The sequence below is a fragment of the Sphingobium sp. EM0848 genome, assembly GCF_013375555.1.
Lineage (GTDB): Bacteria > Pseudomonadota > Alphaproteobacteria > Sphingomonadales > Sphingomonadaceae > Sphingobium.
In genome coordinates this window covers 1-57671 of sequence record NZ_JABXWB010000003.1, presented here as the reverse complement: position 1 = coordinate 57671, position 57671 = coordinate 1, and the positions used below count along the sequence as shown (strand labels likewise).

At 58.4% G+C, this 57671-nt stretch carries 49 protein-coding genes and 9 pseudogenes (1 of these 58 running past the window's edge); 18 read left to right on the top strand and 40 right to left on the bottom strand.

Translation table 11 applies throughout. The annotated features are described in order from the left end of the window. Positions 1 to 141, bottom strand: the 5' portion of a protein-coding gene (locus HUK73_RS16445) for a hypothetical protein (RefSeq protein ID WP_176593117.1). It extends 117 nt beyond the left edge of the window; 141 of the gene's 258 nt are visible here — the first part of the coding sequence; the start codon lies at positions 139 to 141; its stop codon lies off the left edge, out of view. Positions 142 to 170: 29 nt separating this feature from the next. After that, positions 171 to 590 carry a very short patch repair endonuclease gene (locus HUK73_RS16440; protein ID WP_176593116.1) on the bottom strand — a complete coding sequence of 140 codons (420 nt, stop codon included), beginning with the start codon at positions 588 to 590 and terminating at the stop codon, positions 171 to 173. A gap of 290 nt (positions 591 to 880) precedes the next feature. Here HUK73_RS16440 and HUK73_RS16435 point away from each other — a divergent pair, with 290 nt between their 5' ends. The 3 genes from HUK73_RS16435 to HUK73_RS26545 are packed head-to-tail and all read left to right on the top strand — an operon-like array spanning position 881 to position 5683. Continuing rightward, on the top strand, positions 881 to 1729 hold the full coding sequence (locus HUK73_RS16435; RefSeq protein WP_176593115.1) for a DUF1837 domain-containing protein: 849 nt from the start codon (positions 881 to 883) through the stop codon (positions 1727 to 1729). Continuing rightward, on the top strand, positions 1726 to 3813 hold the full coding sequence (locus tag HUK73_RS16430) for a DEAD/DEAH box helicase (protein ID WP_176593114.1): 2088 nt from the start codon (positions 1726 to 1728) through the stop codon (positions 3811 to 3813). The genes HUK73_RS16435 and HUK73_RS16430 overlap by 4 nt, the downstream gene beginning before the upstream one ends. A 46-nt stretch (positions 3814 to 3859) precedes the next feature. After that, positions 3860 to 5683: a hypothetical protein gene (locus HUK73_RS26545; protein WP_218036629.1), complete on the top strand. Its 1824-nt coding sequence runs from the start codon at positions 3860 to 3862 to the stop codon at positions 5681 to 5683. Positions 5684 to 5874: 191 nt separating this feature from the next. Here the strand turns inward: HUK73_RS26545 and HUK73_RS16420 are convergent, their stop codons facing one another. Together HUK73_RS16420 and HUK73_RS16415 are read right to left on the bottom strand one after the other, a co-directional pair. Continuing rightward, positions 5875 to 7053: a site-specific integrase gene (locus HUK73_RS16420; protein WP_176593113.1), complete on the bottom strand. Its 1179-nt coding sequence runs from the start codon at positions 7051 to 7053 to the stop codon at positions 5875 to 5877. Beyond that, positions 7050 to 8177 carry a site-specific integrase gene (locus tag HUK73_RS16415; RefSeq protein ID WP_176593112.1) on the bottom strand — a complete coding sequence of 376 codons (1128 nt, stop codon included), beginning with the start codon at positions 8175 to 8177 and terminating at the stop codon, positions 7050 to 7052. The genes HUK73_RS16420 and HUK73_RS16415 overlap by 4 nt, the downstream gene beginning before the upstream one ends. A gap of 182 nt (positions 8178 to 8359) precedes the next feature. Here HUK73_RS16415 and HUK73_RS16410 point away from each other — a divergent pair, with 182 nt between their 5' ends. Then, the gene (locus tag HUK73_RS16410; RefSeq protein ID WP_218036409.1) at positions 8360 to 9988 is read left to right on the top strand and encodes a transposase; all 1629 of its coding nucleotides are present in this window, start codon (positions 8360 to 8362) and stop codon (positions 9986 to 9988) included. A 265-nt stretch (positions 9989 to 10253) separates the two neighbouring features. Beyond that, positions 10254 to 11882 (top strand): transposase, encoded by a 1629-nt coding sequence (locus HUK73_RS16405; protein WP_218036409.1) that lies wholly within the window; start codon positions 10254 to 10256, stop codon positions 11880 to 11882. A 252-nt stretch (positions 11883 to 12134) separates the two neighbouring features. Here HUK73_RS16405 and HUK73_RS27220 read toward each other — a convergent pair. The 18 genes and pseudogenes from HUK73_RS27220 to HUK73_RS16330 form a co-directional block, all read right to left on the bottom strand. Next, a pseudogene (locus tag HUK73_RS27220) lies at positions 12135 to 12194 on the bottom strand (hypothetical protein); the annotation flags it as partial. Positions 12195 to 12569: 375 nt separating this feature from the next. Further along, a complete protein-coding gene (locus HUK73_RS26835) occupies positions 12570 to 13064 on the bottom strand; it encodes a hypothetical protein (protein WP_255326393.1) in 495 nt (164 codons plus the stop codon). 76 nt (positions 13065 to 13140) lie between these two features. Then, on the bottom strand, positions 13141 to 13356 hold the full coding sequence (locus HUK73_RS26830) for a hypothetical protein (protein ID WP_255326392.1): 216 nt from the start codon (positions 13354 to 13356) through the stop codon (positions 13141 to 13143). 299 nt (positions 13357 to 13655) lie between these two features. Next, positions 13656 to 13838, bottom strand: a complete 183-nt coding sequence (locus tag HUK73_RS27215) for a single-stranded DNA-binding protein (protein ID WP_369805538.1) — start codon at positions 13836 to 13838, stop codon at positions 13656 to 13658. After that, the gene (locus HUK73_RS16390) at positions 13835 to 15388 is read right to left on the bottom strand and encodes an ISL3 family transposase (RefSeq protein WP_176591545.1); all 1554 of its coding nucleotides are present in this window, start codon (positions 15386 to 15388) and stop codon (positions 13835 to 13837) included. The genes HUK73_RS27215 and HUK73_RS16390 overlap by 4 nt, the downstream gene beginning before the upstream one ends. Positions 15389 to 15448: 60 nt before the next feature. Next, positions 15449 to 15709: a single-stranded DNA-binding protein gene (locus tag HUK73_RS16385; RefSeq protein WP_176593111.1), complete on the bottom strand. Its 261-nt coding sequence runs from the start codon at positions 15707 to 15709 to the stop codon at positions 15449 to 15451. Between the two features lie 1007 nt (positions 15710 to 16716). Then, positions 16717 to 18090, bottom strand: coding sequence for a hypothetical protein (locus HUK73_RS16380; RefSeq protein ID WP_176593110.1), 1374 nt, complete (start codon positions 18088 to 18090; stop codon positions 16717 to 16719). Continuing rightward, positions 18091 to 18186: pseudogene (locus tag HUK73_RS16375) on the bottom strand (helix-turn-helix domain-containing protein); the annotation flags it as partial. A 314-nt stretch (positions 18187 to 18500) separates the two neighbouring features. Beyond that, positions 18501 to 19721: an IS110 family transposase gene (locus HUK73_RS16370; RefSeq protein ID WP_176593109.1), complete on the bottom strand. Its 1221-nt coding sequence runs from the start codon at positions 19719 to 19721 to the stop codon at positions 18501 to 18503. A gap of 151 nt (positions 19722 to 19872) precedes the next feature. Next, positions 19873 to 20894, bottom strand: a pseudogene (locus HUK73_RS16365) (IS91 family transposase); the annotation flags it as partial. A gap of 11 nt (positions 20895 to 20905) precedes the next feature. Continuing rightward, positions 20906 to 21097, bottom strand: a pseudogene (locus tag HUK73_RS16360) (tyrosine-type recombinase/integrase); the annotation flags it as partial. 284 nt (positions 21098 to 21381) lie between these two features. Further along, positions 21382 to 21774 carry a tyrosine-type recombinase/integrase gene (locus HUK73_RS27210; RefSeq protein WP_218036627.1) on the bottom strand — a complete coding sequence of 131 codons (393 nt, stop codon included), beginning with the start codon at positions 21772 to 21774 and terminating at the stop codon, positions 21382 to 21384. Further along, positions 21707 to 22096: a site-specific integrase gene (locus tag HUK73_RS26530; protein ID WP_255326407.1), complete on the bottom strand. Its 390-nt coding sequence runs from the start codon at positions 22094 to 22096 to the stop codon at positions 21707 to 21709. The genes HUK73_RS27210 and HUK73_RS26530 overlap by 68 nt, the downstream gene beginning before the upstream one ends. 173 nt (positions 22097 to 22269) lie before the next feature. After that, a complete protein-coding gene (locus tag HUK73_RS16350) occupies positions 22270 to 22671 on the bottom strand; it encodes a PaaI family thioesterase (protein ID WP_369805536.1) in 402 nt (133 codons plus the stop codon). Next, the gene (locus tag HUK73_RS16345) at positions 22668 to 23090 is read right to left on the bottom strand and encodes a PaaI family thioesterase (RefSeq protein ID WP_176593108.1); all 423 of its coding nucleotides are present in this window, start codon (positions 23088 to 23090) and stop codon (positions 22668 to 22670) included. The genes HUK73_RS16350 and HUK73_RS16345 overlap by 4 nt, the downstream gene beginning before the upstream one ends. 82 nt (positions 23091 to 23172) lie before the next feature. Next, positions 23173 to 23802, bottom strand: coding sequence for a glutathione S-transferase family protein (locus HUK73_RS16340; RefSeq protein ID WP_176593107.1), 630 nt, complete (start codon positions 23800 to 23802; stop codon positions 23173 to 23175). After that, entirely contained in the window at positions 23802 to 25061 is a 1260-nt protein-coding gene (locus HUK73_RS16335; RefSeq protein WP_176593106.1) for a cytochrome P450, read from the bottom strand. Before HUK73_RS16335 ends, HUK73_RS16340 begins: the two co-directional genes overlap by 1 nt. Beyond that, positions 25058 to 26911, bottom strand: a complete 1854-nt coding sequence (locus HUK73_RS16330; RefSeq protein WP_176593105.1) for an AMP-binding protein — start codon at positions 26909 to 26911, stop codon at positions 25058 to 25060. The genes HUK73_RS16335 and HUK73_RS16330 overlap by 4 nt, the downstream gene beginning before the upstream one ends. A 208-nt stretch (positions 26912 to 27119) precedes the next feature. Here HUK73_RS16330 and HUK73_RS16325 point away from each other — a divergent pair, with 208 nt between their 5' ends. Genes HUK73_RS16325 through HUK73_RS16305 form a run of 5 tightly spaced genes read left to right on the top strand, consistent with a single transcriptional unit; the run spans position 27120 to position 34456 of the window. Then, entirely contained in the window at positions 27120 to 29540 is a 2421-nt protein-coding gene (locus tag HUK73_RS16325; RefSeq protein ID WP_176593104.1) for a TonB-dependent receptor, read from the top strand. Positions 29541 to 29556: 16 nt separating this feature from the next. Beyond that, positions 29557 to 30774, top strand: coding sequence for a CoA transferase (locus HUK73_RS16320; protein WP_176593103.1), 1218 nt, complete (start codon positions 29557 to 29559; stop codon positions 30772 to 30774). Further along, on the top strand, positions 30771 to 32249 hold the full coding sequence (locus HUK73_RS16315; RefSeq protein ID WP_176593102.1) for an acetyl-CoA acetyltransferase: 1479 nt from the start codon (positions 30771 to 30773) through the stop codon (positions 32247 to 32249). Before HUK73_RS16320 ends, HUK73_RS16315 begins: the two co-directional genes overlap by 4 nt. Further along, the gene (locus HUK73_RS16310; protein WP_176593101.1) at positions 32249 to 33022 is read left to right on the top strand and encodes an enoyl-CoA hydratase-related protein; all 774 of its coding nucleotides are present in this window, start codon (positions 32249 to 32251) and stop codon (positions 33020 to 33022) included. The genes HUK73_RS16315 and HUK73_RS16310 overlap by 1 nt, the downstream gene beginning before the upstream one ends. Before the next feature lie 12 nt (positions 33023 to 33034). Continuing rightward, positions 33035 to 34456, top strand: coding sequence for an aldehyde dehydrogenase family protein (locus tag HUK73_RS16305; RefSeq protein ID WP_176593100.1), 1422 nt, complete (start codon positions 33035 to 33037; stop codon positions 34454 to 34456). A 3-nt stretch (positions 34457 to 34459) separates the two neighbouring features. On the opposite strand, the gene HUK73_RS27205 is transcribed toward HUK73_RS16305, so the two are convergent. Beyond that, positions 34460 to 36883: a LuxR C-terminal-related transcriptional regulator gene (locus tag HUK73_RS27205; RefSeq protein ID WP_176593099.1), complete on the bottom strand. Its 2424-nt coding sequence runs from the start codon at positions 36881 to 36883 to the stop codon at positions 34460 to 34462. 161 nt (positions 36884 to 37044) lie between these two features. Next, positions 37045 to 37692: a TetR family transcriptional regulator gene (locus tag HUK73_RS16295; protein ID WP_176593098.1), complete on the bottom strand. Its 648-nt coding sequence runs from the start codon at positions 37690 to 37692 to the stop codon at positions 37045 to 37047. 135 nt (positions 37693 to 37827) lie between these two features. Between HUK73_RS16295 and HUK73_RS16290 the strand changes: the two genes are divergently transcribed. Then, positions 37828 to 38943, top strand: a complete 1116-nt coding sequence (locus HUK73_RS16290) for an NAD(P)-dependent alcohol dehydrogenase (protein WP_176593097.1) — start codon at positions 37828 to 37830, stop codon at positions 38941 to 38943. A gap of 250 nt (positions 38944 to 39193) precedes the next feature. Here the strand turns inward: HUK73_RS16290 and HUK73_RS16285 are convergent, their stop codons facing one another. The 7 genes and pseudogenes from HUK73_RS16285 to HUK73_RS16255 form a co-directional block, all read right to left on the bottom strand. Continuing rightward, the gene (locus HUK73_RS16285) at positions 39194 to 39613 is read right to left on the bottom strand and encodes a GFA family protein (RefSeq protein WP_176593096.1); all 420 of its coding nucleotides are present in this window, start codon (positions 39611 to 39613) and stop codon (positions 39194 to 39196) included. A 48-nt stretch (positions 39614 to 39661) separates the two neighbouring features. After that, positions 39662 to 39976 (bottom strand): 2Fe-2S iron-sulfur cluster-binding protein, encoded by a 315-nt coding sequence (locus tag HUK73_RS16280; protein ID WP_176593095.1) that lies wholly within the window; start codon positions 39974 to 39976, stop codon positions 39662 to 39664. A gap of 22 nt (positions 39977 to 39998) precedes the next feature. Next, positions 39999 to 40364 (bottom strand): hypothetical protein, encoded by a 366-nt coding sequence (locus tag HUK73_RS26820; RefSeq protein WP_369805551.1) that lies wholly within the window; start codon positions 40362 to 40364, stop codon positions 39999 to 40001. Further along, positions 40333 to 40404, bottom strand: a pseudogene (locus tag HUK73_RS27200) (hypothetical protein); the annotation flags it as partial. The pseudogene HUK73_RS27200 and the gene HUK73_RS26820, both read right to left, overlap by 32 nt. Before the next feature lie 42 nt (positions 40405 to 40446). Continuing rightward, entirely contained in the window at positions 40447 to 43569 is a 3123-nt protein-coding gene (locus HUK73_RS16265; RefSeq protein ID WP_176593094.1) for an efflux RND transporter permease subunit, read from the bottom strand. Beyond that, positions 43566 to 44666, bottom strand: a complete 1101-nt coding sequence (locus HUK73_RS16260; protein WP_176593093.1) for an efflux RND transporter periplasmic adaptor subunit — start codon at positions 44664 to 44666, stop codon at positions 43566 to 43568. The genes HUK73_RS16265 and HUK73_RS16260 overlap by 4 nt, the downstream gene beginning before the upstream one ends. Before the next feature lie 42 nt (positions 44667 to 44708). Further along, on the bottom strand, positions 44709 to 45323 hold the full coding sequence (locus HUK73_RS16255; protein ID WP_176593092.1) for a TetR/AcrR family transcriptional regulator: 615 nt from the start codon (positions 45321 to 45323) through the stop codon (positions 44709 to 44711). Positions 45324 to 45415: 92 nt separating this feature from the next. Between HUK73_RS16255 and HUK73_RS16250 the strand changes: the two genes are divergently transcribed. Beyond that, a complete protein-coding gene (locus HUK73_RS16250; protein ID WP_176593091.1) occupies positions 45416 to 46873 on the top strand; it encodes an efflux transporter outer membrane subunit in 1458 nt (485 codons plus the stop codon). Between the two features lie 442 nt (positions 46874 to 47315). On the opposite strand, the gene HUK73_RS16245 is transcribed toward HUK73_RS16250, so the two are convergent. From HUK73_RS16245 to HUK73_RS16225, 5 genes are all read right to left on the bottom strand, one after another. Beyond that, the gene (locus HUK73_RS16245) at positions 47316 to 47609 is read right to left on the bottom strand and encodes a hypothetical protein (protein ID WP_255326390.1); all 294 of its coding nucleotides are present in this window, start codon (positions 47607 to 47609) and stop codon (positions 47316 to 47318) included. A 94-nt stretch (positions 47610 to 47703) separates the two neighbouring features. Then, positions 47704 to 48174 carry an Hsp20 family protein gene (locus HUK73_RS16240; protein ID WP_176593090.1) on the bottom strand — a complete coding sequence of 157 codons (471 nt, stop codon included), beginning with the start codon at positions 48172 to 48174 and terminating at the stop codon, positions 47704 to 47706. A 327-nt stretch (positions 48175 to 48501) separates the two neighbouring features. Continuing rightward, on the bottom strand, positions 48502 to 48852 hold the full coding sequence (locus HUK73_RS16235; RefSeq protein WP_176593089.1) for a hypothetical protein: 351 nt from the start codon (positions 48850 to 48852) through the stop codon (positions 48502 to 48504). Further along, complete coding sequence (locus tag HUK73_RS16230; RefSeq protein WP_176593088.1) at positions 48849 to 49118, bottom strand: usg protein; 270 nt, start codon at positions 49116 to 49118, stop codon at positions 48849 to 48851. The genes HUK73_RS16235 and HUK73_RS16230 overlap by 4 nt, the downstream gene beginning before the upstream one ends. 20 nt (positions 49119 to 49138) lie before the next feature. Further along, positions 49139 to 49351 (bottom strand): hypothetical protein, encoded by a 213-nt coding sequence (locus HUK73_RS16225; RefSeq protein WP_176593087.1) that lies wholly within the window; start codon positions 49349 to 49351, stop codon positions 49139 to 49141. A 299-nt stretch (positions 49352 to 49650) separates the two neighbouring features. Between HUK73_RS16225 and HUK73_RS26815 the strand changes: the two are divergent. Then, positions 49651 to 49799 (top strand): annotated as a pseudogene (locus tag HUK73_RS26815) (sugar phosphate nucleotidyltransferase); the annotation flags it as partial. Here the strand turns inward: HUK73_RS26815 and HUK73_RS27195 are convergent. Continuing rightward, positions 49760 to 50226 (bottom strand): annotated as a pseudogene (locus HUK73_RS27195) (recombinase family protein). The pseudogenes HUK73_RS26815 and HUK73_RS27195 sit on opposite strands and share 40 nt — an antisense overlap. 62 nt (positions 50227 to 50288) lie before the next feature. Between HUK73_RS27195 and HUK73_RS16215 the strand changes: the two are divergent. From HUK73_RS16215 to HUK73_RS16195, 5 genes and pseudogenes are all read left to right on the top strand, one after another. Further along, positions 50289 to 50554 (top strand): annotated as a pseudogene (locus HUK73_RS16215) (transposase); the annotation flags it as partial. Further along, complete coding sequence (locus tag HUK73_RS16210) at positions 50524 to 50856, top strand: fumarylacetoacetate hydrolase family protein (RefSeq protein WP_255326389.1); 333 nt, start codon at positions 50524 to 50526, stop codon at positions 50854 to 50856. The pseudogene HUK73_RS16215 and the gene HUK73_RS16210, both read left to right, overlap by 31 nt. Positions 50857 to 51323: 467 nt before the next feature. After that, positions 51324 to 53156: an NAD(P)-binding domain-containing protein gene (locus tag HUK73_RS16205; protein WP_176593086.1), complete on the top strand. Its 1833-nt coding sequence runs from the start codon at positions 51324 to 51326 to the stop codon at positions 53154 to 53156. Positions 53157 to 53229: 73 nt separating this feature from the next. Further along, positions 53230 to 53634 carry a limonene-1,2-epoxide hydrolase family protein gene (locus HUK73_RS16200; protein ID WP_176593085.1) on the top strand — a complete coding sequence of 135 codons (405 nt, stop codon included), beginning with the start codon at positions 53230 to 53232 and terminating at the stop codon, positions 53632 to 53634. A 113-nt stretch (positions 53635 to 53747) separates the two neighbouring features. Further along, a pseudogene (locus HUK73_RS16195) lies at positions 53748 to 53876 on the top strand (ATP-binding protein); the annotation flags it as partial. A 210-nt stretch (positions 53877 to 54086) separates the two neighbouring features. Here the strand turns inward: HUK73_RS16195 and HUK73_RS16190 are convergent. The 3 genes from HUK73_RS16190 to HUK73_RS16180 all read right to left on the bottom strand — a co-directional run. After that, positions 54087 to 55238 carry an acyl-CoA dehydrogenase family protein gene (locus HUK73_RS16190; RefSeq protein ID WP_176593084.1) on the bottom strand — a complete coding sequence of 384 codons (1152 nt, stop codon included), beginning with the start codon at positions 55236 to 55238 and terminating at the stop codon, positions 54087 to 54089. 214 nt (positions 55239 to 55452) lie between these two features. Further along, positions 55453 to 56559: a TonB-dependent receptor gene (locus HUK73_RS16185; protein ID WP_255326388.1), complete on the bottom strand. Its 1107-nt coding sequence runs from the start codon at positions 56557 to 56559 to the stop codon at positions 55453 to 55455. Further along, positions 56451 to 57671: TonB-dependent receptor (locus HUK73_RS16180; RefSeq protein ID WP_176593082.1), on the bottom strand; the 1221-nt coding region annotated here is incomplete at its 5' end. The genes HUK73_RS16185 and HUK73_RS16180, both read right to left, overlap by 109 nt.

Here is a 57671-nt window from a genome sequence, read left to right as displayed (position 1 = left end):
GGGACGAACGCTCTGATAGTCTGGAGATGAGCAAATAATTTCGAGCATTTCGGGCGGCAGAGGCTGGAAGACTAAGCCATCAACGGGCAACATCTTCGCCAAGAACGGAACAACGTCGTGTCTGCTCGTCACCTGCGCCAACACGCCCTCTAATTCTTTGCTTAGTCCCTTCAAAGTTCGCCCCGCCCGGTCACACTATCCACCCTACTCAAGATCGCGGACGCAGGTTTAAGCTCGCACTCCCAAAGAGTCACCACCTTAAAGCCTAGCACGGTCAACTCCTGCTTGGCGGTAAGGTCTCGCTCCTTGTTGCGTTCGATCTTGGCCCGCCAAAATTCTATGCGAGTGGCGGGCAGCTTGGATCGGCGACAGCCTTCATGCCCGTGCCAAAAGCAGCCGTGTACAAAAATTGCCGTCTGATATTTGGGCAGCACGATGTCGGGAGAGCCCGCAAGGTCATCTAGATGAAGGCGGAAACGATACCCTGCTCGATGCAAAACGCTTCGCACCAAAAGCTCCGGCTTGGTGTTCTTGTTCCGCACACGGCTCATATTGGCGCTTCGCGCTTCCGGCGTTATTCGATCGACCACAGAATGGTAATAGCGCTGATGACGGGAGAGTGGGAGAAAAACCGCAGCTCAGAGGCAGGAAACATGATCTAAGCCGGGCGCGGTTAGCGGTCCTCGGCCTTCATGGTGCCCACTGAACCCTGGAATTGCCTTCACCCTCAGCCCGCTCCCAACATGCTTCAATGAGAACACATAGAGAACTTCAATCCATTAAAACACACTCTCATGCGCCTCCATATCGTTTCGGTGTAGAAACCCTCTAGCCAACGTACTCAACTTATGCATTTTCTTTAGAGGGCAAGGGGGTGCATTTGAGTATTTACGATCAAAAACCGCAACGCTTCTTAAAGCGCCTGCATCGAAAAATCGAGAACCCTCATACCCGCCTGTATTGTGCAGGCTTTGAGTTGGGCGAGTGGCGCTGTAAGCAATTCGCATTTCATTTGGCCGAATGGCTACCCGATTATGCGCTTCCCGAAGAAGAATTACGATTTGACCATGGGAACGTGTTAGTAAAATTGAACCAGGCGGCAGTTAGAGTTTACACTAGCACAAAATATGCTTCTCGGGGTGAAGCTGGCGAAATTGCGCTACACGCGATATGCCGCGATTTTTTCAAAACAATTCCGTTGTCGCCGCGAGTGTTTTACAAATCTGCGTCCAATGACGTGGTCAAGGCATTCGATATGGTACACGCCCGGTTTCCGAGCGATGGATCGGTTCAGATTTGGTTAGGCGAGTCCAAGCTTTTCAAGTCCGGTGCATCAGCGATTGCGGACGCGATCAAATCGATAAAGCTTCACATTGATGAAGGCTTCCTTTCCAATCAAAAATTGCTTCTTGGCCCACAAATACCGAAATCCACACCGCGATATGATGAAATTATGCAGCTTTTCAGCAGACAAGAAAGCCTAGATACGCTGATAAAGAATGCAGTATTTGTAGTAGGAATATTGTGCGATAGTAAGGCTGTGTCAGCGGCAAAAGAACATGGCCAAAGCTATTTTGAAGCAGCCATCGGTGAACTTGAAGCAATAGAAACTAAGCTATCCGCAAGTGGACTTCCCACAAAATTAAAACTTGTCTTAGCCTACATTCCCTTGGCTAGCAAAAAGGAATTCGTTAGCTCGTTCGACAATCGCCTTAAGGGGCTGCAATGAGTATCTCAAATACCAACTGGATAGAACTTGCTCAGAAGAATGAGTTTGATTTGAAAGGTGACGTCTTTTCGATCTTGCAAGATGCGTCGAACCGGATTCAAAACGCTCCGGCGGATGACCCTGAACTTCTCGCGACAATACCGCGCCTTGCCGATCTAATGGCCCGCCGAAATGAGCTTCAATCTTTCAGCGAGGCGTTTAGTGCTCTGGCACGTTCCGTTGGCTTATGGAACTATATTGATCGTTCATCGGCATCGGCCCAAGATGAACTGGCCGCAGAGCGTGCGACGATTCCCGGCCTAGGTCTAACCCTCCATCGCGAACAATTATCGGCCCTTCACACTCTAGCAAGCGGCAAAAACCTTATATTGAGCGCGCCCACAAGCTTCGGTAAAAGTATTCTGATTGATGCTCTTCTATATCAACCAAAATTCCGGCGAGTGGCAATTGTCCTGCCCACTATTGCTCTGCTCGATGAATTCCGAAGACGCCTCATCACTAGGTTTGGTGAGACATTTGACGTATTAATGCATCATTCCGAGAAGGCAAGTCGCGAAAAGGTCATTTTTCTGGGAACTCAGGAAAGGTTGATCAACCGCGATGACCTAGGTACCCTCGATCTCGTCGTCGTTGACGAATTCTACAAGCTCGATCCTCACCGAAAAGACGATAGATCGGTGACGCTAAACGCCGCAGTCTATAAACTTCTCAGCAAAGCTCGTCAGTTTTTCTTTTTAGGGCCAAACATTGATGGGGTCTTAACATCAGAAGGTAGCCGATGGAGATTCGAATTCCTAAGAACCCGATTTTCCACAGTCGCCGTTGATACGATCGACCTCAAATCCGTTTCCAATAAAGATGTTCGCCTACACCAAGAAATTAAGATGCAGTCCAATTGGCCTGCGTTAGTTTTCGTCTCGTCACCAGACAAGGCGAACAAACTTGCCAGCGACATAGTCGAGAATGGAACCAAGCTTGGCAATGGAACTGCTCTATCCAAATGGATGGCAGATAATTATGGAGGAAAATGGGAACTTTCCGAGGCAGTTGCAGCGGGGATTGGTATTCACCACGGCCGCATCCCAAGGGCACTCGCCTCCCGGTTTGTTAAACTTTTTAACGACAGAAAAATACCGGTCCTAATTTGCACTTCGACCTTGATTGAAGGAGTAAACACCGCAGCCAAGTCAGTCATGATTTATGACAAAACAATTGCGAACCGCCCCTATGACTTTTTTACGTTTTCAAACATTAGAGGTCGCGCCGGAAGGCTAGGAAAGCACCACGTAGGTCAAGTTTATCTATTCCATGAACCTCCCGATCATGAAGACGTCGAGGTAACGGCGCCACTCTTCGGCGATCCTGAACAGGCCCCCGACGAATTCGTCGTCCATATGGACGATGTAGACCTTTCTCCAGTTGTGTCTGACCGCCTTGCAGACATGGCAGAGAGAGTAGGTTTAGAACCTCATCAGATACGTCGATTCTCAGGATTAGGAGTAGAGACGCTAGTCGGGCTGCGAGCTGCTGTAGGGGCCGCCGTGCGCGCTCGAGCCGCGATCGCGTGGAGCGGCAGACCCTCATACGATAATCTCGCTGCGACTTGTGAAGTTATTTGCAAAGTGACGAAGGCACAAGTTTTTGGATGTGGATCGGCTCGCCAACTCGCCTTATACATCAGCAAATTGAGACAAAGCGCGACTATGAAGGAATTTTACCATTGGCACTCGGAGAGTTATAAAGGACTACCGCAGAGGATTGATAACGTTTTTAAGTTTCTCCGTGCAGCTGAATTCAGTTTACCCGAATACTTTGCGGTGGTTGAGCTATTTGCGAAAATTAACATGCCGTCGCGAACATTAGATTATTCGCTGATTTTAGCAGAACTGCCTAGATGGTTTCGCGACGAAAGCCTGAAAATCCTTGAGGAACAAGGCGTTCCAATTCAGATATCCGAGAGATTTCTGCGTAATGGCGACACTGTCACGACTTTGGGGACCAGACTCCGTGCGATCGCCCTAAATGAGCAATCACAAATGTCGGCAATGGAACGGCAATGGATAGCAGATGCCATTCCACGGTAGAATTACACTCAGATAGAATCATGTAAATCTTCAGTAAGGCTTCCCAATGATTGATGATCTCATAATTGGCACTACCGCAAATTTTTTTTCATGCCAAAAGCCAATAAATGCCGCCGTCGTCGAACGCCTCTTTACGAGTTTGCGCAGCGGTTCGCGAAAGCCATCCACCAACCTATTTCGCCACGTCCGAGAAGCCCATGATGGCAGCGTGATTTCAGCCATCTGCTTTTCACACGAGCGAGCCGCCGGTTTCTTAACAGCGGAGAAGATGGCGTTTGATCGCGTTCATGGCTTTTTACTTATCGTTGAGCGAGCCAGTCATATCGCCATTTTTAAATCAGGCCTCGAATTGCCGACGACCTTCAAAGGTCGCCATCTTGCGCGAGCTAACCCCGGTAGTGTGGAGGCTGCAATCGCTACCGCAGAGGCTATTTTTGAGAAGGTTCGTGTCAAAAGCACATCGCAATCGAAACAGGGCGTTCGAGCAAAAACAGTGGAAGCCAACAACCTTGAGGAGGCGATGCCTCTCGCAAGCGCTAACGGCTTCTTTGCACAAGGATATAGCGTAGCGCGGGCTGACGGATTTTTCTCTGCAACACCGGGAACAGGGCGAATTGCCAAGCGCAGTGATAAAGGGGATGCGGCGATAGCCATTGAATGGGCCGCAGAAGTAATGGACCAGTTAGAGGCAGGCGGCGCAACCAATGCCCGCTTCATCCGAAACTTCGCACGGCGCTTGGGCCTGGACGCGCTCCCCCCTGACACTACTCCAATTACGTTCGCTCTTGACACACCTCAGCTTTCTGAACTGCTCTTGGCGGAGACGCCGCTTATTCGCCTAGTTCGGAAGGACCCTACGACCGGCAATTTCACACAACTCACCGTGGCCGAAGTGGAAGATATCCTAGCAGCTATTGGAGAGGTATTTCCGGTTAGACCCGGTAGGCCAGATTTTCGGATTAAACGCGGTGCTCGAAATATAGGCACGATCCGCATGACGAAAACTAGGATTGCACTTCGCGCCCTAAATATGCCTCAAGTCGTCGGAATAGAGGTCGAACACACTGAATTTCCGGTTGGTGATGATGAGGATCGAAAGGCGTTCGTGCGCTACCTCGATCGCGAGAATTTATTCACGATCCTCTTTACCGATCCTACCATAGCCTATTTGGAAGGCGAAGTATTCCGTAATGAAGCTATGCAGGACGGAGGCGCTAATTTCTTACGGCACCTCCTACCTTCACTCCTACTAGGATCAGCTACAAGCGAAAAAGGGGAATTCGAAATTGGCCAAGAACAGTTTGGTGAGGGCAGTGTATTCCGTCAAATTGCAGATGAAATCGCAGTGGGGGATGACGTTCTAATTTGTGACGACCTCGGTGACGAGTGGGCCGATTTTATAGGTCTTAACACGCAGTCCCGACCGCCAAGTGTGAGCTTTTATCATGGAAAGCACGGAACTCTAACTCTTGGAGCGTCGGCATTTCATGTTTCTGTGAGCCAAGCCCAAAAAAATTTAGGTCGACTAACTCTTGCCGCCGATGCAATGGAGGCGAAATATCAGGGCTGGGCGGGAAATTACACCAGCGGTAGTGGCGTGGCCACGGAGATTTGTAAGATCATTCGCGGTGGGGAGATAGTAGAAATTCGCCAAAAAATCGATGAAATTCGGTGGGCTCCAGACGCGGTCAGGCACGTATATATCGTTACTTCTTCGCTCAGCAAGCAGGCCGTCCAAGATGCTTTTACGGAGATTGCGTCTGGCGGTCGCCCTTCCGCGCATTTCGTTCAGCTATTTTGGTTACTGACAAACTATTACTCAGCATGTGCAGAAATGGGAGCTGTAGGGTTTGTAGTTTGTCAACCGTAGATTGGATTTCGATCGGTCTGAATCAGTCCAACCTTGAATTGGCAACGAACAAATGGCTCTGACGCGGTTAATGCATCCCGTAAGACTGCATCCGTTATCCGTCCACTCCACGAGAACTTCATAGTCCGTTGGCTCTTGAAAATCCGTGTCAGCATCACGTCCTTCTCTAACCTACCTATCTTACTTTCCTTTCAAATCATCGCCTCGATCAGGTCGCCTATCCGCTGGGCGGCCTCCGTGGCGTCGGAATCATCCAGATGCGCATAGCGGGCGGTACTCTTGATACTGCTGTGGCCGAGCAGCTTGCCGATCATCGGCAGCGTCTCGCACATCCCGGCCCCCCGACTGGCGAAGCTGTGGCGGATGTCATGAAGGCGTATCAAGCCTAGCCCAGCTTCCTTGCGGACGGTGGTCCAGAGAAAGCTGAGGTTGATCGCGCCTCCGGTGGTCGGGCTGCGGAACACAAGGTCCGCTCCCTTCCCCCGCTCCAGCTGGTCAAGGATCGCGCGGGCATCTTCGCCCAGCCAGACGGTACGCGGGCCTGTCTTGCTATCGGTCAACTTCAACCGATGACCCTTGACCTCGCCCCATGTGAGATTGATGATTTCCGATAAGCGGCACCCGGTCAGCAACAGCAAATAGACCGCCGCCGTGTGGATTGGCCTTTCCACCTTTTGCCGGTCCAGCACTTTGCCCAGCCGCTCGAATTCCGCTTGGGTCAAATGCCGTTCGATCTTCCGGCCCTTATATCTCCGGATCGATCGGCAGGGATTGGACCCCGGTGGGCGTGCGCCCCATTCCTCCGCCCTGTTGAGCATGGCCCTGAGAATATCAAGCGTGCGATTGGCCGCGCCTGGTCCCGCATTGTCGGCAACAGCAGCGTACCACGCCGTTACGTCTGCCGTGTCGATCGCATCGATCGTCTTTCCAGCAAAAGCGCCGTCGAGGTGATAGCTACGATATTTGTCGTGCGCGACGCGCGTCGAGGGCTTCCACGAGGGCGAGGCCTGCTGCCAATATCGCTCAAGGAAGCGATCGAAGGGCGGGAGCGAGCGGGTGCGCTTGCGCTGCTCGGCCGGATTCTCTCCGACCTGAGCGCGCAGAATGACACGGCGGGCCACGTCGAGGGCGACATGCTCGGAAATAAATGCCGCATTACAAATGGTGACGGTACGGACCACGCCCTGCATCCGCACCTGCACGACGTAGACCCTCTTGCCGGATCGATATATCCGGACGCCAAAGCCCGGTTGCTTGGCCGACCAGCGCATGAAGCGAGGGCGGCTGTGGGCGGCGAGATCACCGCGATCGACAATGCCGACCGCAGCAAGCTCCCGCGCGAGGATCGCGCGCAACGAAACCGCGTTCATGGCCGCAGCCCCAAGGCTGCGGCGATCGAACCGGAAACGCGGGCGGCGGCGTCGGCAATGGCCGTGTCCGCCAGATGGGCATAGCGAACCGTCGTTTCTGGCAGGGCATGCCCGAGAAGCTTCCCCACGCGCATCAGGGACATGCCATCCGTGATGCCCACGGACGCGAAACTATGGCGCAGATCGTGAAGGCGAACATCGGGAATGGCGGCGCGTCGCCTGATGTCCTCCCACACATAGGGGAGAACATGCACCTTGGCATCCAACATCGGCAAGACCGGGCCTTCCCCCTCCCCTTTCCTCGCATCAAGGATCGCCAGCGCCTGCCGGTTCAGATAAAGGCGCTTCGGACCGGTTTTGCTGTCTGGCAGATTGGCGTAGGGCGGATCGAGCCATTCGCGGCGCAGAGTGGTTATTTCCGACTTTCTCGCGCCCGTGAAAATCAGCAGGCGGATCGCGGCCACAGCCTCGACATTATCGGATTCAAACTCGGTCAGGACGGCCCAAAGGCGCCGATACTCCCTGCTGGTCAGGAAGCGTTCCGGGAGCTGACGCTTGTAACGCGGCACCCCCTTGCAGGGATTGGAGTCCTTCGGCCGGTAGCCCAGCTTTTCGGCATAGCCGAGCATGGCGGCAAGGACGGGGAGGTCGCGATTGAAGATGCCCTGCCGGTCAACCAGGCTATCGCGCCATGCAAAGACATCGGCTCGGGTGATGGTTCCGATGTGACGACGGCCGAACCAGGGGAGCAACGTCCTGTCGATCGCCTGCCGGTTGCGAACCTGGGTAGAGGGCTTCCAATGGCTGGAATAGTCCCGCCAGAATTCCGCAACATAGGCATCGAACCAGGGATCGGCGCGCACAGTACGGGGCTTGCGGACGGGAAGGCCATCCAAAGCGTTCTCGGCCAGCAAGGCTCGAGCCTCCTGGCGGGCTTCCGTGGCGGGCAGCTTTGCCGGGTCGCCAAGGGTGATACGGCGGGAAACGCGCCGCTGCCGCAGTTGCACGATCCAGCGTTTGCGCCCCGATTTATACACGCGCAGGCCGAAACCGGGCAATTCGCTGTCCCAATGTATGCCTGCTTCGAGGGTCGAGCGACGGGCGAGATTTCCATCCGTAAGCATATGGCCACCTTTGCTCTTCGCGAACCGCTTCGATTCGCTGGCAAAAGGCTGAAAATCCGTAAGCAAACAGCCTTCAGCAGAGCCGGATGTTAGGGCTAACGCCCGGCTTTCGGAAAGTAAGCGGGGCAAATTTCCGGGCAGGGGGACTGGACAAGGTTGGTTTGGCGTGATTCACACTGCCGATGACTTCGGGCAACGACATTGGCGGTACAAGAGGCGAGGAGGATATTCGTCGGGTTGTTGCTGCGCTGGTTGAGCGTTGCGACCGTCTGGAAGCGACGAACCAGGATCTGCTGATCGAGAGGGCGGCTGACAAGCTGGAGATCCAGGCATTACGGGACGAGATTGCGCGATTGAAGGGCGATCCGCCGCGTCCCCGCTTCAAGTCGAAGCCATCGGGGATGGAGAAGTCGACGTCACCGACACCGGGGAAGAAGCGGAGCAAGCGGAGGCGTGGGGCGGTGCAATCGAAGCTCACCGTCAGCCGGGATGTGACGCTGAAAGCGGCAGTTCCTGATGGCTCACGTTTCAAGGGTTACGAAGACGTCTTGGTGCAGGATCTTCGGCTTGAAGTTGACGTCATCCGCTATCGTCGCGAGATTTGGCGGGGTCCTGATGGTAAGCGGATCGCAGCAGAGTTGCCGGCGGGCATTTTGGGAGGCTTTGGCCCCGAGCTACGGCGCTTTATCACGGCGGGTCATTTCCAAGGTCAGATCACCAGCGAACGGCTGTGCTCGATGTTGAACGGGATGGGTTTGGCCATTTCCAAACGCCAGGTCGTACGACTGCTCAGCCGTGGGCTCGACGATCTGGTTGCCGAAGATCGGGCGATTTTAGCCACGGGGATTTCCACGGCGCAATGGATCAATGTCGACGACACTTCCGCTCCGCATGCTCGCAAGAATGGGTATGTCACCCATCTTGGGGATCGGCGCTTCGCGGTGTTTCGCAGCAGCTTTTCCAAATCGCGGCGCAATTTTCTCAATCTTCTTCAGGCGGGCATCAGCCATTTTGTCGTCAACGACGAAGCGCTAGCCAAAATGCGCGAGATGAACCTCGCGTCCGAACCGATTGCCGTGCTGGAAGCCCACGAAGCCAAGCATTTTGAGAGCCCCGAGGCGTGGCAGGCGCATCTTTGCGCGCTGGGCTTTGACAAGTTGAGCGTCACGCCCGATCCCACCAAGGTCGCGACCGAAGGCGCGCTATGGGGCGCCCTTTGCGAACAAGGTCTGCTCGGCGACACAGCTATCGTCTCCGATGGCGCCGGTCAGTTCCGCGTCGGCAGCAACCATGCGTTGTGCTGGGTACATGCAGAAAGGCTGGTCCACAAACTCCATCCCCGCTCGAAGAAAGATCGTGAAGCGCTCGAACTCATCCGCACGTTGATCTGGTGGTTCTACGCCGATCTCAAAGCCTGGCAAAAGCATCCGGATCCCAAACGGGGCCGTGCCCTCAGGGTTCGTTTTGACCGGATCTTTGCCCGCAAAACCGGCTTTGTGATGCTCGATCGGCAATTGGCACGCCTCTACCGCCAGAAAAACGATCTCCTGCGCGTTCTGACACGTCCCGAAATCCCGTTGCATACCAACGGTTCGGAAAACGATATCCGCAGCTTTGTCACCAAGCGCAAAATTTCCGGTGGCACCGTTAGCGAACAAGGACGGATCGCTCGCGACATCATGCTCGGCCTGATCAAAACCTGTGCCAAGCTTGGCGTCTCCTTCTACCAATTCCTCGGTGATCGCTTCGCCGTTCCCGGCGCGCCATCCGTTCCATGGCTGCCGGACCTCGTCAGCGCCGCTCCCGCCTGACCGCCCGGGAGTTTGCCCCGCTTACTTTCGGAAATCTCTATATCATTGTTTTTCTTGTTATTTTCTATCTTCTTAGGCACCGTGGTGCGTGGGGTGTGCTGTCAATAGGCAGCGGTTTTGGGGACGTTGGAGGCGGTCAGAAACTGGCCGTTCATGGCACGAAAACCCTTTTCTAGTAGGGGTTTAGCCGCGCGTGAGCGTAAGCGGGGCAAATTTCCGGGCAGGGGGACTGGACAAGGTTGGTTTGGCGTGATTCACACTGCCGATGACTTCGGGCAACGACATTGGCGGTACAAGAGGCGAGGAGGATATTCGTCGGGTTGTTGCTGCGCTGGTTGAGCGTTGCGACCGTCTGGAAGCGACGAACCAGGATCTGCTGATCGAGAGGGCGGCTGACAAGCTGGAGATCCAGGCATTACGGGACGAGATTGCGCGATTGAAGGGCGATCCGCCGCGTCCCCGCTTCAAGTCGAAGCCATCGGGGATGGAGAAGTCGACGTCACCGACACCGGGGAAGAAGCGGAGCAAGCGGAGGCGTGGGGCGGTGCAATCGAAGCTCACCGTCAGCCGGGATGTGACGCTGAAAGCGGCAGTTCCTGATGGCTCACGTTTCAAGGGTTACGAAGACGTCTTGGTGCAGGATCTTCGGCTTGAAGTTGACGTCATCCGCTATCGTCGCGAGATTTGGCGGGGTCCTGATGGTAAGCGGATCGCAGCAGAGTTGCCGGCGGGCATTTTGGGAGGCTTTGGCCCCGAGCTACGGCGCTTTATCACGGCGGGTCATTTCCAAGGTCAGATCACCAGCGAACGGCTGTGCTCGATGTTGAACGGGATGGGTTTGGCCATTTCCAAACGCCAGGTCGTACGACTGCTCAGCCGTGGGCTCGACGATCTGGTTGCCGAAGATCGGGCGATTTTAGCCACGGGGATTTCCACGGCGCAATGGATCAATGTCGACGACACTTCCGCTCCGCATGCTCGCAAGAATGGGTATGTCACCCATCTTGGGGATCGGCGCTTCGCGGTGTTTCGCAGCAGCTTTTCCAAATCGCGGCGCAATTTTCTCAATCTTCTTCAGGCGGGCATCAGCCATTTTGTCGTCAACGACGAAGCGCTAGCCAAAATGCGCGAGATGAACCTCGCGTCCGAACCGATTGCCGTGCTGGAAGCCCACGAAGCCAAGCATTTTGAGAGCCCCGAGGCGTGGCAGGCGCATCTTTGCGCGCTGGGCTTTGACAAGTTGAGCGTCACGCCCGATCCCACCAAGGTCGCGACCGAAGGCGCGCTATGGGGCGCCCTTTGCGAACAAGGTCTGCTCGGCGACACAGCTATCGTCTCCGATGGCGCCGGTCAGTTCCGCGTCGGCAGCAACCATGCGTTGTGCTGGGTACATGCAGAAAGGCTGGTCCACAAACTCCATCCCCGCTCGAAGAAAGATCGTGAAGCGCTCGAACTCATCCGCACGTTGATCTGGTGGTTCTACGCCGATCTCAAAGCCTGGCAAAAGCATCCGGATCCCAAACGGGGCCGTGCCCTCAGGGTTCGTTTTGACCGGATCTTTGCCCGCAAAACCGGCTTTGTGATGCTCGATCGGCAATTGGCACGCCTCTACCGCCAGAAAAACGATCTCCTGCGCGTTCTGACACGTCCCGAAATCCCGTTGCATACCAACGGTTCGGAAAACGATATCCGCAGCTTTGTCACCAAGCGCAAAATTTCCGGTGGCACCGTTAGCGAACAAGGACGGATCGCTCGCGACATCATGCTCGGCCTGATCAAAACCTGTGCCAAGCTTGGCGTCTCCTTCTACCAATTCCTCGGTGATCGCTTCGCCGTTCCCGGCGCGCCATCCGTTCCATGGCTGCCGGACCTCGTCAGCGCCGCTCCCGCCTGACCGCCCGGGAGTTTGCCCCGCTTACCGCGTGAGCGCGCACGACCCGTCTTCTCGGCGTCGGCCGGAAATCCATTTTGTTCTTTCTTTGGACCGCATTGGGGACCAAATAGCCATCACGACACCCCGAACTGTCGAAGCCTTTACACGTCCGAAAAACGCGCAAAGAGAATGCCAGAATCTTTACACATCCCGTTAGCGGCGTAAGCTCAGAACTGGTTGAAAATCGACCCCATCCCGGGACTGAAAAGCCGGTCATAGGCCTTCAGCAAAAGCTCCGTCCGTCATACCCGCAATATAGTCGCAAATGACCCTGGGAACGTCCTCCCCTCCCGCACCAGCGTGCGCTGTTCGGAGGGCAAAAGCGTCTCGGGTTCAGAGGCCAACGCCTCGAAGACCGAGACCACCATTTTCTACCCCTAGAACTCCAGTTGCTGCAAACCGGCGCTCTGAAACAGCCTCCTTCAGGGCACTCATGAACCGTGCCGGTCCCACCTGCATCGCGGCCCTGTTGCGGATAAACGGCTCCTCAAATTCCGCCAGTGTGTCGATCCGGCAATGGGTGATCAGGTGGTGGACCATGCGGCTGATGCAGCACTTGCGTTCCCCCCCCTTCGCCGAAGAGGGTTGCGACCATTTTCTCGTACACATTATTCTCGGACTCGCCGGGATATTTCTGCTTGAGCTCGGTCAGGAAGGAGGCGCATTTCTCCTCGGGCACCAGCGACCGGAATGCCTCCTCGCGGATGAGCAAGAACGCCAGTGCGTCCTCAAGATCAGGGACGCCAAACCGATGTCATCGGCCACCTCCATGATGCTGCAATCGAACGATTTATGAAGGGCCTTGTGGTGCTTGTCGGTCTGCGTTTTCAGCGCGACGAACGCCGCTCGGTCGGCGCTGGAAAGAGGCGCCAATATCCATTGCACAACCTGCGCCTCGGTATTGAGATAGCAACTGGGCGGCTTCGATGCCGCGCGGCAGGTGATGCTGATCGCGGTGGGCTTGAGGTTGAGCCGGGGAGCGCAGGCAGGGTTAAACGCCTGGGAGAAAGAAACGGGATATTTGAGGATGCCGAGCAGGGTCCGGCGCATGAGATTGGCCCCTGCCCCGGCCGGGAAATTTTCGAGGCTGGAGAGGATGCGCAAGGTCTGGCCGTTTCCCTCGAAGCCGCCCGCGTCGCGCATGCAATAATTGAGCGCGACTTCCTCGCCACGCCCGAAGGGCGGATGCCCAGATCATGGGTCATTCCGGCCACCTGGATCAGGCTATGATCGGTAGATGCGGGATGGCCGGATGGTCGGAAAAGTCCTGCCTGAACGGACGGGTTATGCCGCCCGCTATCTGGGCGACCTCCAGTGAATGGGTCAACCGCATCCGATAGAAATCGCTGTCGCCCAGATTGAGAATCTGGGTCTTGCCTTGCAGGCGCCGAGGGGACGCGGAATGGATGACGCGGGCATAGTCGATGTCCGCCACTGCGGTGATCCTCCGTCTACGCTTGCAACCTTTCCTGCAGTGTGTACCAGTTCATTCCTCGTCCGACCTCATCTGAAATCAACCCGTCACGCATCCCGCCCAGCCGAAACCGGCTGTCCATAATCAGCGCCGGCAAGGCCGTTGATCGGCCTTCGCACGAGCTAGGATATAGCGGGTCACAGGGGGCGCCGATAGAGTACACAAACGGTCTGTGCGAAGCGGGCAGCGCCGCTTTCCACGATCGCGCACAGTGACGTTCCGCCTGAAAGTGGGCGGCGCCGTTGCGCCGCCCAGATCGCTCAGAAGAAATCCAGCTTGTCGGCGATGATCTCGCAGCCATAGCGGGTCTTGCCATCGCGATCTTCCCAGATCGAATAATGGAGGGAACCGCTGATTGTGGAGCGGCGTGCAAAATTGACCCCCTTAGCGGGGTGATCGGCGTCTAAAATTGGCTCTGACGCAATTTTGATGACGGAGATCATGTCGCAGCCGCGATCAGTCTGGCCTCCAGGAGGTCAAGCTTGGCTCGGCCGTACATCTGCCGCTTGACGAGCTTGAGCTTGGTGATCTGGCCTTCGGTCTGCCCGTTTGACCAGTTCGAGGCGATCGCGGCCCGAACGGCGTCGATGTCCTTGGTCATGCCGCGGGCGAAGGAGTTCACCAGGCTTTGACGCGCTCTTTCGAGCCAGGCATCGAGAGAGGAGGCCGCTTTCTTCCGCAGCATGACATGGAAGGCGTCGGTGATGTCGCGTGCCTCGACGAGTTCGGGGACGGATTCCTCGATCGCCGCGACGGTGATCGTTTCAGCTCTCGAAAGAGCTTCGCGCTCTACCATCATCAGCCGCGCGATGGTTCGAGCTGACGGAACCCGGTGCAATCCCTCCGCTTTTTCCGCCCGCCGCTTCCGCGTTGCCCATTCGGTCACTACCCGAAGCGAGCCCCCGAAGCCCTGCTGTCGCATCTGCCGCCAAAGCTGTGCAGCGTTGCGCTGGCCACCAGCCCATTCCGCATCGAGCCAAGGCAACCAGGCTTCAAGGGAGTTTTCCCGAGTACGGAAGATATCGGTCCGCTGACCACGCAACACAGCCCGCACATAACCTCGGCTGCGCCCGGTCCGGCGAACGATCTCCTTGATACCGAGCCCAGATTTTGCCTGCTTCAAAATGATTTCGTTGTTTTCCTGTCGGCGAAGATAGCCCTCATATTGCAAGCGTTCCGCCGCCGTGAGCAGGTCCGGATTAACGATGGTCGTGCCGATCGCCGTACGGATTTCGCGCATCGAGCAGCGAACCGCATCGAGAAAGGCGTGGCTGGCATTTTCCATCAGATGCCAACGATCAGCCACTTGCTGGGCGTGGGGAAGGGCCTGGGCGGCGGCTAACGCATATCCACCTCCGCGGTCCCGGGCGACGACCTCAATCTGCTGTTGTCCCACGAGCCAGCCGCGTGCGGTGGCAGGCTCGCGATCGGGGAGCAAACGGATCGGCCTACGCCGTTCGAGATCGCAGATAATTGTGCCGTAACGCTGATTGCGCCGCCATGCCCAATCATCAATGCCGACCACCGTGGGTGCAGCATGTTCAGGACGGCCACGGCGACGGATCGACCGCAGCAGCGTATCCTTGCTGACGGGCGCCATCAGCCGATTGGCAAAACGAGCGCCGGGCCGACCGCCAAGTGCCAAGCCGAGATGAAAGACCAGCAAACCGAGCCTACTGGTTCGGCGCGCCCAAGGTTCCACAACCTCGGTGTCGAAGCGCTCGGCGAAAATACGTCTGGCACAGTTTGCTGTCCGACAGCGGAATCTCCGCGCATTGAGAACCAGACGAACGGATCGGCCGGCCAGCGGAAGGTCACCCAACCGCCGGGAATAATGGCTATGCACCGCCGCCGCCTTAACGTCGCAGCTTGGGCACCGAGAATATGGCTTTGCTGAACGAACCGCGATTTCCATCACCGCTCCAGCATTGTCGACCTGTTCTACCACCAGGCCCGCTGGCACCAACGCTCCATTACGCAATCGACGAGGCATGCTGCTGATCCTCCTTGGAAAATCAACCAAACCCTACCTGCCAATTGCATCAAATATGAGTCAGAGCCAACTTTGCGCGCCGGTTGACACGCTGATCGCGACGACGGCGCCTTTTGCGCGCGTCGCGGCGGCCCGGCCCATGCCGTTGAAGCAGGTGACCTTGTGGAATTCGGTGGTCTTGGAGGTGTAGCCGGTGGCCTCGTCAACGTAGGTCTTACCGTCCTTGAGCTTCACCCGGTCGGTGGCCACGATAAGGGTGGTGACGTTGTTGCGGATTTCGGGATCCTTGGCGACGCGGCCGGTCAGGTTGACGACGTTCATGATACTGTCTCCTTCGTTGGTTCCGGCAGCCTTCCCGCCGGTGACACCGAATGAGCGGCGTGCGGTGGCGGATCACACCGGAGCGCAGCGCAGGGGAACCCCTGGAGGGTGCTGGCGCGGGCCGCCGCGCAGCGGCAACACGGGCGCCCGGAAGGGGTTGTGATCAGCGAGCGTCTCGCCGCAGGTGTCACGTCAAAGGCGGAAAGGCTGCTAGAACCAATGGAGACTCAAGACTGATCGCGGGCGATCAAGCTGACCGGCTTTCTAAGGTGCCCAGGTCAAATTCATCGACCTCACATTTGCCCGCTCAACCCCCACAGGGAAGATAAAGGAACTGCAGCCAGGCGATCGCCGCTGGGGATAATCTCGCCGCTATCATACAGCAGCGAAGCGGTCACCCTACGCCTCCGCCAGCGTGCCCAAACCCCCAAAAATCGCCCGATCCCACTGTCGCCGATGCGTTGGTCTCGATACCCGCAATCATGGCGTCGTCGCGCTTCAGCACGATGTCCAAGTCCCCCATTTTCTGGTCACGGAAATGGTCAGGCGTCGGCCGTTGATCGCTGCCGTTATGAGCTTCTTGACATACGAAAAATGCTGTCGTGCGCCGCACTCAATGGGAGCAAAAAGTGGGGTGAATAAGAATTATGTTAATAGCAATACCACAACTGTCCCTGTAGGCAGTGTTATTGTCGTTTTCCGGAGATCGCAAGACTCTGACTGAATCTGGCTGCAATTACCCGAGTTCGCGAGACAAAAATTACCCAAGATCGGTAGACTTTTACCTCAGATCGCAAGACCCCAATAACACCAGATTTTCGCCTGAAATGTGCCAGGGAAGAGTATACCGCACGATCATGGGTGTCATCAAGCGGCAGAGTCAATCACGTCACAGAACGTGATATGCTCCTTTAATCCATAACCATTTGCTCGTTGAGGGCATAGCGTGGATGGTCCGCTAGACAACGCTAAGGCGGAACAATGCAAGAACCGGGATACGAGGGCCGTCAACGCCGGAGTTCAATCAGTCCCAGTTCTTCCCACATCCATGTGAAGTCATAGGTCGCCATGGGATCGGCGACGCCTGTTTTTGCTGCACCGCTTTCAATATATTTGAGCCAATCCGCCACTTTTCCACGCCCCGCCTTGGTGCCGGCCAAAGCGCGTGGGGTCTTGTGGCCAAGGGCCGGGACCGGTTCATCGAGCGTTTTTGCATATTCCCGTGTCAGCATGTCGTGGACAATCCGCTCCAACTCGTGGGGTGGGATATCCAGCGCTTCGCTCTGCGGGCCGCCTTTGGCCTCCTCAGCCATAAGCTGGGCCAGCGTTCGGATTTCGGTCATGGGTGCATCGAGACAATCGCCTAGCCATTCACGCATCTGCTCTATCGCTCGTTCTGCGCGGGCGGCGCTGTTCACTTCGATGATCAGTTTGCGTTCTGTCAGTTCCACATTGGCAAAGACCGGCGTGCCGTCATCCATGGTTGTGACGAGGGCCTGTTTACCTTTAGTCTCTTGCGGCTTCCTGCTCTGTGCCGCCGGTGCCAACCAGTTCCAAAAACTGTCGTTGGCTGGTTCGAGCCAAGGTGCCGCGTTCAGCCTTCGGACCACGCTCTTGCCGATCACGCCCTTTGCCAGCGGGAAGACGATCCGATGGAATACGATGTCATCGCCATCGGCATTGACCAGTTCCGGCTCAGAACCGGGCGCGGCCTGGCCCAAGCTGTCCAGCAGCCAGATATTGGTGAACATCGGCGCAGAGGCACGCAGCAGTGCATCTCGATCGGACACATCAAATTCGTCATCGTCCGCCGGTTCGGTGAACAGCCTATCGAACGCATCAACGAGTTGAGCGGCTCCATCCGCGCTGAATGACAACAGCGCACCGGAAATGCCGTAGCGCCCGTTAACCTCGACAACCCGCGCGGCGATCCTGTCCCAGTTAACAAGGGTCCGGGTTGCACTGCGTTCCTGCACGGTCACCGGGGCGGTGTCGCGCAACAGATCGCGCAGGGTCATAGACTGGCCGGGTATGACTTCGCTGACTTCATAGAGCGACATGACCGCATGGCGCAGGGCACGCATATAGGCCTTGTTTGGCGCCTTTTCATTCCACCCACGCCGCTTGAGATAGTCATCGACCAGATTGTGGCCGTCCGGTTCCCATTCCTGCGCGAGCAGATCCTCGAAGGCGCAGCCCCATAGCGACCCTTCCCAATGGTCGCCGATGATGTCGAATATGCCGTCAGGCTCAAGGCCCGTCGCCTCGCATGCCGGGCCAAAATGCGCGGACAGCATTTCGTCCATCGCCTCGTCCCAAGGCGCACGGCCCGCATATTTGATCAGGCCGGAAAGATCGTGGGTGGATTTCGTGCTGGACATTCAGGCAGGCCTTTCTACGCCGAGGCGACGCATTTCGCGGTAGATGGTAGATCGCCCTATGCCGAGTTGCCTGGCAGCTTCCGCTGGCGAGACCCTTATATGAGGAGGGTCAAGAGGCTTAGTCAGGGCGACATGAACTAACTCCTTCGCATTGTTGCTTTGGATCCAGGTTATGAGCTCGTTTGCATGACGCGGCTCGTTGCCGAACCCGGTCCACCTTATATACGGTCAGCTGCGTAAGGAGCTGCACCAAGATTCCGCTTGCGGCGGATAAGAGCTCAAGGTCGACGATACCATTCTGGACGAGCGGCGGTTGAGGCCATGGGTCTCCTCGGTTCGTCTGCCCTGCATCCACCAGGACCGATCCTGTCCTGGAAGATTTCTACATTCGTTGCCTCGATTTGTTTTGTTTACGCTGGCCGCACGATAGCGCCCTCGATTACGACACCGGCGTTGACGTACTTCCATAAGGCCACCAGCAACTTTCGCGCGAGTGCGACGATGGCCGTTTTCTTCATGCGGCCACCGTTCTGCGCTACCCGGGTGTTGAACCAGATGGTCAGCGCCGAGTTTGGCTGATGTCGTAGCCATAGCCATGCCAGCTGAATGAGGGCAGTGCGTAATCTTGGGTTGCCCGCCTTGGAGACCCCCTGATCATGATCGACCTTCCCGCTTTGCCAGTGAGAGGGCGCGAGTCCTGCATAGGCTGCAACCTGCCGGCGATTATCGAATGGCCGGGACAATCCCTCCAGCCAGAGCACTGACGCCGTTTGCGCGCCGATCCCGTTCAGCTCGAGCAGCATGGCAGGGATCGATGGGATCGGCGTTGGCGGTTTTCCTTGAGCGGGATTGTCTGCTTCAGTTGTAGCTGTGACTCTGGCCCGTGCTGCCGCGAGCAAAGCATCCCGTTCCTGCTCGCACGCCTTAATCTGCTCCATCACAAGTTCGAGACGGTCGAGCTCGCGACTGATTTGCGCTTTCAGATGCGCCTGAAGCGGTCGCCCATCACCGGTTGCGAGTTCGTCCAGTCGTTTGCGACGATCGCGGCGAATGGGTTCATAACCCTGGACACCCTGCCCGAAGAGCAGGCCTTTGATCCGGTTGATGTGGCGGGTGCGTTCATTGGTCAAAGATTTGCGCTCGCGCGAGACGCGGCGGCAGTCTTCCTCTTCCGGCGTCGGTGCCCGCACCATGGCACACACACGCTGCTCGCCGCGCTTGTAGGCGAGAAGGGTACGTACCAACATCTCGCCATCGATCCGGTCAGTCTTGACGCGACGCTTGCGTCGCGGGACCGCGACCGAAGCCGGATCAACGATATGGCTTTCGACGTCTGCAGCTTCCAGCACGCGATGGATCCAGAAGCCATCCAGCCCTGCTTCCTGGATGACGATGAGCGGATAGTGGTTCCCGGTGCGGGCCTCGGTCTTGCGCTGCAACTCGGCAAATCGCCCGAACATCGCGGTAACATCACCGCCACCCACCGTGAATTTCGACAGCTTCTCGCCACTGCCCGGTGACAACGAGGTGATCAGCCATTTCGACTGGCTCAGTTCCAAAGACACGAAAATGGCGTTAAGGTCGACGCGAACAGCGGACGGCGCTTCGGAACGATGGGCTGCAATGGACATGCCTGTCTCCAGAATGGTTTTCTAGCGATAACAGTCTGCCAAAGCGCCGTCCGCTGTTCACCTCCTCATAGACACTGGTAAGGTCCTCGACTTTGTGTCCGTCAGTCGCCTTCGCAAGAGTGGCCTGATCGGCAGAATGTTGCTGCATCCCGAGAAGTTCGCGACAGTGCGCCAGCTTTTCCTTGCGGTAGCGATTACCCAGGAAGCCATAATAGCGGATCCGCTGGAATTCCTGGGGCAGGACATGGATGAGGAAGCGCCGGATGAACTCATCGGCATCCAGCGTCATGACCTTGCGCTGATTGCCGTTGCGATAGTCCTTCCAGGAAAAGCGAACCTTGCCATCCTCAATGTCGATCAGCCGATTGTTAGAAATGGCGATGCGATGGGTGTACCGTCCGAGATAATTCAGCGCCCGTTCCGGACCGCCAAAGGGTGGTTTGGAGTAGACGATCCAGTTGATACGGCGAACCGAGCCAAGGTACCGTTTGAACGCACCGGCGTCGGGAGGTGCTCCAGTGACGAGAAAAACTTCAGCTTCCCGGTCCGGAACGCCTTTTCCAGAGCTTCAAGAAAGAGGCGACGGAACAACCGGCCGAGGACCCGGACGGGTAGGAAAAAGCGCGGCCGGCAAGAAATCCAGCGGTCCCCATCGGGCGATATCCCGCCACCCGGGATGGCGCAGTGAATGTGGGGATGATGCCCGAGATTTTGCCCCCATGTATGAAGGATCGCGAAGAATCCGATCTCTGCCCCAAGATACTTCGGGTCGGCGGCGATCGTCCGCAGGGTTTCGGCCGTTACACGGAAAAGGATATTATACACGACATCAGCATTCTGAAAGGCGATGGCGGCAATCTCGTTCGGGATGGTGAATACGACGTGGAAATATTGGGTATCGAGTAGCTCGGCACGGCGATCCTCGACCCACTCGGCCCGGGCCAGCGATTGGCATTTTGGGCAATTGCGCGACCGACAGCTGTTGTAACAGATACGCTGTGCGCCACATTGATCGCATTGCTCAACATGGCCACCCAGTGCCGCAGTGCGACAGAGTTCGATCGCGCTCATTGCGGCGCGCTGGGCGGTCCACATGGACGCACCATGCCGATCGCGCCAGCCAGCGCCATAGCGGCGGAAGATATCCGCCACTTCGGGACCCGAGTGGCCCATCGCTCGTTCGCTCAGAAGGGTTCTGGAGCGCGTGGCGGAGGAGCAAGCGGCACTGGATGCGGTAGCAGTTCCAGCGGACTTGTCGTGGAGCAGACTTTGTTGGTAGCGATACGGAGATACTGGGCTGTCGTGGCCAGGGAGCGATGACCAAGCAGGAGCTGGATGGTTCGCACGTCTGTTCCGGCCTCCAGTAAATGAACCGCAAAGGCATGTCTCCTATCTCTTCGGAGAAATAGGAGGCACTATATTCCCATACTGATTATGTCGGGTAGCGCTGTCCGAACGGCGGCACATTGGGCATTTCGGCGCATCCGTGGACATACCACGCGACATAATTTCTTGAGCTACAGACTGATGAGGAAACCGAGCAAACGATCTACCGGCCGATAACGACCCAGTTTTGCGTCGTGAGGTAATGTCTTTGGCCACGCTGTTGGTGGAAGGCGATCAATATTATGTCTCTGGAAAGCCATAAGAATCGACGGATTTACGTGGGATATGGGAAATTACCCGACATAATCAGTATGGGAACATAGTGTCTCAGAGAATGTGGAGTAACCTGTTTGGTTATACCAGACCGCTTATGCGCTTTTCCGCAGGCGTCGCCAACAGCGTCGCGCGTGATTGGTCGACCATCAATTTCGCCAGGGAACAACCATTCCTTGGGTCTGGCAACAGGCCAGTAGCTGGTCAGGATATCGAGCAACCGCTCGGACAGCATGACATAGCGGTCCTTCTGGCCCTTGCCCTGTTCTACCCTCAGCACCATGCGCTGCCGGTCGATGGCGCCGCGACACTTCAGGTGTGTGGCCTCAGAGATCCGCAGTCCTGCCGCATAGCAGGTGGTCAGGATCGTGCGGCAGCTTGAGGCTTTCCACACAGCCGAGGAAATGAAGAACTTCTTCGGAGCTGAGGACGACTGGCAACTGCTTCGGTACGTTGGGGCACGGAATGTCACGTTCAAAATCCCAATCGCGACCAAGCGTTGTCCGATAAAGAAACCGAAGCGAGGCAACCGCCACCTGAACCGACTTAGGCGCCAGTTGCTTCTCGTTGACCAGATAGACCTGATAGGAACGGACATCCTCTTGATCCAAGAGTTCCGGCGATTTGTGAAAATGACGGGCAAAGAGCGAAACCTGGCGAAGATACGATTCTTGCGTGTTCGCACACAGGTTGCGGATCTGCATATCTTCCATCATGCGGAGACGAAGCGGGGCCATCGGGCGCTGCAGCGACCCCGGTCGCCAGGCACATCGACAACCTGCGAACTGGAGCGAAATAGCGCTCCGTTCTTGTTCAACTTTGGTGTAACAAAATATCGGGGGCCCCGATTTCCTAGTCGTGAAGCAGTAAGGGAGAGGCGCTCTGATGGTCAGCGCCTGTTCAGTCCTCCCTGCTCCCGACCGATGAGAAAGTTCATGCGGGCAACGGCAATTGGTTTTTTGGACTCCGGCTGCCAAGCAGTCGCCTCTACATTGGCGATGCGTGTGCCAAGCCGGATGACATCGCCCCGGGCAATTGTTTTCGTCAGCATTCCGCCCTTGCGGAAGTCGATTGTGACGTTGATAGGTTTTACCCGGATCGTGCCGGGTTCACCGATCGCTTCGTACAGTGCGACAAACGCAGCCAGCTCGAGCAAACCAGAAATCGCTCCACCATGAAGAAAGCCCGGCCGACCAGTTACATGGGGGCCGGCAGCCATGATCACACGATGCCGTCCTTGTTCTAGCTCGAGAACAGCCTGCAATCGTTCGGCATAGGGGGGAAGCCTCACAGCGTTGCTCCGTCGAGGAACATGAATGTGCCCGCGACGTGCGCTACAGGATCGGCAACGTCGCCCTGATGCGCAACCCCTCTCACAAATGCGATGCTGCGGGTGAGACGGTAACATTCCCCTCGCCCGAAAACGGGCTGTCTTGGCAAGGCTGGACGCATATAGTCCACCCGCAGATCGAGTGTGGCCTGATTGGTGAAATCACCTTTCCGTATCCAGACGGCAAAACTCGTCGCAAGGTCCATCATCGTAATAATCGGCCCCGAAGCCAGAATGCCTTCGTCCCAGTCCGCTGTCAGCCCGATGTCGTAATCAAGGACAAGCTCCGCCCAGTCACCACCATGGGCCGCATACCGCAAGCCGATCGTGGCGTTATGGCCTCGGGCGAGTCGCTCTTCAATCGCGCGCTGATCGATCATTGCGTTACTATAACCTTCCTGCGGCTTCGAGTGATATGCCTTATCCGCACCGGCTCCTGCGCCCTACCCCGTTCGATGGACCTCAATCTTGCGTTTGCACTGCTACGGCCCGCAGGAAAGCTTGCCTCGCTTGCAAGCGCAGCCAATATTGGTGGATGGGCTCGCTCAGCTGATCAAACAGACCGGTGAATTGGGACAACATGATCGCATATCCTACGGATATATCAGCCATGGTGAACGCGGGGCCAGCAGCATAATCTCCAAGCTTCAGAAACGCCTCAATCCCGCGCGCGCGCGCCAGGAACCAGCGGGAATAGTCTTCGACCACCTGTTTGCTGCGGCGGTCTTCGGGCTCAAAGCGGCCATAGCGCAGAACGACCGCCTGTGGAAAAGTGAGGGTCGCTTCCCCGAAATGAAGATAGTTGAGGAACGCGCCAAAATTTGAAGCCTGAGGATCAGGAACCAAGCCCTCAGATGAGTACTTTGCTCCCAGATAGTGGCAGATAGCGGCAGACTCGGTCATTCGCACATCCACATCGACAAAGAGCGGAACCGTCCCGAGCGGGTTCTCCTCGAGATAGGCGGGACTGGTCAGTCGCGGTGGGAACTCCAGAAGCTCGAGGTCATACGGAATCCCTACCTCCTCCAGCGCCCAAAGAACGCGGAAGGAGCGGGAATTCGCGCTATGGTAGAGTTTTGGCCTGTCCCTCATCAAAAGCTGAACCGGATAGGAAGGCTTTTCAGCCCGCTGACAAAGGTAGACTCGATATAGGTGGGGTCACCCGCCAGTTCGACATGTTTCAGGCGAGGAAGCAATTCGGCATAAAATGCGCGGATTTCCATGGTAGCCAGGAATTTCCCGAGACAGAAATGCGGGCCATAGCCGAAGGCGAGGTGCGCGGGGTTGCTCTTGCGGTCGACGCGAAATTGATCACCGTCCGGGAAAACGGATTCGTCTCGGCACGCAGAAGCGTAGCACAGCATGATAGCCTCGCCAGCCGCGATGGTCGTGCCGTGCCAGGTGACGTCCTGCTGTGGAGTGCGCATGAAGTGCTTCACCGGCGCTGTCCATCGGACAAACTCCTCAGCCGCGGAGTTCAGAAGCCCCAGATCGGCTCGAAGCATACCGAGCTGATCGGGGAATTGCAGGAGACCCAGCAAGCCTCCTCCGATGGATGCAGCCGTCGTGTCATGGCCCGCTGTCGATGCAATGACATAGTAGGACGTCATCTCGCGTTCAGCCATGGGACAGCCGTTGATCACGCCATTAGCGATCGTGGAAATGATGTCATCCTTCGGATTCTTGCGTCGATCCTCAGTCAGGGTCCGATAATAATCGCCAAATTCAGCAAAAACGTCGCGCACGCCGCCAGGTGCGGAGGCGGGCCTTTCGCCGTCCTGCGTCTTAAGATCCTTGTCGGCGGGGCTGAACAGGCGCTGCGTCAAACGAAGAACCTGGGCTTCATCCTCTTTTGGCACCCCCATGAGGGTCATGACCACCCGAAGGGGAAACCAATAAGCGATGTCGGCCGAGAAGTCGCACGCGTCGCCGAGATCCTCCATGCGATCGACGAACTCTTTCGCGATCGCCGCGATCTGCGGTTCAAACTTCCGAAGATTTTTCGGACCGAACCAGTCCATCGTGACGCCGCGATGTGCGCGGTGATAAGGGCCGTCCATATGGGTCAACGGCTTGACGCCGTTGCGGTCTCCATATTTGGCCTCGTAGATGGCTTCAACTTTCTCGGGAAGCAGGACAGTCCGGTCACCAGCTGCGTAGGTCGCGGGATCACGCTCGACCGCCATGATGTCGTCATGGCGGGTCATGACCCAAAATGGACGGTAGCCGCGCGGCTCTGCCTTCACCACCGGGGCATCTCGCCTCAGCCGGGCGTAAAGATCATAGACCTCATCCGGCTTTGAGAAGGTCGATGCGCGCGCCAATGATTCGGGGGTGAGAGGCTCGATCATGAATGTGTCTCGCAGAATGTTACGTGTAAGTTGAGGTTACTGAGCTGCTCTTCGATACGCTCGCAAAGCGCGCGATCCGCTGCGTCACCGCTAATCTCCACGGCGAGGCAACCCTTCTCGTCGCAGACGACCTTCCAGATCAGGCGATCGGGGATCACGGCCTCGGCAAACCGGCTTTCAACTGCGACGCTGGCAGCCAGACGGCGCAATTCCGGTTTGAAAACCTTGCGCATCGCGGTTCGAGGAAGTTCGTCCAATGAAAAGATACGCACCGGGGTCCCAGCGCGTTCTGGAAGGCGTTCCTGGCAAAAGGCACGCAGCCCAGCCTCGTCAAGCCGTGCGCCCTCGGCAAGTTGCACGAACGCCACCGGCAATTCTCCAACCCGCGCATCTGGCATTCCAACCGCAGCGGCGTCGACGATATCGGGATGGTCCAGAAGTGTCTCTTCAATCGGGGCAGGATCGATATTGTGACCGCCGCGAATGATCAGGTCCTTTTCGCGACCCGTGATCCAAAGATACCCGTCGGTGTCGAAGTGCCCAAGATCGCCTGCATCGATCCATCGCGCGCCCGAGATTCCAGAGATGAACTTACCTGCGTCCTGCGCGGAATCGACATAGCCTTGAAATACCGCTGGCCCGGAGACCGCGATGTTGCCCGTTTCGCCCGCTTCGCATTCCCGCACGAAGCGACCGGCTTCGTCGAGCATTACGACCTTCACATCATATAATGGCGCTACGATCCCGCCGCTCCCGGGTCTCGGCGGCAACGCGGTTGGGTTGACGCAGCAGAAACCCGCTGTCTCGGTCATGCCATAGCCTTCGTAGATGCCATGGCCGAAAATTCTCTCATAGGTGCGGCACAGACTGGATGGCAGCTTGCTGGCACCCGCGATGAAATAGCGAATGCTGGTCTCCCCGCCCGTGTACGTCTTGAGCAGGTCGGAGAACACAGTGGGCACCGATATGAACTGGGTGAGCCCGTATTTCTCGGCCAGCGCCCAGAAATTCACTGCCAGCTCTGCCGTTCTGAACCCGGCAGCCGTCAATATCACCAGCGTTTGCCCGAGTATCAAAGTCCGGGTCGAGGCAATAACGCCACCACCGACATGAAACATGGGCAAGCCCAACGGCACCACATGCTCGGCATCGGCGCTGCTTGCCAGAGCGCTGCTATAGGCTCCCACCAACAGATTGCAATTCGACAATCGCGCCACTTTAGGGGTGCCCGTCGTTCCGCCTGTCGGGAAATATGCCGCGATATCGTCAAGGCCCGGTTCGCGTCCAAGATATTTTTCGGCTGGAGCAGATGCCGATGCGCGAAGGAGGTCGATGGCATCACCATCGCCGCCGCTGCCCAGCGTCAGGTGCAAAACGAGATCAGGATTGGTTGCCATCAAAGTGCGGGCCAGTTGATAACTGCCACACGGGCTGCCGTGTCCCGCGGACATGATAGCGCGTGCGCCAACAGCTCGTGCGATTTCGGCGATGGCACTCAGATCGAGGAAGGGATTGACCGGCACGACCGCGCCCAGAAGCTGGGCAGTCCAAAACCCCGTCAGACCCGCAAGTCCGTTGGGTGCGATATACAAGATTCTGTCGCCCTGCAGCAGGCCTCGCCCGAGCAGATAGTTCGCCGCTCGTACGATTGAACTATGCAGTTCTCTGTAGGTGACCGTAACCGCCATCGCATGGAGCTGTGCGCTGGGAAGGTCGATGACAGCCTGCTTGTCGGGATAGAGCTCCGCTTTCCTTCGGATCGCATCATAAACGCTGACACCCGGCAAATCGGCAGTCCCAATCTCTGCGAACGCCGCTCTGATTTCTTCCGCTGTAGAGGCTCCCGCCATTCATCGCTCTCCGATCGCAATTCTCTGAACGCGGTATGGCGCGATCTCATCATGGGCGTGCCCACTCGAAAGGAGGGGCCGTCCTGATCGAGCCTCGAGCCCGAATGATGAGTGCCCGTCCTTTTTACGGGGTTGCGACGCTTGGGATGCTCTTAGTCAAGATGAAGCAAGACCGCTCGGGCCAATTCAATAAGAGGGAGGGATGGACATGCCTGGAACTAAGTATCTGATGACGGTGTCGTGCGTGGCGATCGCAATAGCAGCTCTGTCGACTGTAGCGCAGGCGCAGGAACAAGCTGCCTCGTCTGCACAGCAGACCCCAACCGCCGATCAGGATGCTGATGGCGGGGTCGGGGATATCGTGGTGACGGCGCAGCGCCGATCGGAAAGCATCAACAAGGTGCCTCTCTCGATCCAGGCATTTGGCGGCGACACGCTCGCTAAGGCGGGCGTAACGGATGCAGCGGGTATCTCGCAAATGGTTCCCGCGTTCAACTTCAGCCGTTCGAGCGCCAATACGCCCATTTATACGGTGCGCGGCATTGGCTTCAACACGCCAAACCTGTCGGCGACCTCGCCGGTCGGCATCTATGTCGACGAGGTTGCCTACGCCTATCCCTATATGAGCAACGGTCCCTCCTACGATATCGAGCGGGTGGAGGTGTTGAAAGGGCCACAAGGCACGCTTTATGGCCGGAACACCACTGGCGGGCTGGTCAATTTCATCACCGCGAAGCCGACCAGGGATTTCCATGCCGGTCTGACGGCAGAGGTGGGCAATTACGAGACGATCAACTTCGAAGGCTTCGTGAGCGGACCGTTGACGGACACGCTGAGCATTCGCGTCGCGGGACGCTGGGACACCGCCGACAGGGGCTGGCAGCGTAACGTCAATGTGCCCGGGCAGCGCCTTGGTGAGAAGGACCGGATGGGTGGGCGCGTCACTCTGCTGTGGGAACCCACAGATCGCCTGACTGTGACGCTCGGCGGCTCCTTCTGGAAAGATAATTCCGACACTATCGCGGTCCAGGCGGTCGCCTTCAACCCGGACTCTGCGCCATTTGTCGCGCCGGGGCTCGCATCGCAAATCCACACGAACTGGAAGGCCGGCGAGGCGAGCTGGGGGCCAAGCTATCCGGCCAAGCCAGCCTACAAGGCGGACTCCAGCTTCTGGTCTGCTACCGGCCGAATAGATTATGAACTGAGCGATGCCCTGACTTTCACCTCACTTTCAGGCTATTCCGACGTCAAGCGCCATGACATGAATGACGTGGATGGTACGACCTTCGAACCATCTGAATATCTTTCGGACGGCCGCATCCGATCCTTTTCGCAGGAATTGCGCCTGACTGGCGAGACTGGCCCCGTAAACTGGATCGTGGGTGGCTATTTTTCGCGCGACAAAATTCGCGACGACCAGATCGGCTATTATCGCGATTCATCGATCCTCAATACATTGGCTTTCCTGGGTCAGACAGTTCCGCAAACCACCTACACAGCCTCGCAGATCGCAAATGGTTTCAACACATTCCGAAACCTGTCCAGCCAGGTCAGCCGCTCGCTGTCCGCGTTTGCAAACGCGGACTGGGCGATTTCCGACCAGATGAAGATCAGCGGCGGCGTGCGCTATTCGGACGACAAGCTCGACTTCAAGGGTTGCTCGGCCGACCATGACAACAACACCGCGCCGGTTTGGAATACTGGCGTGGCGGCGATCGTTGCCGCCAGGACGGGCCGCCCGTTTGCCAATCCGGGAATCGGCCCCAACCAGTGCCTGACCTACAAGGCCGACTTTTCGGGTCCGGCCGGCCTCGTCAGCAACCAGCTCAAGCAGGACAACGTGTCTGGGCGCCTTGCCCTGACCTGGACTCCAAACAGCCATACCCTGGCCTATGCATCGGTCAGCCGCGGTTATAAGTCGGGTGCCTTCCCGGTAGTCGCCGCCAACGTCGTCACCCAGCTCGTTCCGGCGCGCCAGGAAAAGGTCACCGCCTACGAGGCGGGCGTGAAGCTCGGACTATTTGACCGCCTCGTGCAATTCAACGCCGCCGGTTTCTTCTATGACTATCGCGACAAGCAGGTGTTCGGCGAAATACTCGATCCGATCTTCGTTTCTCTGACCCGCATCGTGAATATCCCCAAGTCCGAAGTGTACGGCGCGGAGACCGACATCACCATCTCGCCAACACGCGAGCTGCTGCTCAAATTCGGCGCGTCATACACCCACACCAAGGTCACAGAGTTCACCGGCTTCAACCGCTTCGGCCAAGCGCAGGACTTTGCCGGTTCGGCATTCCCGTTCACGCCGAAGTATCAGCTCAACGCGCTGGTCTCCTACGATCTACCGATCAATGACGATCTTGCGATCCAGTTCGGCGCCAACGGCAACTACCAGGGCAAGACCGTCGGTTCGCTCGACGAGGATCCGGTGTTTGACGTGAAGGCCTATACGATCGTCAACGCGAACATCGCGTTGCATCGGCAGGACGATCGCTGGAGCATCGGCCTCTATGCCCGCAACCTCTTCAACGAGAATTATTATACCGCAACCGATATTCTGACCGACACATCCATCCGGGTTCCCGGAATGGTGCGGACCTACGGTTTGGTCGCTTCCTTCAAATATTAACCGAATAGAGGTCAACGTGAACGTCCCCATTGCTTCGCCCGGTGCACTCGACGGCATAAAAGTCGTCGACATGACCAGCGTCCTTTTCGGCGCCTATACCTCGCAGATCCTTGGCGACCTGGGCGCCGATGTCATCAAGGTCGAGGCGCCGGGAACCCGCGCCGACAATGGGGGCGATATCTTCCGTTATACTGGAAAGTCCGCCAGGACCCAGGCGATGGGGCCGATCTTCATGCACTACAACCGCAACAAGCGATCCGTGCTGCTGGATCTCAAGCAGGAAGACGCCCGCGAGGCACTGCGGCGGCTGATCGCGGGCGCCGATATCTTCATCACCAATGTCCGAATGGGAGGGCTCGAAAAACTCGGCTTTAGTTATGAGTCCGTAAAAGCACTGAAAAACGATATCGTCTATGTCCATTGCTCGGGATATGGCTCGGAAGGTCCCTATGCCAAGAAGCAGGCTTATGACGACCTGATCCAGGCTGCTGCGGGTGGCACGGACTTGATGAGCCGGGTCGATGGAAACCCGGCTCCGCGATACCAGCCATCGCTGATTGCCGACAAGTCATCTGGCCTGTTCGGCGCTTATGCGACGATGGCAGCGCTGTTCCATCGGCAGCGTAGCGGCCAGGGTCAGTTTGTCGAAGTGCCGATGTTCGAATGCTTCAGCTATTTCAACATGACGGAGAATCTTTACGGCCATACTTTTGAGCCCCCGACTGGCAGTTTTGGTTACAGTCGCGTGTTCAATCCCAACCGCAAGCCCTATCCGACCAAGGACGGCTACCTCGCGATCCTCCCCTACTCAGATTCGCAGTGGGACGATTTCTTCGAGATCGGCGGGCTGCCGCCGGGTACGTTCACGAAGAATCCCCGCTACGCGACCTATGCGCTCCGGACCGAGAATATCAGCGAAATCTATGCGATGATCGAGGAAGTCGCCAAGACGAAGACAACGCGCGAGTGGGTCAATGCCCTGACCCAACGCAACGTGCCCTGTATGAAGGTCAACCGTCTGGACGAAGTTCTCGACGACGAGCATCTGAACGCCATCGGCTTTTTCGAGAAGCGCGAGCACCCATCCGAAGGTACGTATATCTCGTTGCGGCATCCGGTTCGATTCAGTGCAACGCCGGCTTCTGTCCGCCGTGATCCGCCCCGTCTTGGCGAGCACACCCAGGAAATCCTCGCAGACGTCGGACTGGGTAGAGCACCGGATGCCGCCGCATGACCAATGTGGTCATTGTCGGTGTTGGCGAAATCAAGGATCGGCCGCCGGAGCCTATCCTGGGCCTCGATCCCCTGGATCTTATGGCAGCCGCTGCGAGGAATGCAGAGGTCGATAGCGGCGTCGCCCTGTTGGACAGGATCGACGCTGTCGAGGTGATACATCAGATCTCATGGCGTTACGAGGATACCGCACGCAAATTATGCGAGCGGCTGGGGCTTGCGCCCGCGCGCGCCACCTATCATGCCGGCGGCGGCGAAAGTCCACTGAGGGTGTTGCACGACGCTGCCCTGCGTATCATCGACGGGCAGTCCAGGATCGCGCTTATCTGCGGTGGAGAGGCGCGCAGTACCATACAGAAGGCGCGCAAGGCGGGTGTTGATCTACCATGGGTCGCCAAAGCGAAGGTCATGGAGCAACCGTGGCGGGTCGAGGAAATGATTTCCCCGATGGGCCGCGCCCATGGCATCGCGCAACCGACCTACATCTATCCATTGTTCGAGAATGCCACGCTGCAGGCATGGGGCATGACCCCGGCCGAAGCGCAGGCCGAATCGGCGGACCTGTGGTCGCGCTACGCCGCCGTCGCCTCGATCAACCCTACCGCCTGGCTGCAACGCGCCGTTGCGCCCTCGGAAATTACGACGGTCACACCGCAAAACCCGCTGGTCGCGTGGCCCTATCCCAAGCTTATGGTGGCCAATCCAACGGTGAATCAGGGCGCGGCCGCTATCATCATGGCGGAAGAAACGGCACGTGACCTTGGCGTCGATCCAGCCCGCATGATCTATCTCATTGGCGGCGCCGCATCGAAGGAGCCCGAGGATTATCTTGATCGGGACTGTTATCACACGTCCCCCTCTCAGCAGGCGGTACTCGAAGCGGTCGGCGCCCTGAATGAGGCTCCGTTCGACCATCTCGAACTTTACAGCTGCTTCCCCTGCGTGCCCAAGATGGCGCGGCGCACGCTTGGTCTGAGCGAAGATGTCGTACCAACCGTTACGGGCGGGCTCACTTTCTTCGGCGGACCGTTCAACGATTATATGCTGCACGCGACATGTTCGATGACACGCCAGCTCAGGGCGCAAGCGGGCAACGGCCTGCTTTACGGCCAGGGTGATTTCGTGACCAAGCATCACGCCGTCGTGCTCTCGAGTTATAGGCCGCAGATGCGTCCGGCCATGGACTACCGCGTCGACAGCAAAGCCGATGCGATACGGGGCGCTGTGCCACTTGTAATAGACTGCTACGAGGGACGCGCGGCCATTGAGAGTTTCACCGTCCTGTACGGTCGTGACAACGCTATCGATCGCGGGATCGTGATCCTGCGGACGCTCGACGGTCGGCGCACCATGGCGCGCGTCCCTCCTGCCGATACACATACAATTGCGCGTCTGACCGACATGTCGCGTTCGCCGATCGGCGAGAACGGAACCGTGACGACCGGGGATGACGGCCTGCTGGAATGGAGACTTTAATGACCGAAATCCTCGTTGACCGCCCCGTCCCTCACGTCGCGCGGGTCACCATCGACCGCCCTGATGCGCGGAACGCGATCAATGGTGCGGTAGCGCGCGCGCTGGAACAGGCGGTCATCGAAACCGAGGCCGACGACGAGATTCGCTGTGTCATCCTCACTGGCGCCGGAGATCGTGCATTCTGCGCCGGCGCGGACTTGAAAGAGATTTCAGCAGGCAGAATTGGCGACCTCGTTACCCGTAACGGCGGGTTTGCGGGGTTCGTCCGAGCGCCGCGCCAGAAGCCCTGGATCGCGGCAGTAAACGGCGTCGCCCTGGCCGGTGGTACGGAGATTGTTCTTTCTTGCGACATGTCGGTCGTCTCAGATGACGCGAAGCTTGGGCTGCCGGAGGTCAAGCGAGGCCTGGCCGCGTTAGCGAGCGGCCTCTTCCGGCTCCCCAGGGCACTGCCCCGTGCAATCGCCCTTGAACTTATCGCAACGGGCGAGCCGATCTCCGCCGCTCGCGCACACGCCTTCGGTCTGGTGAACAGGGTCGTCGCGAAAACCGATGTTGCCGCAGAGGCTCTCGCGCTGGCCGAACTCATCGCGGCGAATGCGCCGATAGCCGTCAGAGAAAGCCTGGTAATAGCGCGTGACGCGTATAATCGGCCCGAAGAAGATCTTGAAGCCGCAGCCGCTGCCATGGGCAAGAGGCTCGCGCTCACCGACGATTATAAGGAAGGTCCGCGCGCTTTCATCGAGAAACGCGCACCGCGTTGGACAGGTCGCTAAGGGAAACTGACAATGAAAAATTTTACGATGACAATCGCCGGCAAGGCAGTCGAGAGTACCGACGTGATCACTGTCATAAATCCGGCAACCGGGAAGCCGCTCGCAACCGCTCCCGATTGCTCGACCGAGCAACTCGAACAGGCCGTCGCAAGCGCACGTGCAGCCGTTCCGGCCTGGCGGGCCACGTCGGATATGGACCGTGGTCGTGTCCTCAAGGCCGCCGCCGCTGTGCTGGCCGCGAATGCAGACGAACTCATGCGCCTGCTGACGAGCGAACAGGGCAAGCCTCATGACGAAGCCCGTTTCGAGATAATGGGCGCAGCTTATTGGCTATCGTCGCTGGCGGGGATGGAGATACCCGTCGAGGTGAACGAGGATAGCGCCGAGCGGCGGTCTGAGACACGGCACGTTCCTATTGGCGTCGTCGCCGGTATCTCGCCCTGGAACTTCCCGGTCCTGCTGTCCTTCTGGAAGATCGCCCCGGCGTTGCGAGCGGGCAACACCATGATCCTGAAGCCGTCTCCCTTCACACCGCTGACGATGCTACGGATCGGCGAACTGCTGCGCGGCGTTATCCCCGATGGCGTACTCAACATCATCACCGGAGGTGATGCGCTCGGCCCGAAAGTGACGGCTCACCCGGGAATCGACAAAGTCAGCTTTACCGGCTCGACCGCCACAGGCAAGCGCGTGATGGCGTCGGCTGCCGCCGACCTCAAGCGCGTGACACTCGAGCTTGGGGGCAATGATGCGGCGATCATCATGCCCGATGTCGATGTCGATGCTGTTGCCAAGGACCTGTTCTGGGCTGCTTTCCGGAACTCGGCCCAGATCTGCATCGCAACCAAGCGGATGTACGTCCATGAAGCGATTTATGATCGGCTTGCCGCGGCCCTGACAGACTATGCGCAATCGGTGAAAATGGGTGACGGTTCCGAACAAGGCACCGAACTTGGCCCCGTGCAGAACAAGCTGCAGTTCGACCGGGTCGTGGAAATAATCGAGGACTGCAAGGACAACGGGTTTCGCTTTCTTACTGGCGGCGAGGTTTCGCAGGATGGCCCGGGCTATTTCATTCCCGTAACCATCGTCGACAACCCGCCTGAAGAGTCGCGCGTCGTGCAGGAAGAAGCGTTCGGCCCCATATTGCCCCTCATAAAGTTCAGCGAACTCGAGGATGTGATTTCTCGCGCAAATGCCTCTGAATTTGGGCTGGCAGGTTCAGTCTGGTCGTCGGACACCGACGCAGCGCTGGCAATCGCCGCGCGACTCGAGACCGGAACGGTCTGGATCAATGAAGTTCAACATCTTTCGCCATTCCAGGCATTTGCCGGTCACAAGCAGTCAGGCCTCGGTGTCGAGAATGGCTTGGGCGGCCTGCTCGAATATACCATGCCCCAAACGATCACCGTAAAGGCTGCCAAGGCTGCCTGATCCCTACAGCATGGCCAATCGGCGGGCGCGCGCGAGGGCGCCCGACCGATTACGCACTCCAAGCTTGTTGTAGATATTCTGAATGTGCCACTTCGTCGTGGAAAGGCCCAGGTCGATATGATCAGCGATGGCCTGGCTGGTTAGGCCGGTATCCAGCAGAACCAACACCTCATGCTCGCGCGCCGTCAGCCGGTCGACCGGGGCCTGCTCGTCACTCCCATCAGCCTGTATACGATAACGCGAGCGCAGCGCTTCGATGAGAACTCCACTCGCTCCTGGCATAGCCGAAGACAGGTCGGTCTCTGCGAGCAACGAGGTCAAACCCCATCCAAAGTCCATGATCGTGCGGTGAAATCCCCGCTCGCTCGCCATACGGATGGCGCGCTCGAAACTGCGTTTGGCGCCCCCCATTTTCCCGGTGCTCGCCGCGCAGGTCGCGGAAAGCATCAGAAGCTGCACATGTTCGCGCGCGCGTCCTGCCTTCTCAGCAGCCGGAAGCAATCTGTTGGCAATGGCCAATGCTTCACTGAATTTTCCCTCGCTGAGCGCCACCCAAGCACGGGTCTGCTCGACATCATGGACCATATATTTAGGGATCGGCTGTCCTGTTGCAACATGCCACCACCCTTCGGCAAGGCCGACAAATGCTGCACTGAAATTGTCCGATGCGTCTGCCGCGCGGCCATGCCTGAGTTGAAGAGCTACTGCCAGGAGGTCGGCGCTTACGCTGTAGCGCAACCCCCTGACCAACCGATGCTGGGTCTCACACAGCGCCGCATCTACGCCATCGGATTCCTCGGCAAGCAGCGTTGCGGCTTCTAGCGCAGCAATGTGCGTTTCGATCAGCCCATTATCGCCGACATGGAGATGCCCTGCGGAGAGATGTTCGCGAGCGAGGGCGACCTCGCCCGTCTCGACGAGAATTCTCGCGGCGAGGAGGTGGACGGTACCGATCATCGATGCCGCGATCTCGTCGGATGCGTGGGCGCGTTCGAGCGCGGAAAGAATGATTTCTCGAGCCCGGGTCGCACGACCAGATTGAAGCTCGAGATAGGCTTCCGCCTTCGCAACCCAAAGCTGGCCGTATTTTCCGCCCCCTTCTCCAGCCCGTTGACGGGCAATCAGCAGGTCACGTCGGGCAGCGTGCCTGTCTCCCAACTGATAATGACCCAGGGATCGAGTGACGCAGACGGCAGCTGTCTGAAACGCATCGAGCTGTTCCCAGCGCGTCATCCAGTTGTCCGCCAGATCGACCAGTGCCAGCATGTCATCGCCCCGCGCGGCGACGCTCACCCTCAGCCTGTCGCGATGTGCCAGCCAGAGCCTGGGTGCGTCTTTGGGCATCTCGCGGTCGAGAATGTCGAGCTCGGCCAGCGCCGGATCAACCTGCAGGGCCAGCACCAGTGCCCATGTCTTCCAGAGCCTGAGCGCAACGGAGATCGGTTGACCGGCTTGCTCGAGTTGTTCGGTCCAGGCCAGCATTCTCGGCAATTCGCCTAGGCCATGGGCAATATTGGCCGCATTTGTGACGATAAGGTCTTGCGCACGTTGGAGGTCACCTGCCCCCAGGGCGTAGTCGACAGCATCGCAATAGGCCTCCCGCCGCTCGCACCAATCACTGGCAGCGCGCAGAAGCTCAATACTTTTTGTCGCGCCAGCCTGGCGCTTTTTCGCGTCCAGAAACTGCTGAAATATCCCGTGAAGTCGCAGCCAATCGCCGCCGCCTGTGGCAGGAACGATCATGACATTTTCAAGTCGGGCGCGCTGGAGAAGGAGCTCGGACGAGGGATTGATCACCTCTCGCAGCATTGCCGGCGAAAAACGCTCCAAATCCGCCAGATCAAACAGAAAGCGACGCATTGCGTCATCAAGCTCTGAATATATGCTTTCGTTGAGATACTGACCGAGATCATCGCGGGGATAGACTTCACGAATATCTACCTTTGACCATCCTCCACGTCGCCTTGCCAGCATGCCATAGCATTGCGCGGCGATCGGCCAGCCTTCGATCCATTGCGATACTTTCCGAGTCTGTCCCGCGCTTGGCATCTGGCCGGCATAGAAACCAAGGAGCGCACCGACTTCATTTTCATCAAGGGCGAGGAGTTCCACATCTAGTATTTCAACCCGCCCCCTTGCCACGAGACTGATCCAGTCCATGTCGGGAAGCATCCGCGTAGCGATCACAAAACACTGTGTCGCATCATTGGAGGTGATGGTTCGGATCAGCCGGGCAAATTTGCGCGAATCGGCATCGTGGGCATCGTCGATGAAGATGACGTCAGCGTTTCCGCCGGGTTGCCCGTCGCTGACGATGCGATCCAGTTGGCACCACGCGACTTGTCCGCCAGCATATTCAATCGCGTCGGAATAGCCCCGCAAAAGGGTCGTCTTGCCATAGCCTGGCGGCGCGGAGATGAGGATCACGCTGGACTTGCTCTGGCGCAATCGCTCGAACGCCCTTGTGGGGACAACCCCGCTCGCCACATTGCGTGCCTCGGGCACGGCCTGAGATTGGACTGCAGAGGAAACCGTCTCTGCACTTCGTGCGTGGGTCCTGAGCATTGATCCTACTCCTTGGGCGTTCTCTAGCCGAGACGCTCGCTTCTGGTCTTCAGCCCGTCGAGAAGGAAGCGCACCAGATGATCGGCGTAGGCGTCCTTGAGGGCTGGTGTAATTTCCGGGGGGCCCGATAGAAATGGCAGGGTGCTGCGCGAATGGAACAGAAACTCGCACGCGCCGATCACGGTATAATAGAAGAGGTTGGTGTCGACAGATGTTATATCGCCGGCCTGGCGACATTCGTCGAGGATGCGTGCCTGATACTGTTGAAGTGGCGCTATGAAAATCCTGGCTAATTCGCGAGCGGTTTCGGCATTGCCGGACTGAAGAACATTGATCAGTCGGTTGATATAGGGATAACGGAAGTAGACGTTGATGACACCACGGATGTGCAGCTCGAGCTTTTTAAGCGGCGCCACATCCTGGACAACAAGATATTCGAGGTTGTGCAGGGCTTTGGCAGCGTCGCGCTCGAGGAGAGCCAGCAATAGCCCCTCCTTACCCCGGAAATAATAATTCACCAGCCCGTGATTGAGCCCAGACCGAACGGCGATCTCGCTGAGAGAAATGTCCAGCGTATCACGCTCGCTCAGCAATGCGCTGGTTGCGTCCAGCAAACGCTCCCGCGCTGCTACGCGGCCATTCTCATCGACGCGGACGCCTATCCTAGCCATACGAATCCTCCCTCCATGTGTTTATTTATGCGCATAGATAAACTCTGGCAAGTGATTTCACCCTCCTTTTGGCTAGGGCGACGAAGGGGCCCGCATGGCAAGCAACAGGAGGGCCACTTTTAAGGTATGCGATCGATGAAGATAACTGCGGCAGTCGCCAAATTCCCGAAAGCCGATTTCGAATTCGCCGAACTCGAACTGGAGGAACCACGGGACGACGAGATATTGGTGCGTATCGCTGCTGTGGGCCTCTGCCACACCGACCTTGTCGCGCGGGACCAGATCCTACCTGTACCGCTACCGGCCATTCTAGGGCATGAAGGGGCCGGTATGGTTGTTCGGGTTGGTGCGAACGTCTCGAAAGTCGCCGAAGGCGATCATGTGGTTCTGACATTCCGCTCATGCGCCGTCTGCACGCGCTGCCTCGCGGGAGAGCCGACCTATTGCGAGCAGGCACTGGCCCTGAACTACACAGGCTGCCGTCCGGATGGCTCGAAGGCGATCCACGATCATGGCGCGCCCGTGTCGAGCAACTTCTTTGGCCAATCGTCTTTCGCGACCTATGCGCTCGCTTACGAATCCAACGTGGTGAAGATCGATCCGACAGTCCCGCTCGAACTTTTAGGACCGCTAGGTTGCGGCGTACAAACCGGTGCCGGGGCCGTGCTGCGGGCACTGGCCTGCCCCAAAGGGTCCTCGATCGTCATCTTGGGGGGAGGCTCGGTAGGGCTCAGCGCAGTTCTCGGTGCCGTGATTGCCGGATGCACAACCATCATCGTCTCTGACCCCAAGGCGGAACGTCGTGCGCTGGCGCTCGAGCTCGGAGCCACGCATGTCATCGACCCGACGGCCGAGAAGGTGAACAAGGCCGTTCGACGCCTCACGGGCGCTGGGGCAGACTTCGCTCTGGATACTACCGGCGCAGGCCCCGTGATGGACAGCGCGCTTGGATGCCTGCGGCCCCACGGTACGCTGGCACTGCTCGGCGTGCCGTCGAACCCCGAGCAGCGCCTGCCTGGCCTTGCTTCAACGGTGCTCATGTTCGGCTACACGATCAAGGGTATCATCGAGGGAGATAGCCAGCCGGACAGCTTCATCCCCGAACTCATCTCTTACTATCTCGAGGGCCGGTTTCCCTTCGACAAGCTCATCAGCCTTTACCGCTTCGACCAGCTCAATCAGGCAGTGCAGGATCAGCACGATGGAAAGATCGTAAAGGCGGTTCTCACGATGCCGAACCACCTTCTCTAGAAGGTTTTAGAAGCAGGTAAAAACACAGTTCGACACAGCCAGTCACCTGCGGACTGACGAAAACGCGTCCAACCATAAATCCGGTCCGATGCAATCGGACCGGATACTGCTAAAGCCTTCACGGCGCCGCTGCCTTCGTCTTTCGATGACAGGATCACCCGATATCTTGGGAAAATTGATCGGAAAACGTGGTCGGCCAGTCGACTAGCAGATTGCCTGCCCGTTGCGGGCAATGGCGTTTAGCAAGGACTTACTGGGAGAGGTTTCTGTCGAACGCGGGGATCTCGAACTGCGACGACCACCAAGGCTGCGCGCTGCTGCACCAGATTTGCACTTTCGGGTCGATGCCGCCCTTGTCGTCCAGCGTGCCGGCTTTGAGGTAGGCGATCTCGGGCTTGTCCGAGGGTTCTGTCATGATGGGCGAGCCGCAGGCTGCACAGAACCGCCTGTAGATGACCGTACCGCTCTCTCCGCGATCCGTGTAAGACGCCAGGTCTCCAGAGACTGCCAGATCCGATCGCTGCACCACGAGATTGACCGAAAAGGCGCTCCCGCTTTGCTTCTGGCAATGGGCGAAGTGACAAATCGCGGTCAACAGCGGCGGCGCCGCCAATTCGTAGTGTATCTGTCCACAAAGGCAGCTTCCGGCCAATGGCTTTACGGTATGCATTGGAGACCCCTTCCCTTCTTGATGGCGGCACAATGCGCCAGGCCGCTGTTAGTCTTCAGGGGCGATCCGCACGACGACGCCGTCGTGCGAAGCCCCGACGATCAATTGACAGGAGAGGCGCGAGCAACCGGTACGATGATCCGAGGAATCCAGCAGGTCGTTCACATCCTCGCCGATCGGCGGAAAGACGTCTGCCGAACTTTCCACCATCACGTGGCATGTTGCACATGAACAACAGCCGCCGCAAAGCGCCAGCATTTCATCAATGCCGGCGTCGCGAATGGCTTCCATGACCGATATGCCCACGGCCCCATCGACCTCTTGTCGGTCTCCATCGCGGAAAATGACAGTAATTTTGGGCATTTCCAGACTCTCCCCCAGCGCCTTAAAGTGCTTCGATGATCATGGCGTTGGCGATGCCGCCTGCCTCGCACATCGTCTGCAGGCCATAGCGCTTGCCGTGGCGTCGAAGGGCGTGGACAAGGGTCGCCATCAGCTTGGTGCCCGAAGAGCCAAGCGGATGACCAAGTGCTATGGACCCGCCATGAATGTTCAGGCGAGCAGGGTCGGCCTTGATCACCTCCAGCCATGCGAGTGGAACCGGCGCGAAAGCCTCGTTCACCTCGTAGAGATCGATCTCGTCGATGGACATGCCAGCACGCTCGAATATTGGCGGCAGCAAGTTCGATGGCGGCGACCTTGACCAGGCCGGCGATCGCATGCTTGTTGGCGGTGTAGGCCGCCAGTCCAGCGACGCCGATCGTGCTTGCGACCGATCCGGTCGCAACGATCGCGCCGCCGCCCGACAGAACCCCTTGCCGAGCTCTGCGCTTCTAGGAGGCCAATGCCGTTGTGGCGAACGGAGTTTTGGGTTGATCATCGCTCGAAGGTGGTCTGATGCGGAACCAGAGCGCATAGAGGGCCGGCAGGAACAACAGCGTGATAACGGTGCCGCCCAGCGTGCCGCCGATCAGCGTGATCGCCATCGAGCCCCAGAACACCGAGCTGATCAGGGGCACAAACGCCAGCACCGCGGCTAACGCTGTCAGGATGACCGGCCTGGAGCGCTGGACCGTCGCTTCGACCACCGCGTCGAAAGGGGACAGCCCGGCACGTTCATTGTCGTGGATCTGGCCGATCAGGATGAGCGTGTTGCGCATCAGGATGCCCGCCAATGCGATGAGGCCGAGAATCGCGTTGAATCCGAATGGCTGACCGGTCACCAGCAGGGTGGGCACCACGCCGATCAGGCCGAGCGGGGCGGTCGAGAGTACGATTCCCATGGCGGACAGACTGCGGACCTGGAGGATGATGACGATCATCATCAGCACGATCATGATCGGGAAGATTGGAGCGAGCGCGGCGTTGGCCTTGCTGGCCTCCTCGATCGAGCCCGCCGTGTCGATATGATATTCGCTCGGCAGCTCCCTGATGATCGGCTGCAGCTTATCGAATATCGCGGTCGAGACATCGGGTGGCTGAAGACCGTCGGCAATGTCGCCCCGCACGGTGATGGTCGGCAGGCGGTCGCGGCGTTGGAGGATCGGATCCTCCATCCGCACCTCGAGCTTGCCGATCTGACTGACCGGCACGCGCTCGCCGCCGGCGCCCGTCAGCGTGTAATCACCGATGCGCGCCGGGTCGAGCCGGTCATTGCCGGCGGAACGGGCAACGACATCGACGGTACGGATGTCTTCCCGTGCCTGGCTGACGGTGACGCCGGTCAGCAGGAACTGCAACTGCTCGGCGGCATCGCTCGAGGTCAGTCCCAGTGCACGCAGACGATCCTGGTCGAGAACGAAGTGCAGTGCCGGTGCGCGCTCGCCCCAATCGATATTGACCGTGCGCATCATCGGGTCGGTCTGCATCAGATCATGCACGCGGAAAGCGATGCTACGGACGGTCGCGAGATCGGGGCCACTGACACGGAATGCGACGGGGAAGGGCGAGGGCGGTCCGAAGACCAGCTGCGTCGCCCGCACGCGTGCCGCCGGCGCGAGACCGTCGGCCACGGCCTGCCGCAGACGCTGTTTAAGGGCGTCGCGATCTTCTTCCTTGTCGGTGCGCACGACGATCTTGGCGAAGGAGGGATCGGGTAGTTCGGGCGACAGGGCCATGAAGAAGCGGGGGGCGCCTTGGCCGATATAGGCGGTGACGATTTTCGCCTCGGGTTGCTTACGGAGCCAGTCTTCCACCTGTCGGGCGGACTCGCTGGTGTTCACGATGGCCGTGCCCTTGGGCATCTGCACCTCGACCAGCAGCTCGGGCCGATCGGACGTGGGAAAGAACTGCTTCTTCACCGCCCCTATGCCGACACCAGCGATCAGGAACGCGCCCACTGTCGTCAGCACGACCAACTTCTTGCGCTGTACCGCCCAGCCGATGATTCCACGGACCTTTTCGTAACGCGGTGTCTGGTAGATGGCTTCATGACCACCTTCGACGGGCTTAATCATGGGCAGCATCTTGACGCCCATATAGGGGGTGAAGATCACAGCGACGAACCAGGACGCGATCAGCGCGAAGCCGACCACCCAGAAGATGTTGCCGGCATATTCGCCGGCGGTCGATTGCGCGAAGCCGACCGGCATCAGGCCAATGACGGTGACAAGGGTGCCGGCCAGCATGGGGGCTGCCGTATGGCTCCAGGCATAGGCCGACGCGCGGATGCGATCATAGCCCTCCTCCATTTTCACCACCATCATCTCGATGGCGATGATGGCGTCGTCGACCAGCAGCCCGAGGGCGAGGATCAGGGCGCCAAGCGTGATGCGATCCAGCACGCGGTCCGTTGCCCACATGATGACCAGAGTGACCGCCAGCGTGAGCGGAACGGCTGCGGCCACGACGATGCCCACGCGCCATCCCAAGCTGATGAGGCTGACGATCATCACAATCGCGAGCGCTTCCATGAAGGTGTGCATGAACTGGTCGACGGCCTCGCTGATGTTCACCGATTGGTCAGTGACGGCCGTAAGCGTCATTCCGAGCGGCAGTTCTGCCCGGACCTTGTCGATCTCGGCATTGAGCGCCTTACCGAGATCGAGGCCGTTCCACCCATCACGCATCACGACGCTCAGCAGCAGTGCCGGCTCACCCTCGCTGCGGATCAGGAAGGACGCGGGATCCTCGTAACCGCGCTCAACGTTCGCGATTTCCGACAAGCGGATCGTATTGCCATTCATCGCGATCGGCAGGTCGCGAATCGTGGACAGATCGTCGAAGGCGCCATCGAGGCGGACGACGACCTGCTGGCCTTTCGTTTCGATCGACCCGGCGGGCGTGATGAGATTCTGCTTGGCGAGCGCATCGAAGATGGCACGTGGCGAGATGCCGAGCGTAGCGAGCCGCTCCTGGGCAAATTCCACATAGATACGCTCGGGCCGTTCGCCCACGATCTTGATCTTGTTGACGCCCGGCACATGGAGCAGCCGCTGGCGCAGTCGTTCGGCATCCCGAGCTAGGTTGCGCTGAGGCTCGCCCTTGGCCTTCAAGGCATAGAGGGCGAAGCTGACGTCGCCATATTCATCATCGACGAAAGGACCGACGACGCCGCGCGGTAGCTTTAGCGCCTCGTCCGACATCTTCTTGCGTGCCTGGTAGAATTGCTCCGGCACTTCCTTGGGCGGCGTCCGATCGCGCAACGTCACGGTGGTGAAGGCGAGGCCCGGCCGCGTGAAGGTTTCGCTGCGATCGTACCAGCGCAGTTCCTGAAGACGCTTTTCGAGCGGCTCTGCGACCTGATCCTGCATCTCCTGCGCGGTTGCGCCCGGCCAGGCGGTAACCACCGTCATGACCTTGATGGTGAAACTGGGATCCTCGGCGCGGCCTAGCTTCAGGAAGGCGAAGATGCCCGCGAGGATGATCGCGATCAGCAAGAACAGGGTGACAGACCGTTCTCGAACGGCAAGGGCGGACAAGTTGAACGGTCCGGGTGTTTCCGAACCGCCACTCATTGTGCCGACACCCGGACTTGCTGACCTTCGTGCAGCATGTGTGCACCCATGGCCACGAAGCGATCACCAGAGTTCAGCCCGGCAGCGAGTGTCGCGCTTTCTTGGCCAAGGGATACGATACGTACCGGACGCCATGTCACGGTCGGTTGTGATCCCTTACGAATGACCCACACACCCGGGCCCTTGCCGACATCGCGGATCGCGCCGAGCGGCACCTGGGTTGCGCGGACATCGCCGGGCAGCGCCAACATCACCGTGACAGTCGATCCCAACGGCGCGCGGGCGGGGGTGCCGCTCAGGACATAGCGCGCCTCGAAAGTCCGGGATTCGGGGTTGGCGGCATCGGACAACTGTCTCAGGGTGGCGGTTCCGCTTGCACCCTCGTAGGTGCGCGCCTGCGCGGCCGATCCGATGGCGGGACGCAGCGTCTCGGGCAGTTGCACCAGCGCCTCGCGCGGGCCTGATCGGGCCACACGCACGACAATCTGGCCCGCGCTCACCACTTGCCCCGGCTCGGCCAAAGTTTCGACGACCGTCCCGTCGGCATCCGCCACGAGGACACTGTAATTTGCTTCATTGCGAGCCACACGCGCCTGTGCCTCGGCCGCTGACAACTGGGCGCGGGCCGAGTCAGCCGCAGCCATCGCCTGATCATAGGCAGACGCCGATACCGCGCCCGCGCCAACCAGATCGCGGAACCGCCTTTCGTCCGCAGCCGTCTGCCGCGCGCGCGCGCGCGCCGCGTCGACGGTACCGAGCGTGGCGCGTGTGGCGAGTGCCAGGTCCGTCTGATCGATTCGCATCAAAGGCTGACCCCGTCGGACTATATCACCCGCGTTGACGAGGCGCTCGATAACCTTGCCTCCGACTCTGAAACCAAGATCGCTCTTAACCTGCGCGGCGACCACACCGGTAAATTCCCGGTTCACTTCCCCTTCGGCCGCAGGCTGCATAACCCGGACGAGCGGCGACTCCGTACGCGGGTCCGCCTCTGCCTGATGGCAGGCTGCCAAAGGAAGCGAGAATGCAAGGGCGGATAATCCCGCTCCGATAAATCGAATCGACAAGGCTGGATCCTCCAAACTTTGAAGGATCATGTGTTGCCTTGTGACTAATATGTCAATAGGTCACAGTCTCGTTTAGGGGGCGAGGCTACGCAGGATCAGGCTAGCGACCTCGGTCTGAGCATCGGGAAGCAGGTCTAGGTTGCGCTCAAGGTGAAGCGGGTCGACGAATGGCATCATGGCGTAGAATATCGCGCGACAGGTCTCGTCGATCGGCGTCTTGCGCTCGAACTCGCCGCTTTCCCGCCCACTTTTGACAATTTCCAGGATCATCGCCCTGAGCGTCTCCTTGTACGCGATGGAAGAGCCCCATTGCTCGGCGGCCGAATGAGCCGTGATGTCGTAGATCTTCCGATCATGAAAAAAGAGTTCGACGCTGAGTGTCGTCAGGCTCTTGAACATGCGGCGAAATCGTTCCGTGGCGCTGCCTCCTTCGTCGATTGTTGCGCGCGCCTCGGATATGATTCGCTCCAGACGTGAGCTGCAGATCGCTTCGCCGATTTCCTGCTTCGACTCGAAGAACCGATAGATATAGGCCTTGGAGAAGCCGATCTCCTTGGCAAGGTCGGAAACAGTCGTCTTGCCATAGCCGTAGCGTGCAAAACATTCTTGCGCCGCCGCGATAATCTGGTCTCGCACGGCATGTTCGGCGGGGCCGCGCGTCGGGGCATTCAAATTGGCATTGGTCATCCTTCGACCATAGTTCCGACTGCCGCCATTGACAACAAGTGACCAAACTACTTATTAGTCATATTATCCTTCAATGACCCTCGAGGATAAAGATGCGGCCCTTGCCTTTGATCATGTCTACCCTTGGGGTGCCTCTTTTGCTCGCAGGCTGTGCCGTGGGCCCGGAGTATGCGCCCCCTATATCGTCGTTGCCTCCAGCTTTCCATGCAGGGGCGGCGGTGGAAGCGCGAAGCTCTTCGGCGGAAGCAGCCGATCTGATATCCTGGTGGCGCTCGTTCAACGACCCAATGCTTACCAGCCTCGTCGAGCGGGGGTTGGCGCAAAATCTCGATCTGCAGCAGGCGAGCGCCCGTGTCGTTCAGGCGCGCGCGGCGCTTAAGGGTGCCAACGCCGCGCTGCTGCCGTCGGGGCAGGTTAGTGGGCAGATGGGGGAGGTCTATCAATCGACGGAAACCCCGATCGGCCGGATCGGCAGCGCCTTTCCGCAGTTCGAGCGGTCGACCGAAACCTATGAGCTGAACCTCGGCGCCAGTTGGGAACTCGACCTATTCGGCGGCCGCGATGCTGGACGTGACGCTGCGCGCGCCGATTGGCAGGCATCGGGGGCTGGGGCGGTTGCGGCGCGACTCGCAGTCGCGGCGCAGATCGCCGATACCTACGTTGCCATCCGAATGTTGCAGGCCCGTCTCGATGTCGCCCGTTCGCAACTCGACACCCAGCAGCGCCTCGTCGACCTCGTGTCGCTTCAATATCGAAAAGGCGTGGCCGCAGAATTGCAACTCAGGCAGGCGGAAGGCGCGCTGGCGCAGGTCCGTGCTTCCGTGCCGGCGCTACAAAACGAACTCGACATGGCGATGAATGCACTCGACGTGCTGATTAGCGTTCAGCCCGGCACCACGCGGGTGGAGTTGGCTCCGCAAGCGCCGATCCCCGCGCCGCCGGCGATCTCGACTGCAGGGGGACCGGCCGCCTTGCTGCGCCGTCGCCCTGACGTCATCGCGGCAGAGCGGACCCTTGCCGCATCCAATGCCCGGATCGGTGTAGCGATTGCCGAATATTATCCGAAATTTTCGTTCAGCGGCCTGCTGGGAACGGCAACAACGGCTGCCGGAGGCCTTTTTACGGGCAATGCGGCCCAAGCCAACGGGATACTCGGTCTGCGTTGGCGCCTGTTCGACTTCGGCCGGGTTGATGCTGAAATCAAGGCTGCCAAGGGGCGCAATGCGGAAGCTCTGGCGGCCTATCGCCTGACGGTGCTGCGCGCCTCGCAAGATGTCGAAGACGCCTTCTCGACGTTGGTGCAGCAAGAAGCACGCGCGACGTCGCTCCTACAGGGTGAGGCTTCGCTATCGCGTGCGCGAGACGCCTCCATGGCCGCCTACAAGGGCGGGGTTGCGAGCCTGATCGAGGTGCTCGATGCCGACCGGCGCCTACTTGAAACCCGCGATGGGGCGATCCAGGCGCGCGCCGCAGCAACCCGAGGCGCGATCGCATCCTTCCGCGCGCTGGGCGGCGGCTGGGAACCGCAAGTCATCCCCGGAGACGTCTGACACTCTTTCTTCAGAGCCAACATCATGTTCAAAGATGCAGCACGGGCCCTTGATGGCCTCGGTCAGGTCCGGGCGATGCTGGCGACAGGGAGGCATCCGCCACTGGGCGAAAAGCTCGGCATTGCGCTCATCGAGGCTGATTATGGACATGCCGTGAGTGGACGGACTCGATCGGCGGGTCGCCTGAGGTGCGGAAAGCCCCATTCCCAGTGGCAGGTGCGATAAGATGGCCGCGAGCCGCCATCCTGGGCACTCGTGCACTGAGTTTTTACAGGTAAGCCCGCCGGCGTCGCGCCACAGAAATTATGACGGTTTGGCTCATCGCAAGATGGGCAGGTCCTCTGGAGGGAGGATGAGTTGAATGCTTCTAGCGGAGCCGGGTTCGCGCTTGATGAGGCCGGCTTTTCCGAGCGTAAGTACCGCCTGGTGAACAGAGGGGCGGTCACATTGAAATGCCGCCGCATGTCGGCTTCTGCGGGCGGCTGTTTGAAGATCCGACTGTAGGCGTATCCTTATCGGTCTCAGCCAGTTCGAGGTTCGGCCACGACAGACCGCGGTCGAACCCGGCAAGCGACGGCACACCGAAACCGCGAAAGACGTCGTCGAACAACCGGTTCACGTCGCGGTGGAGCGAGAGCAGCGGGTGGGTGTCATTGTCGCGGTCGCGCTCAGCGCTGACCGGGACGGGAAGCCGGTTTTCCTGCCGGTTCCAAGGAATGAAGTCACGAATGGCCACAGGTAATCTCCTTTCTTTGAAGATGGGCAGAACCTGCCGGGCGCCGCCCGCTGGGTTGCAGGCGGCGGTGCCGGCAGGCCGGGTGGGACGTGGGTTAGGCAGCCGCGCCGACTGTATCGCCTCCGCCAATGCGATCACTAGCGGCCACGCCAGGGCTGATCGCGATCCGGCGTGGCTTCATCGCCTCAGGCACGACGCGCTTGAGCGCGATGCTGAGCAAGCCGTTCTCGAAGCTGACTTCTCCTGCTTCGATGAAGTCGGCAAGCTGGAAGCGTCGCTCAAATGGGCGCATGGCGACCCCGCGATGGAGATACTCGCCCTTGCCGTCGTCTTCGGCATGCCTGCCGGTGACGGTGAGCAAATTCTGCTGTGCCACCACCTCAATGTCGTTGGGGCGGAAGCCAGCGACCGCCAGCGTGATGCGATAACTGTCCTCGCCATCCTTGAGGATGTCAAAGGGTGGGTAACCTTCGTCCTCCCGCGCACCTGCTTCAAGCAGGTTGAAGAGTCGATCAAAGCCCACGGTCGAACGCCGATAGGGCGTGAAGTCGAAGTTATTTCTCATTTCCAAATCCTCCTACGAAGCGATCTGGGCATGAGCGACGCCGGAGAGAGCCGGCGCTCTCATGTGTCCCACCGGACCCGGTTCGGCATCCGGCGGCTAAGAATTTAGGAGGTCATCCACCGCTTTCAAGAGGTACTTCGCTCGCCTCGCTGTGCAGTGCGCGCGCAATTGGCCGTCTTGGATTTATTCCGGCGAACACAAGGTTACGCGAACGAAACGGGCGTGGTGGGCGTTGGCTGCTTGGCGTTCGTCATGCGGGGCCACTTCGTTCTCACTGCTGCGCTAGAAACCATCGATAGTCCTACAAGATCTTCTCACCGCGGCCCCTTATTGGGTGGAAACGGCCACAGAAGCGGCCGACAAGTCCAAGCGGTAAGCGGCCCTGGGCAATTCCCGAACCGCGAACTGCTGGAGACGGGAGAGATCGGCCTTCGGAACGACGATCTCGATTGGCATCTTCCCGAGATGCTCGGGCTCCACGCCTTGCGCGGCACGGCCCAATACGAAAAAGTGATCCAGGAACCGCTTGCGATCGACGAAGCTCCAGCCAAGCGCTTCAAGCCCGTGCGGGCTGATCGACAGAAGCGCAATGGCAAATTCCATGATGTCATCAAAGGGCAGCCGCAGCCGCACGTCATCCTTGCGAGAATGCGATCGCCTGAACAGGTCGCTTTTCACTGGATCGAGATCACGCCATTGACCGCGCGCCACTCGGTCGGACGGATCAGCCAGTCATGCACGATCCGGACGGAATGGAGAGCGGCCTCGATCTCACGCCGCCAGTGGTCGAGAAACTCGAACAGCACCGGAAAATCGGGCGCGAGATCGTATTCCTGCCACACGAACAACTGCAGGAACGAGGGCGCATCAGGCCGGTAGAAATGGATTTCCGCCGTCGTAATGCCATAGCCCTGCAGCTGTGCATTGAAGCATAGCTCGATCATTGCAGCGACTGCGCGGGACCCTAACCTTCGTCGAGGTCGCGCATCGCCGTCAGTACGTCGTCGATCGAGACCACACGCTTGGCGCCGGGCGGCTTCTTCATGGCTGGCTGGTCCCGCACTGCAGATCGATCAGATGCCCAGGATGCGAGGATGGCGCGTTTCACCTCCGGCTCCAGGCTCGGATGACGTGCAACGTCGAAGGGATGAAGAAAACGGGAAAATGGCTGCGACATGGCCTTGCCTCCTTTCCTTTTGTCGCTCCTTTTTCATGCGCGGAAATGACCGCGTGCCCTTCAGATTTTGGTGCGACGGCGAGTCGCGTCAAGAGGGAATTTTACGGCCTAAGCCCCTGATAAGGGAGTATTGGCGCTCACCATCATTGAGTGCCAATTTTTTTCGTTTTCCCTCTTGAAGGAAAAAATGGGGCTTCCAAGTTCCGCGGAACCTGTCGTTCCAATGGACGCCAGGCTTATCCTATCCACGTTTTGCATCTGGAGGTTATCATGAACGATCTCGACCAGGTCGGAAAGCGCCGGGCAAGCTGATCCTAGAACCCGGCAGCCGGAACACGGCGGCGGCGATCGCCATGCCGCGCTCGAAGCGCTGAGGACCGACGCGCTGCTGCTCGTCATGCCGAGCGATCATGTGATCAAGGATGTGGCCGCCTTCGCGGCGGCAATCCGCCAGCGCTCGCGGTGGCCATAGCAGATATCCGCAATCGCGTGGGCATCACGGGCGCGCATTCTGGGGCTTCCCGGCTTGGCACCTCGCGCAACCGCCGCTTCGAGTCCGGCCCGCGTACGCTCGCGTATCTTAGCGCGTTCGAACTCGGCGAACGGGCCAAGCGATCGATCCGGACCACCAGCAGCGTATGGCCCTCCCCTGCTCGCGCGATCGCCCGCGCCAGCTGTGGGCGCTCCCGGCTCGCGCCGCTGGCCTTATCCTCGAAAATGGCGGCGCACCCGGCCGCGCGCAGCGCATCCAGCTGCGCCGCCGTATCCTGACGGGTCGTGCCCCGAGGCGCGGTGTAGCTCGACGGTAGCGGAGCTGACCGGACGCCCTCATCGATCAAGCGCAGTAGCGGCCGGTCAGTTTCGCGGGTGGCCATCGGAGATCTCGGATAGATTTGGGTTGCGAGACTCAATCTATGGAGATCCCGATGACCAAGAGATGATGGACGTTCAGGCCCTGCTGGGAAAGAGTGCCGACAGCGATTTTCTGCGTGAGATGATCGGCTTTGCCGCGCAACGGCTGATGGAGCTGGAGGTTGGTGGACTGACCGGTGCCGCCTATGGCGAGAAGAGCGCGGAGCGGCAGGCGCAGCGCAATGGCTACCGCGATCGGACTGGGAGACGCGCGCGGGCACGGTCGAGCTGCGCATCCCTAAGCTACGCACAGGGAGCTATTGTCCTGGTTTCCTGGAGCCGGTAAGAACGTCGAACAATCTTCGCCTTTTGGCCTAATTCATCCTACCGCCGCGCTGGGCGATGCCAGCAAAGGCGCCATCACCCTGACAGTGAACGGCGAAGTGCGGCAAAAGGGCGACCTGTCGGCACTAGTCAACCCTGTCGACCGGCTGATCGAATTCCTCTCTGGCCTCTATTGCCTTGAGCCAGGCGATCTTATCTACACCGGAACACCCGCCGGGGTCGGCGCGGTATCGCCGGGCGATATCATGGTAGTTGAAATCGAAGGACTTTCGCCACTGACCATCACCGTGGGCGAGCCTGCAGAATGAACGACCATGCCGTGCTCCACGGTTTTCGGCGATCTGGTGCCATCTGGAGGCTACGCATTGCACGGGAGTCTGAAAGGTGGTCCTAGCGAGGTCCTACCGGGTCAGGAGCTAACAACCAGTCTGGCTCGCGAGGCCCGACAATCTTAAGACTTCTGTCAACTTCCTTAACTTAACCGTCTCTTCCAAGCTTTACAAGAAGCCGATAACACCCAGCAAATTGTAAATTTTTGTTTGGGCCACGTGCTACTCGAGCCGGGTGCCACGAACCGTATTATGAAAGCTGCTTAACGAATTGCGTTGCCAACCATTGCGTACTCTTGTATCGAATAGGCAGATGCCCTCCACTTTTGAGGGCGGCGGTGAACAGATTAGTCGCACGCGATGTCTGGATCAGCCATCCGAGGCAAACTTGGGCGATCGCTCTAGGTGCGGAGCAGCCCGCCGTAGATCGCATAAGGGAGTAGTCATTGGCACGTTGGGATGAATTGGCACCGTCGGCGCTTCAGCATGTTGCTGAATGCTGGTTGGGATCTATCGAAGAGGCACTGGCCGAGAACGATATAGGTCTTGCAACGACCCTGCTGAAGCCAGACGGTTACTGGCGAGATCTTCTGACCTTCAAGTGGGAATTCACAACCGCCCATGGGGCGGATGAGATACGCGCCATGCTTAGCGGGGCTGTGCAGCATAGTTTGCCGCGAAGCTTCCGTGTCGAGGGCACGCCCTATGTGAGCATGCTGGGCAATATCGCACAGACGCTCGATTTCTTCTTCACCTTCGAGACCGAGATCGCGCTCGGTCGCGGTCACGTCCGGCTGATCCGCGATGAGGGCACATCCGGTCGATCGGTGGCTTACACCGTACTCACGACGATGAACGAACTCAAAGACTTCCCGGAATCCGTCGGCCGCACCCGGCTCCGGGATTTTCCGGAATGCACGCTTGCGGCAAGCGCCAGCGAGGCCGTCGATCCCGATGTAATCATCGTTGGTGCCGGGCAAGCAGGCCTGATGCTCGGCGCACGCTTGCGCCAACTCGATGTCAAGACGTTGATCGTCGAGCGTGGCGCCAAGGTGGGCGAAACTTGGCGGAAGCGATATCGCACGCTGAAGCTTCACAACGATATAGCGATGAACCACTTCCCGTATCTGCCATTTCCGGAAAACTGGCCAACCTACTTGCCGAAGGACAAGGTCGCAGACTGGTTAGAGTTCTACGCCCACGCAATGGATCTTGACGTCTGGACCAGCACCATTTTCGAGGACGCGAAATTCGATCCCGTGGAGCGGGTTTGGACGGTGAACCTGACGCTGGCAAACGGCGCCACCCGAATGCTGAAGACGCGACACATCGTGAGCGCGATGGGCGTGGCGGGTCTGCCGCGCATACCCCAGATTCCCGGACTCGACGGGTTCCGCGGAACCCTTCTTCATTCCAGTCAGCCGTTTGATGACATTGATGTCGAGGGGAAAAAGGTGGTCGTCGTCGGCGCCGGCACGAGCGCACACGACATCGCGCAGAACTTCTGCACGCGTGGCGGCGATGTGACGATGATCCAGCGCTCGTCGATCACGGTGCTGAGCCTGGAGCCCGGCGCGCAGCGGGTTTACCAGCTATATCGGGACAATGACGGCGTCAGGCCTATCAATGATACGGACATGACCGGGGCCGCGATACCCTTCCCGCTACTCGCCAAGCTTCATCAGCCATTGAGCCGGTCGATCCAGGAGCAGGATCGTGAATTGCTGGACGGCTTGCGCAAGGTTGGATTCCTGCTGGATAATGGCGAGGACGATAGCGGCTTCTACATGAAGCTGGTGCGATATCACGCCGGCTATTACCTCAATGTCGGCGCATCGGATTTGATCGTCGACGGTAAGATCAAGGTCCGGTCCGGCCTGGGCGTCGCGCGTCTCACCGCGACACGGGTAATCCTGGACGACGGCACCGCTTTGGATGCCGACATCGTCGTGCTCGCGACCGGCTACCAGTCGCTTCAGGAGCAAGTGCGCAAGTTGTTCGGCAGCGAGCTGGCCGACAAGGTGGGGCCGATCTGGGGGCTCGACGAAGGAGGCGAGATGCGGAACATGTACGCGCCAACAGCACAGGAAAACTTCTATGTTCTCGGCGGCGGCTTCCCCACGGCGAGATTCTATTCGAAGTTTACGGCTCTATATATAAAGGCCGATCTGATGGGGTTGGTGCTCCACGACCCTGAAAAAATTGGTCTGGAGAGCAGCGCAGCGCAAGGTGAGCCCCGTGTCGTAGCCCTCGATCCGCACTGGGCATATTCGAGTTAGAGCCGTTTCCATTCACGGGCTGGCCTAACCGGGCTGCGACGTTGGGTCGCCTTCAATATACAGGACGTTATAAGTGCAAGAGCCGTTCTCTCCGGCCGATATAATCAGATCGTTCATCCAGTGCTTCAACGACAACCGGATGCAGGATGCCCTCGACCACCTGGCTAAGGATGTCTTTTATCACAATGTCCCACTCGACCCCATTATTGGGCGCGAAGCAACACCGGCGTTCATGGTCAAGTTCGATCTGGGAAACTCGCTGCTGACCGAATGGGAAATTCTCGCGCTCGCTGTCGAGGGTGACATCGTACTAACTGAGCGGATCGATATGTTCTACCACCGGTCAGACGGGCGGCGCGAGGGCATTCCGATAATGGGAAGCTTTCGTGTCCCCGACGGCAGGATTACTGAATGGCGCGATTATTTCGATCTCGCCGCCTTCCAAAAACTTTCGGTGTTGCACACACCCCAGACCTGATCACTACCAAAGCGCGCCGCCGCTGGCAGACGTGCTACACCTAAGTCGGACGGCAAGGCGGCACGCGTTGTGAAAAGGGCGGCGGCCCACCTGCCGCCCAGTATGTCCCGTTCACCGCCATCGGCGGCGAACTGCTATTCGAGGTGCTCGGCCAGCGCTACGACCACAACAGAGCGTTGATTACCAGCAATCTGCCGTTCGATGAATGGACATCGGTGTTCGGATCGCCGAACGTTTCATGATGCTGCTTTCCTGGATGGGATCATACTGTATTTTTGCGCTGTGAGCGCCTTTATTTGCTGGTCGGTCAGGTCCACCTGCCACGGCTGCCTTTCGTGATTTGCCGGCCCTGAAGCTTACCGCGTTTCAGCCATTTGAACACCGTCTGCTCAGCGACGCCGAGCGTAAGCGTTTGATCGTCGAGCATGGCTTCAATCGCGTGCGCCCATGCGTTAAAATGAGCCGGGTCGTGCTCCTGGCATGTCCATCATGGCTGAAACGGTAGACCAGTGCATATCGTTGGAGCCTTCGCCGATCGTCAAGCCCATAGCGTCGCGAAGATAGCGTTCGATGCCCGTATCGATGCAGTATCCGCTGCCGCCATAGATCTGCATGCAATCGCGCGCGACATCCACGGCCATCTCAGTGGCCAGTGGTTTGACCATATGGTTCAGCATTTTGTCCACGCGTCCTTCGTCGAGCAGGCGAACGGCATTATAGAGCATGTGGCGAACAGCTTCGATCTGGGCCTTCATCTTCGCAAACTTGAGTTGGATGGCGCCGAGGGACAAGATTGGGCTACCGGCATTCGTGCGCTCCCGCGCGTACTCCAGTGCCTTTTCGAAGACACCTTCAGCTAATCCTAGGGCCATGGCGGATATGTCAAGCACAGTGTAGGCGGATTGCCCGGTCGGTCCGACGAGTTTGCGGTCCCTAACCCAGTCGGCTACTTCCAAGCATGCTGAAACCGGTACTTTGACATCCGATAATGTCAGGGCGCCAAAGGTCGTACCGAGCCCCATCTTTCTGTCTTCTGCGACCGTAAAGCCGGGACTGCCGCATTCTATCGGAAACGCCCACATTGTCCCCTGATACAAGCCGAATACCACGATTAGATCGGCGTAAGGAGCGCCCGAACAATAGTTTTTGGAGCCGTTCAGTATGAAGTGATTGCCGTCCTTGACTGCCAGATCGCTCCATTCGGTGTAGTTTGCGGCACCCCGCGGATCAGTGCCCGACGCCGACATTGAGGCGTCTCCAGACATCACCTTTTCGAACCATTTTTCTTTGGCCGCCGGCAGGCCGAGCAGCACGCTTGAAAAGGCGCCGTTGAGCACGAGATGGATAGCGAGCGCAGCGCTTTCCTTGGCAAGCTCCTCATATATCAGGAGGACGGTCGTCTTGGGCGCAGCCATTCCCCCCTCGCTTTCGGGCAGGGAAAGCCTGTAGAAGCCCAGGTCACCCATCTTCTTTCCCAAGTCCCGGATGATCTCATGACCTTTAGGCCCGTAAATTTCTAGTGCGCGCGGCCTCACCTCTTTTTCAGTGAAGCGCCGGGCGACATCACGGATTGCTTCCTGCTCTTCGGTCAAGAAATAAGACATTGCGGGCCTCTTGCTGCGTCCAGGATAAGTTGAATATTTAGTTACGACTTAATGAAAATATCAGATTGCACTGTTCCGTTATTCACGCCGATCACCAAGCCTAAATTTACATCAGTTAAGCATAACGCATGACCAACATATCTGTGTTCGCACCAGCTGCTAATAATTCGAAGAATGGCAGGCGGAGAAACATTGCCCCGCCTGCTCATCAAAATTAACTACCGAATTTGTAGCCCAGCGTAATGCCGTATGTACGTGGTGCACCTACTTGTGCCGCGGGGCCGACGGGAGCCAGAAGGTTCAACGAATCATCATATCTTTCGTTCAAGAGGTTCTTCACCCACAATGACACCGAAAGCTGCTGATCGATGGACTCCCAACGCTCGGTCAGATTGACGAGGGTGCGCTTTTTGAGTGGAAACTGTTCGAGAGTGTCGGCATAGGTTTTACCCCTGAAATTCACCGCAGCAGTCGACTGGAAAGTGCCGATTGCAGTCTCCAGTGAATAGGTGGCGTTCGCATTCATGCTGAAATGCGGCGCCTGAGGCGTCGAGGATCCGCTGGCATCAGCCACGCCTGCGACCAATTCCCCGCTGGGCAGCGTCTGATAAAATGGCGCATTCAGATAGCTTGTAAACTTAGGATCGAGATATTCAGCAGAAACCGAGAGATCGAGATTGCGCACCGGCCGTGCCTGTATATCCACATCAACGCCCCGGATCCTTGCCGCCGCTGCGTTCTTCGTCACCAGCCCACCGAACTCGAAGAACTGCTGCTGCAAATTCGTATAATCATATTGGAATGCCGACACGTTGATGCGCAGCTTCCGATCGAACAGCTGGCTCTTGAAACCCACTTCATAGGCATCGATGGTTTCGGGAAGAATGACCGGATTGGCAGCAGCAGAAAAGCCGCCAAGAGCTAGGGTGTTGAACCAGCCCGAATTAAAGCCGCGATTGAACGAAGCATATACCATCAGATCGGGCGAGAATTTATGGTCGATCGACACACGGAAGGTAGGTTTCTTAAACGTCTTGGACTGTTCGCCGGCGCTGCCGGGAATTACAGTACCACCCACATCGTTGAAGCCGCGCTGCTTACGCTTTTCGATCGTGTAACGGGCGCCCAGCGTCAACGTAGTGCCAGGGAGCACCTCAAGTGAAGCCTGTCCGTAGCCTGCATAGGCATTCACCTTGTCGAACGCCCACGAACTCAGCGCCTGGCCGGGGGCGTTCCAAACACAAACGGCAAGCCTGGGCCATAGAAGATAAACGGATTCACCTTCGGGCGCTCGCTGAAGTAGAAAAGCCCGGCCACCCATTTAAATGGCCCGTCGGACGGCGAACTGATCTGGAATTCCTGAGTATATGCTTCGTCTTCGGCGAAGCGGTTGATATTCAGGAAGTTGGTCGGAGTTCCGTCATAATCGATCTGGAGGAAGTTCTTGTTCTTTCTCCAAGAAGTGACACTCAACAAGTTCAGCTCGCCAATCGCTGAATTAACGGTCAGGCTGGCGCCACCTTCTTTCGTTGTGAAATAAGGCGAGACATCAGCGTTGACGTTAAAGTCGTTCGCAAAAAACATCCTTGTCCCGGTGATGGAGTTGTACAAGGAATTTTGGCCGGCGGGTGGGGTAATGCCCGATCCATTGTTTCCGTAGCCATAGCTATAATCTGCAGCCAACTTGATTGTCGTGACGTCCGAAACGTCATAGACGAACTTGACGCGCCCACCATATTTCTTAGTCCGGTAGATATCGGCGCCGTTGAATTCATTCTCGCCCCAACCCTTCATCTGGTTCTCATAAAAGGCAGAAATGCCGACGCGCAAGTTCGGGGCCAGGCCCGTTGCGATATATGCTTTGGCCGAGACAGTTTCATAGTTCGCATAGCCCAGTTCCAAGTCGGCCGACGGGGTAGAAGTCGGATCCTTCGTGGTGATCTGAATCACACCGCCGGTTGCATTGCGGCCAAAGAGCGTGCCCTGCGGTCCCTTGGCGATTTCCATCGACGCGACATCGTTGAACCCTTGCGCGCCGATGTTGAACGGCATGTAGACGCCGTCAATGAACGTCAACACCGCAGGTGACGACGCGGCGTTGTTGTTGCCGACACCGCGCAGATACAATGGTGTACGCGGACCATTAGGCGCAAGTGTCAGACCGGAAACCAGACCAGGCAGGTCGTCCGACGACAGAGTGCGCGAAGCGGACAGCCCCTCTGCCGTAAATGCAGCCACGGCTATTGGCACCGACTGTGCTGACTCGGACCGACGTTGCGCCGTGACAACGATATCCTCGAGACCGGCCTCTTGTTCAGCCGCAGCCTTACCGCCGCCTGCCGGACCAGTTTGTTGGGCCAGCGCAGACGTCGGTAACAGCGATGACAGCGCAACGCCTGATGCCAGCAGAGCCAAATGTTTCTTAGCGATCAT

Coding starts and splice junctions, on each gene's coding strand:
- HUK73_RS16430 (WP_176593114.1), top strand. CDS start 1,726: ATGAGTATCTCAAATACCAACTGGATAGAACTTGCTCAGAAGAATGAG.
- HUK73_RS26545 (WP_218036629.1), top strand. CDS start 3,860: ATGATTGATGATCTCATAATTGGCACTACCGCAAATTTTTTTTCATGC.
- HUK73_RS16420 (WP_176593113.1), bottom strand. CDS start 7,053: ATGAACGCGGTTTCGTTGCGCGCGATCCTCGCGCGGGAGCTTGCTGCG.
- HUK73_RS16415 (WP_176593112.1), bottom strand. CDS start 8,177: ATGCTTACGGATGGAAATCTCGCCCGTCGCTCGACCCTCGAAGCAGGC.
- HUK73_RS16410 (WP_218036409.1), top strand. CDS start 8,360: ATGACTTCGGGCAACGACATTGGCGGTACAAGAGGCGAGGAGGATATT.
- HUK73_RS16405 (WP_218036409.1), top strand. CDS start 10,254: ATGACTTCGGGCAACGACATTGGCGGTACAAGAGGCGAGGAGGATATT.
- HUK73_RS26835 (WP_255326393.1), bottom strand. CDS start 13,064: ATGCGCGACGCGGGCGGCTTCGAGGGAAACGGCCAGACCTTGCGCATC.
- HUK73_RS27215 (WP_369805538.1), bottom strand. CDS start 13,838: ATGATCTCCGTCATCAAAATTGCGTCAGAGCCAATTTTAGACGCCGAT.
- HUK73_RS16390 (WP_176591545.1), bottom strand. CDS start 15,388: ATGCCTCGTCGATTGCGTAATGGAGCGTTGGTGCCAGCGGGCCTGGTG.
- HUK73_RS16385 (WP_176593111.1), bottom strand. CDS start 15,709: ATGAACGTCGTCAACCTGACCGGCCGCGTCGCCAAGGATCCCGAAATC.
- HUK73_RS16380 (WP_176593110.1), bottom strand. CDS start 18,090: ATGTCCAGCACGAAATCCACCCACGATCTTTCCGGCCTGATCAAATAT.
- HUK73_RS16370 (WP_176593109.1), bottom strand. CDS start 19,721: ATGTCCATTGCAGCCCATCGTTCCGAAGCGCCGTCCGCTGTTCGCGTC.
- HUK73_RS26530 (WP_255326407.1), bottom strand. CDS start 22,096: ATGATGGAAGATATGCAGATCCGCAACCTGTGTGCGAACACGCAAGAA.
- HUK73_RS16345 (WP_176593108.1), bottom strand. CDS start 23,090: ATGATCGATCAGCGCGCGATTGAAGAGCGACTCGCCCGAGGCCATAAC.
- HUK73_RS16340 (WP_176593107.1), bottom strand. CDS start 23,802: ATGAGGGACAGGCCAAAACTCTACCATAGCGCGAATTCCCGCTCCTTC.
- HUK73_RS16335 (WP_176593106.1), bottom strand. CDS start 25,061: ATGATCGAGCCTCTCACCCCCGAATCATTGGCGCGCGCATCGACCTTC.
- HUK73_RS16330 (WP_176593105.1), bottom strand. CDS start 26,911: ATGGCGGGAGCCTCTACAGCGGAAGAAATCAGAGCGGCGTTCGCAGAG.
- HUK73_RS16325 (WP_176593104.1), top strand. CDS start 27,120: ATGCCTGGAACTAAGTATCTGATGACGGTGTCGTGCGTGGCGATCGCA.
- HUK73_RS16315 (WP_176593102.1), top strand. CDS start 30,771: ATGACCAATGTGGTCATTGTCGGTGTTGGCGAAATCAAGGATCGGCCG.
- HUK73_RS16310 (WP_176593101.1), top strand. CDS start 32,249: ATGACCGAAATCCTCGTTGACCGCCCCGTCCCTCACGTCGCGCGGGTC.
- HUK73_RS16305 (WP_176593100.1), top strand. CDS start 33,035: ATGAAAAATTTTACGATGACAATCGCCGGCAAGGCAGTCGAGAGTACC.
- HUK73_RS16295 (WP_176593098.1), bottom strand. CDS start 37,692: ATGGCTAGGATAGGCGTCCGCGTCGATGAGAATGGCCGCGTAGCAGCG.
- HUK73_RS16290 (WP_176593097.1), top strand. CDS start 37,828: ATGAAGATAACTGCGGCAGTCGCCAAATTCCCGAAAGCCGATTTCGAA.
- HUK73_RS16285 (WP_176593096.1), bottom strand. CDS start 39,613: ATGCATACCGTAAAGCCATTGGCCGGAAGCTGCCTTTGTGGACAGATA.
- HUK73_RS16280 (WP_176593095.1), bottom strand. CDS start 39,976: ATGCCCAAAATTACTGTCATTTTCCGCGATGGAGACCGACAAGAGGTC.
- HUK73_RS16265 (WP_176593094.1), bottom strand. CDS start 43,569: ATGAGTGGCGGTTCGGAAACACCCGGACCGTTCAACTTGTCCGCCCTT.
- HUK73_RS16260 (WP_176593093.1), bottom strand. CDS start 44,666: ATGATCCTTCAAAGTTTGGAGGATCCAGCCTTGTCGATTCGATTTATC.
- HUK73_RS16255 (WP_176593092.1), bottom strand. CDS start 45,323: ATGACCAATGCCAATTTGAATGCCCCGACGCGCGGCCCCGCCGAACAT.
- HUK73_RS16250 (WP_176593091.1), top strand. CDS start 45,416: ATGCGGCCCTTGCCTTTGATCATGTCTACCCTTGGGGTGCCTCTTTTG.
- HUK73_RS16240 (WP_176593090.1), bottom strand. CDS start 48,174: ATGAGAAATAACTTCGACTTCACGCCCTATCGGCGTTCGACCGTGGGC.
- HUK73_RS16230 (WP_176593088.1), bottom strand. CDS start 49,118: ATGATCGAGCTATGCTTCAATGCACAGCTGCAGGGCTATGGCATTACG.
- HUK73_RS16225 (WP_176593087.1), bottom strand. CDS start 49,351: ATGTCGCAGCCATTTTCCCGTTTTCTTCATCCCTTCGACGTTGCACGT.
- HUK73_RS16190 (WP_176593084.1), bottom strand. CDS start 55,238: ATGTCTTATTTCTTGACCGAAGAGCAGGAAGCAATCCGTGATGTCGCC.
- HUK73_RS16185 (WP_255326388.1), bottom strand. CDS start 56,559: ATGGGTGGCCGGGCTTTTCTACTTCAGCGAGCGCCCGAAGGTGAATCC.